At 48.2% G+C, this 41,780-nt stretch carries 43 protein-coding genes, 2 tRNA genes and 1 rRNA gene; 1 reads left to right on the top strand and 45 read right to left on the bottom strand.

The features are described 5' to 3' along the window. Nucleotides 1–403: 403 nt before the first annotated feature. From lysS to metG, 35 genes are all read right to left on the bottom strand, one after another. Complete coding sequence (gene lysS, locus KNQ04_RS15260) at nucleotides 404–1,885, bottom strand: lysine--tRNA ligase (protein ID WP_214851765.1); 1,482 nt, start codon at nucleotides 1,883–1,885, stop codon at nucleotides 404–406. A gap of 170 nt (nucleotides 1,886–2,055) precedes the next feature. Then, the gene (dusB, locus tag KNQ04_RS15255) at nucleotides 2,056–3,051 is read right to left on the bottom strand and encodes a tRNA dihydrouridine synthase DusB (RefSeq protein ID WP_029332230.1); all 996 of its coding nucleotides are present in this window, start codon (nucleotides 3,049–3,051) and stop codon (nucleotides 2,056–2,058) included. Nucleotides 3,052–3,086: 35 nt separating this feature from the next. Further along, complete coding sequence (gene folK, locus KNQ04_RS15250; protein WP_214851763.1) at nucleotides 3,087–3,578, bottom strand: 2-amino-4-hydroxy-6-hydroxymethyldihydropteridine diphosphokinase; 492 nt, start codon at nucleotides 3,576–3,578, stop codon at nucleotides 3,087–3,089. Continuing rightward, complete coding sequence (folB, locus tag KNQ04_RS15245) at nucleotides 3,575–3,946, bottom strand: dihydroneopterin aldolase (protein WP_029332228.1); 372 nt, start codon at nucleotides 3,944–3,946, stop codon at nucleotides 3,575–3,577. Before folB ends, folK begins: the two co-directional genes overlap by 4 nt. 2 nt (nucleotides 3,947–3,948) lie before the next feature. Then, a complete protein-coding gene (gene folP, locus KNQ04_RS15240; RefSeq protein WP_214851762.1) occupies nucleotides 3,949–4,740 on the bottom strand; it encodes a dihydropteroate synthase in 792 nt (263 codons plus the stop codon). Beyond that, the gene (pabC, locus tag KNQ04_RS15235) at nucleotides 4,737–5,576 is read right to left on the bottom strand and encodes an aminodeoxychorismate lyase (RefSeq protein ID WP_214851761.1); all 840 of its coding nucleotides are present in this window, start codon (nucleotides 5,574–5,576) and stop codon (nucleotides 4,737–4,739) included. The genes folP and pabC overlap by 4 nt, the downstream gene beginning before the upstream one ends. After that, nucleotides 5,560–6,141 (bottom strand): anthranilate synthase component II, encoded by a 582-nt coding sequence (locus KNQ04_RS15230; protein ID WP_214851760.1) that lies wholly within the window; start codon nucleotides 6,139–6,141, stop codon nucleotides 5,560–5,562. The genes pabC and KNQ04_RS15230 overlap by 17 nt, the downstream gene beginning before the upstream one ends. Next, nucleotides 6,138–7,532: an anthranilate synthase component I family protein gene (locus KNQ04_RS15225; RefSeq protein WP_214851759.1), complete on the bottom strand. Its 1,395-nt coding sequence runs from the start codon at nucleotides 7,530–7,532 to the stop codon at nucleotides 6,138–6,140. Before KNQ04_RS15225 ends, KNQ04_RS15230 begins: the two co-directional genes overlap by 4 nt. An 86-nt stretch (nucleotides 7,533–7,618) precedes the next feature. Continuing rightward, complete coding sequence (gene cysK / locus KNQ04_RS15220; RefSeq protein ID WP_159172876.1) at nucleotides 7,619–8,563, bottom strand: cysteine synthase A; 945 nt, start codon at nucleotides 8,561–8,563, stop codon at nucleotides 7,619–7,621. Between the two features lie 80 nt (nucleotides 8,564–8,643). Then, nucleotides 8,644–8,955, bottom strand: coding sequence for a SurA N-terminal domain-containing protein (locus KNQ04_RS15215; RefSeq protein WP_214851758.1), 312 nt, complete (start codon nucleotides 8,953–8,955; stop codon nucleotides 8,644–8,646). Nucleotides 8,956–8,967: 12 nt separating this feature from the next. Beyond that, a complete protein-coding gene (hslO, locus tag KNQ04_RS15210) occupies nucleotides 8,968–9,894 on the bottom strand; it encodes an Hsp33 family molecular chaperone HslO (protein ID WP_214851757.1) in 927 nt (308 codons plus the stop codon). A gap of 11 nt (nucleotides 9,895–9,905) precedes the next feature. Further along, complete coding sequence (locus KNQ04_RS15205; RefSeq protein ID WP_029332220.1) at nucleotides 9,906–10,667, bottom strand: type III pantothenate kinase; 762 nt, start codon at nucleotides 10,665–10,667, stop codon at nucleotides 9,906–9,908. Between the two features lie 158 nt (nucleotides 10,668–10,825). After that, the gene (ftsH, locus tag KNQ04_RS15200; protein WP_214851756.1) at nucleotides 10,826–12,832 is read right to left on the bottom strand and encodes an ATP-dependent zinc metalloprotease FtsH; all 2,007 of its coding nucleotides are present in this window, start codon (nucleotides 12,830–12,832) and stop codon (nucleotides 10,826–10,828) included. Between the two features lie 120 nt (nucleotides 12,833–12,952). Then, complete coding sequence (gene hpt / locus KNQ04_RS15195; RefSeq protein WP_012368964.1) at nucleotides 12,953–13,498, bottom strand: hypoxanthine phosphoribosyltransferase; 546 nt, start codon at nucleotides 13,496–13,498, stop codon at nucleotides 12,953–12,955. Nucleotides 13,499–13,531: 33 nt separating this feature from the next. Further along, nucleotides 13,532–14,776, bottom strand: a complete 1,245-nt coding sequence (gene tilS, locus KNQ04_RS15190) for a tRNA lysidine(34) synthetase TilS (RefSeq protein WP_214851754.1) — start codon at nucleotides 14,774–14,776, stop codon at nucleotides 13,532–13,534. A gap of 76 nt (nucleotides 14,777–14,852) precedes the next feature. Continuing rightward, nucleotides 14,853–14,924: transfer RNA gene (locus KNQ04_RS15185), tRNA-Glu, on the bottom strand. Between the two features lie 9 nt (nucleotides 14,925–14,933). After that, nucleotides 14,934–15,010: transfer RNA gene (locus KNQ04_RS15180), tRNA-Met, on the bottom strand. Nucleotides 15,011–15,163: 153 nt separating this feature from the next. Further along, on the bottom strand, nucleotides 15,164–15,688 hold the full coding sequence (locus KNQ04_RS15175; RefSeq protein ID WP_088835979.1) for a S1 domain-containing RNA-binding protein: 525 nt from the start codon (nucleotides 15,686–15,688) through the stop codon (nucleotides 15,164–15,166). A gap of 82 nt (nucleotides 15,689–15,770) precedes the next feature. Further along, nucleotides 15,771–16,151, bottom strand: a complete 381-nt coding sequence (locus KNQ04_RS15170; RefSeq protein ID WP_214851753.1) for an FtsB family cell division protein — start codon at nucleotides 16,149–16,151, stop codon at nucleotides 15,771–15,773. A 65-nt stretch (nucleotides 16,152–16,216) separates the two neighbouring features. After that, nucleotides 16,217–16,489, bottom strand: a complete 273-nt coding sequence (locus tag KNQ04_RS15165; RefSeq protein WP_214767903.1) for an RNA-binding S4 domain-containing protein — start codon at nucleotides 16,487–16,489, stop codon at nucleotides 16,217–16,219. Next, nucleotides 16,486–17,916, bottom strand: coding sequence for a bifunctional methyltransferase/pyrophosphohydrolase YabN (gene yabN, locus KNQ04_RS15160; RefSeq protein WP_214851752.1), 1,431 nt, complete (start codon nucleotides 17,914–17,916; stop codon nucleotides 16,486–16,488). The genes KNQ04_RS15165 and yabN overlap by 4 nt, the downstream gene beginning before the upstream one ends. Continuing rightward, nucleotides 17,913–19,463 carry a polysaccharide biosynthesis protein gene (locus tag KNQ04_RS15155; RefSeq protein WP_214851751.1) on the bottom strand — a complete coding sequence of 517 codons (1,551 nt, stop codon included), beginning with the start codon at nucleotides 19,461–19,463 and terminating at the stop codon, nucleotides 17,913–17,915. The genes yabN and KNQ04_RS15155 overlap by 4 nt, the downstream gene beginning before the upstream one ends. Then, entirely contained in the window at nucleotides 19,463–22,978 is a 3,516-nt protein-coding gene (mfd, locus tag KNQ04_RS15150) for a transcription-repair coupling factor (RefSeq protein WP_214851750.1), read from the bottom strand. Before mfd ends, KNQ04_RS15155 begins: the two co-directional genes overlap by 1 nt. A 55-nt stretch (nucleotides 22,979–23,033) precedes the next feature. Further along, on the bottom strand, nucleotides 23,034–23,591 hold the full coding sequence (gene pth, locus KNQ04_RS15145; protein ID WP_214851749.1) for an aminoacyl-tRNA hydrolase: 558 nt from the start codon (nucleotides 23,589–23,591) through the stop codon (nucleotides 23,034–23,036). Between the two features lie 99 nt (nucleotides 23,592–23,690). After that, the gene (locus KNQ04_RS15140; protein ID WP_029332210.1) at nucleotides 23,691–24,647 is read right to left on the bottom strand and encodes a ribose-phosphate diphosphokinase; all 957 of its coding nucleotides are present in this window, start codon (nucleotides 24,645–24,647) and stop codon (nucleotides 23,691–23,693) included. 69 nt (nucleotides 24,648–24,716) lie between these two features. Then, nucleotides 24,717–26,066 carry a bifunctional UDP-N-acetylglucosamine diphosphorylase/glucosamine-1-phosphate N-acetyltransferase GlmU gene (gene glmU, locus KNQ04_RS15135; RefSeq protein WP_214851748.1) on the bottom strand — a complete coding sequence of 450 codons (1,350 nt, stop codon included), beginning with the start codon at nucleotides 26,064–26,066 and terminating at the stop codon, nucleotides 24,717–24,719. 166 nt (nucleotides 26,067–26,232) lie between these two features. Then, nucleotides 26,233–26,544, bottom strand: a complete 312-nt coding sequence (gene spoVG / locus KNQ04_RS15130) for a septation regulator SpoVG (protein ID WP_214851747.1) — start codon at nucleotides 26,542–26,544, stop codon at nucleotides 26,233–26,235. Between the two features lie 162 nt (nucleotides 26,545–26,706). Then, nucleotides 26,707–27,546, bottom strand: coding sequence for a pur operon repressor (gene purR / locus KNQ04_RS15125; RefSeq protein ID WP_214851745.1), 840 nt, complete (start codon nucleotides 27,544–27,546; stop codon nucleotides 26,707–26,709). Nucleotides 27,547–27,615: 69 nt separating this feature from the next. Beyond that, complete coding sequence (ispE, locus tag KNQ04_RS15120; protein WP_214851743.1) at nucleotides 27,616–28,476, bottom strand: 4-(cytidine 5'-diphospho)-2-C-methyl-D-erythritol kinase; 861 nt, start codon at nucleotides 28,474–28,476, stop codon at nucleotides 27,616–27,618. Nucleotides 28,477–28,572: 96 nt separating this feature from the next. Further along, nucleotides 28,573–28,812, bottom strand: a complete 240-nt coding sequence (locus KNQ04_RS15115; protein ID WP_012368950.1) for a Veg family protein — start codon at nucleotides 28,810–28,812, stop codon at nucleotides 28,573–28,575. A gap of 84 nt (nucleotides 28,813–28,896) precedes the next feature. Further along, nucleotides 28,897–29,775: a 16S rRNA (adenine(1518)-N(6)/adenine(1519)-N(6))-dimethyltransferase RsmA gene (rsmA, locus tag KNQ04_RS15110; protein ID WP_214851741.1), complete on the bottom strand. Its 879-nt coding sequence runs from the start codon at nucleotides 29,773–29,775 to the stop codon at nucleotides 28,897–28,899. Further along, nucleotides 29,772–30,329, bottom strand: a complete 558-nt coding sequence (rnmV, locus tag KNQ04_RS15105; protein ID WP_214851739.1) for a ribonuclease M5 — start codon at nucleotides 30,327–30,329, stop codon at nucleotides 29,772–29,774. Before rnmV ends, rsmA begins: the two co-directional genes overlap by 4 nt. A 69-nt stretch (nucleotides 30,330–30,398) precedes the next feature. Beyond that, a complete protein-coding gene (locus tag KNQ04_RS15795) occupies nucleotides 30,399–31,679 on the bottom strand; it encodes a 3D domain-containing protein (RefSeq protein WP_214851738.1) in 1,281 nt (426 codons plus the stop codon). Continuing rightward, nucleotides 31,676–32,443 (bottom strand): TatD family hydrolase, encoded by a 768-nt coding sequence (locus KNQ04_RS15095; protein ID WP_214851737.1) that lies wholly within the window; start codon nucleotides 32,441–32,443, stop codon nucleotides 31,676–31,678. The genes KNQ04_RS15795 and KNQ04_RS15095 overlap by 4 nt, the downstream gene beginning before the upstream one ends. 58 nt (nucleotides 32,444–32,501) lie before the next feature. Then, nucleotides 32,502–34,454: a methionine--tRNA ligase gene (gene metG, locus KNQ04_RS15090; RefSeq protein ID WP_214851736.1), complete on the bottom strand. Its 1,953-nt coding sequence runs from the start codon at nucleotides 34,452–34,454 to the stop codon at nucleotides 32,502–32,504. Nucleotides 34,455–34,794: 340 nt separating this feature from the next. On the opposite strand from metG, the gene KNQ04_RS15085 reads away from it, so the two are divergent. Then, entirely contained in the window at nucleotides 34,795–35,091 is a 297-nt protein-coding gene (locus KNQ04_RS15085; protein ID WP_012368944.1) for a transition state genes transcriptional regulator AbrB, read from the top strand. Nucleotides 35,092–35,132: 41 nt separating this feature from the next. On the opposite strand, the gene rsmI is transcribed toward KNQ04_RS15085, so the two are convergent. The 10 genes from rsmI to rrf all read right to left on the bottom strand — a co-directional run bounded on the left by rsmI (nucleotide 35,133) and on the right by rrf (nucleotide 41,776). After that, nucleotides 35,133–35,990, bottom strand: a complete 858-nt coding sequence (rsmI, locus tag KNQ04_RS15080; RefSeq protein WP_214851735.1) for a 16S rRNA (cytidine(1402)-2'-O)-methyltransferase — start codon at nucleotides 35,988–35,990, stop codon at nucleotides 35,133–35,135. Then, nucleotides 35,987–36,241 carry a GIY-YIG nuclease family protein gene (locus KNQ04_RS15075; RefSeq protein WP_214851734.1) on the bottom strand — a complete coding sequence of 85 codons (255 nt, stop codon included), beginning with the start codon at nucleotides 36,239–36,241 and terminating at the stop codon, nucleotides 35,987–35,989. The genes rsmI and KNQ04_RS15075 overlap by 4 nt, the downstream gene beginning before the upstream one ends. Further along, on the bottom strand, nucleotides 36,234–36,971 hold the full coding sequence (locus tag KNQ04_RS15070) for a tRNA1(Val) (adenine(37)-N6)-methyltransferase (protein ID WP_214851733.1): 738 nt from the start codon (nucleotides 36,969–36,971) through the stop codon (nucleotides 36,234–36,236). Before KNQ04_RS15070 ends, KNQ04_RS15075 begins: the two co-directional genes overlap by 8 nt. A gap of 50 nt (nucleotides 36,972–37,021) precedes the next feature. Beyond that, nucleotides 37,022–37,384, bottom strand: a complete 363-nt coding sequence (gene yabA / locus KNQ04_RS15065) for a DNA replication initiation control protein YabA (protein WP_029332197.1) — start codon at nucleotides 37,382–37,384, stop codon at nucleotides 37,022–37,024. After that, the gene (locus tag KNQ04_RS15060; RefSeq protein WP_029332196.1) at nucleotides 37,381–38,211 is read right to left on the bottom strand and encodes a PSP1 domain-containing protein; all 831 of its coding nucleotides are present in this window, start codon (nucleotides 38,209–38,211) and stop codon (nucleotides 37,381–37,383) included. Before KNQ04_RS15060 ends, yabA begins: the two co-directional genes overlap by 4 nt. A gap of 6 nt (nucleotides 38,212–38,217) precedes the next feature. Next, nucleotides 38,218–39,210 carry a DNA polymerase III subunit delta' gene (locus KNQ04_RS15055; protein WP_214851731.1) on the bottom strand — a complete coding sequence of 331 codons (993 nt, stop codon included), beginning with the start codon at nucleotides 39,208–39,210 and terminating at the stop codon, nucleotides 38,218–38,220. Continuing rightward, nucleotides 39,210–39,539, bottom strand: coding sequence for a cyclic-di-AMP receptor (locus KNQ04_RS15050; RefSeq protein WP_029332194.1), 330 nt, complete (start codon nucleotides 39,537–39,539; stop codon nucleotides 39,210–39,212). Before KNQ04_RS15050 ends, KNQ04_RS15055 begins: the two co-directional genes overlap by 1 nt. Continuing rightward, nucleotides 39,536–40,174 carry a dTMP kinase gene (gene tmk, locus KNQ04_RS15045; protein ID WP_214851729.1) on the bottom strand — a complete coding sequence of 213 codons (639 nt, stop codon included), beginning with the start codon at nucleotides 40,172–40,174 and terminating at the stop codon, nucleotides 39,536–39,538. The genes KNQ04_RS15050 and tmk overlap by 4 nt, the downstream gene beginning before the upstream one ends. After that, nucleotides 40,171–41,592, bottom strand: coding sequence for an aminotransferase class I/II-fold pyridoxal phosphate-dependent enzyme (locus tag KNQ04_RS15040; RefSeq protein ID WP_353049737.1), 1,422 nt, complete (start codon nucleotides 41,590–41,592; stop codon nucleotides 40,171–40,173). Before KNQ04_RS15040 ends, tmk begins: the two co-directional genes overlap by 4 nt. A gap of 68 nt (nucleotides 41,593–41,660) precedes the next feature. Then, a 5S ribosomal RNA gene (gene rrf / locus KNQ04_RS15035) occupies nucleotides 41,661–41,776 on the bottom strand. Nucleotides 41,777–41,780 lie beyond the last annotated feature (4 nt).

The following is a 41,780-nucleotide window of genomic DNA, read 5'->3' as shown; positions in this document are numbered from 1 at the left end:
AAAGTGTTTGACTTGCTCGTTTTTGTGACTAAAAGTCACGTTGACGAAGCTTGCGCTTCATTCATTGTTTGTATCCGAAGATACGTTTTTTGCCTCATCGTTCAGTTTTCAAAGTTCGTCGTGTCGTTTTCAGCGACTTTAATATCTTACCAAGTTATCAACTCGATTGTCAACAACTTTTTTTGATATTTTTTTCGGTGTGTCACAACCATTTGCGGCACAAGAAATAATATACCATGGCTTTTTCGATTGTACAAGCATTTTATTAGAAAAACATTTAAAAAGATTATCTACCCGTTTTATTGATGATTGATTCCAATCCATTACGTCTTTTCTAGACTTCATTTTTCATAATAAAGCTCCCTCTCTACTATATATAGAAGAAAGGGAGCATACGTTTTTGTTAGTTTTGTTGGTGGCGCATCGTCGGGAATAAGAGAACGTCACGAATCGATGGTGCATTCGTTAACAGCATGACAAGGCGATCGATTCCGATTCCAAGTCCACCCGTTGGCGGCATTCCATATTCCAATGCTTCGATGAAATCATTATCCATCTCGTGTGCTTCATCATTTCCAGCTTCTTTTTCGACAAGCTGTGCTTCAAAGCGTTCACGTTGATCAATCGGATCATTTAACTCCGTGAAAGCATTCGCATGTTCACGACGCACGATGAATAATTCGAAACGATCCGTAAAGCGTGGATCTTGCGGGTTTTTCTTCGCGAGTGGTGATATTTCAACCGGATGACCGTACACGAAAGTCGGTTGAACGAGTGTTTCCTCGATTTTTTGTTCGAAGAATTCGTTTAAGATATGTCCCGTCGACATATGTGACTGAACTTCGATTCCGTGTTCATGCGCAAGTTCATGGGCACGCTCTTTCGAAATGTCATCAAAGAAATTGATTCCTGTCGCTTCTTTAACGAGGTCAGCCATATGAGCACGTTTCCAACCAACCGTTAAATCAATGACATCTTCACCATACGTAACCTTTGTTGTTCCAAGTACTTCTTGAGCCACATGAGCAATCAGGTTTTCCGTCAAATTCATGATATCCTCGTAGTCAGCATATGCTTCATACAACTCAATCATCGTGAATTCAGGGTTATGACGTGTTGAAATTCCTTCATTTCGGAAGACACGTCCGATTTCATAGACTTTCTCAAGACCACCGACGATCAGACGTTTTAGATGCAATTCAATCGCGATTCGCATGTAGAGCGTCATATCGAGGGCATTGTGGTGCGTGATGAACGGACGGGCAGATGCTCCACCCGCGATTGTGTGTAACATCGGTGTTTCGACTTCCAAGTAGCCGAGGCTATCGAGGTATTGACGAATTCCACGAATGACTTTACTCCGCGCGATGAATGTCTCACGTGATTCCGTATTCGTAATCAGGTCGAGATAACGTTGACGGTACCGTTGTTCCACATCTTTTAATCCATGATATTTATCTGGAAGTGGACGGAGTGCTTTCGTCAACAACGTAAACGACGTGACGTGAACCGACAACTCACCGACGTTCGTTTTAAAGACATATCCACTGATTCCGATGATATCACCTAAATCACATGTCTTATATACTTCATATGCTTCTTCTCCGACATCATCTTTCCGGACGTATAACTGAATTTGACCTGTAACATCCTGAACGTTCGTAAATCCAACTTTCCCTTTACGGCGCGTCGTCATGACACGTCCAGCGATTGCTACTTCCGGTTTTAATTCAGCTAATTCTTCTTTTTCGTTCTCGCCATAAGCAGCACGGATACTTGCCGTATCCGTCGAGCGTTCAAAACGTGCACCAAACGGGTCGAGTCCTTGTTCACGCATCGCGTTCATCTTACCGAGACGCACCTGCATTTGATCATTCATTTCCATGTCCTGACTCACTGTATTCACTCCTTCTAAAAATTGTTCACGACGGTCTTCGTCCTTTTGCATCAAAAAGCTGCCGGCATGACCGACAGCCCGTTGAAAAAAACCGATTCGCTCATCTTCAATGCAATTAGCGTACCATAAAACGGGTAATCCCGACCATACTTTACATGTCACGCATGTACTGCGGTTGTTTCCAAAGTTTCGACATACTGACGTAACAACTCTTGGAGACCGGCATGGGTATCAATATCGAATAAGGCTTTTCGGACTTGTCCGTTTCCACTTAACCCTTTGAGATACCATGCGACGTGGGTACGCATTTCACGAACGGCTAGTTTCTCACCTTTCAGTGCAACGAGGCGTGCCGCATGCAACAAGCAAATATCAATCTTTTCACGTGGTGTCGGCTCGGCTGGTAACGTCCCGGATTCGAGATACTGGATCGTCTGATAGAGCATCCAAGGATTGCCGAGCGCCGCCCGACCGATCATGACGCCATCTACCCCAATCTCATCAATCATCCGTTGCGCGTCTTGCGGCGTTTGCACATCACCGTTTCCGATGATCGGAATCTGCACTGCCCGCTTTGCTTCGCCGATGATGTTCCAGTCCGCAACACCCTCATACTTTTGCGAACGGGTCCGCCCGTGGATGGCCACAGCTTTCGCGCCACCCGCCTCCGCTGCCCGGACATTATCGACACAATAAATGTGATGGCTGTCCCACCCGGTCCGCATCTTCACCGTGACGGGTTTCTCGACCGCTTGCGATACAGCATGAACCATTTCATATACTTTATCGGGATCAAGCAACCATTTTGCACCAGCATCACACTTCGTTACTTTTGGAACGGGACAACCCATATTGATGTCAATGATATCCGCATTCGTGTTGGCATCGACATACTGTGCCGCTTGAACAAGCGTTTCCTTCGACCCGCCGTAAATCTGCAGACTGAGTGGCTTTTCGCGTTCGTCGACATACAGCATCTCTAACGTCCGTTCATTTTCATATAAGATCCCTTTGTCGCTCACCATCTCCGCACAGACAAGTCCTGCCCCGAATTCTTTTGCGATCAAACGAAACGCAGGGTTGCAGACTCCCGCCATCGGAGCAAGAATGACGCGGTTGTTCAGTTCGACGTCCCCAATCTTAAAACCTGGCATGTTCATTCCTCCTCTCTTCTTCAATCCCTCTTTTGTTACACGATGCGCTTCACACCTGCTCGTTCCGTTTCCGGTAACCGGGCGTACAGTTCCGCGACCGTCATCTCTAAGTGTCGTACTGTATAACCCGGATTCAATTCATGTAACGGTGCAAGGACAAACGCCCGCTCTTGCATCCGTGGATGCGGCACCGTCAATCCTTCTGAATGTATATCATCTGTATTATAAAGAATGATGTCAAGGTCTAACGTTCTGGGACCATTCTTGAACAATCGTTTCCGTCCCTCTCGGCGTTCGATCTCTTGCAAGTGCGCGAGCAACACCTCGGCGGACCAACTCGTCTCAAGTTCGACGACCATATTGTAAAACAGGTCTTGCTCGAGATAGCCGACAGGAACAGTCTCATAAATCGAGGACGGACGAATCGTTTGAATCTCCGGGTACGCTCCCATCGCTTCGATTGCAGCATGTAAGTGACCGGCCTTATCCCCGATATTCGACCCAAGGGCGATGTAAGCACGGTTCATACGTAATCCCCCCGGACCCGATTGATTTCTACCGCGACATGCTCATAGTGTCCTGCAATCGGCGGATCTGGTTTGATGACTTTGACGGTCGCTTCCAGGATTCGTGGATCAAGCAAAAAGACGTGTCGGACAATCCGGTCCGCGAGTGCCTCGACCAACTGAACGGCCTCCCCTTCGACGACATGTTTCGTCGCTTCATAAAGCTCCGCATAATTGACACTTTCCCGTAAATCATCCGTCTCGCCGGCACGAGATAAATCAAGTCCGATTGACAGATCCACATTAAAGCGCTGTCCTAATTTTGTTTCTTCTGCGAACACTCCATGATAACCATAAAAACGCATCCCTGACACATGTATCCGATCCATCTTCATTCCCCCTTCGGTAATTCTGCTGCAACCATCGCATCCATCATGACTGCCGCCCGTTTGATTTCTTTCACGTCGTGGACACGCATCCACTCGCAGCCTTGTTCGATTCCATAACAGACGGTCGCAATCGTTCCTTCCACCCGCTCCGTCGCCGGGAGTCCGAGTGTCAATCCGATGAGTGACTTTCTCGACGTCCCGAGCAGGACGGGGTACCCGAAATCTGTCGCAATCGCGAGGTGACGCATTAAAAACAGGTTTTCTTCATATGTTTTCATGAAACCGATTCCGGGATCGAGCCAAATCCGATTCTCCGAGACGCCAGCCTGCTTCGCTAGCCGGATTGATTCTTCGAGGTCGGCCCTTACTTCTGCTAAGACGTCCGCTCCGTGTGGTTCTGTCCGATTATGCATCAAGATGATGGGAACTTCGTGCCGCGCTGCGACTTCTACCATCGAACGGTCGCCCCACTTCGAACCCCAAACATCGTTGATGAGATCCGCACCGGCACGGACAGCGGCTTCAGCGACTTCCGGTTTATACGTATCAATCGAAATCAAGACATCGAGCTCACGCTTCAAGCGACGGATGACCGGTACGACACGGTTGATTTCATCTGCTGCTGAAACAAATACCGCACCCGGTCGCGTCGATTCTCCACCCACATCGATGGCATCTGCCCCGTCCGCAACAAGTTGTTTTGCATGACGGACGGCGAGTTCGATATCGATGTATTGACCCCCATCTGAAAAAGAATCAGGTGTCACGTTCAAGATTCCCATGATTTTCGTCATCGTTTCCCCCTCCTCGACCACCGTGATTCAACTGCGGCGTCGAATAGCTGACGAACACGTTGATAGCCGCTTCCCGATTGACCCGGGAACGATCGTCCGTCAAGCGATGTAACGGCGACGGCTTCTTGAACAGAATTCGTGTAGAGAATCTCGTCCGCTTCCATCAACTGCGGTAACAAAGCAAGACGTTCTTCGACAACCAGCTCTTCCATTAAAAATTGCCGGGTGATGCCGTTCAAGGCACCGGTCTCAAGCGCAGGAGTGAACCATTTTTCACCATAACGCCAAAAGATATTCGACGTGATTCCTTCACAGATGAAGCCTTCTTTCGTCAAAAAGAGGCCTTCTGCTTCCTGATTAAACAATTGCCGTTTCGCAACTAAGTTATTCATGTAGTGATGCGACTTTAACCGGTAACTCGTTTCCGGTGTACTCCGGGGCAAACGGACCGTTTCGAGCGCACGCTCTGTCGCTTGTCGCACGCCAATCGGTCGTGCGTAAATCACGACAGTCGGTGTATCATACCGCTCGACCGATAATCCAATTTCACGCGGACCCGCTGAAACATTTAAACGAATGTATAAATCTCCTGTCGCGTGGACGCGACATAACGCTTCGACTGCTTCAAAGAGCTCATCGCGCGTGTAGGGTACATGGATTCCAATTGCCGCACAACTCATCTGTAGCCGTTCGATGTGATCATCAAATAAAAACGGATGTCCCGCATACGTCCGAAAGGTCTCAAAAATCCCCATCCCGTACAGGTAACCATGATCAAACGGTGAAATCCGAATCTCTTCTTCTTTTACTATCTGCCCATCATGCCAAAGATACATATCGATTCAACTCCAAAAAGTTTTTTAACATCTGCTTCCCGTCTCGGGTCAAGATCGCTTCCGGGTGGAACTGGACCCCGACAATCGGCAATTCACGATGCCGAAGGGCCATGATTTCTCCCCCTGCTTCTGCTGTGATCTCTAAGACATCCGGAAATGTCTCCCGTTCGACGACGAGCGAATGGTATCGTGTCACCGGCGTATCTTGAACGATGCCTTCAAACATCCCCGTCGCGTCGTGAGACAACAACGAGACCTTCCCATGCATCAAGTCTTTCGCTCGGACGACTTGTCCGCCGAACGCTTGACCGATGGCTTGGTGACCGAGGCAAACACCGAGAATCGGCAGCTTGCCTGCGAAGTATTCAATCGCAGCAAGACTAATGCCCGCTTCATTCGGCGTACAAGGTCCAGGCGAAATCACTAAATGGTCGGGGTTGAGTCGTTCAATCTCCTCAAGTGTGATCGCATCATTCCGAAACACCCGGATGTCTTGTCCGAGCTCCCCGAAGTATTGAACTAAGTTGTACGTAAACGAATCATAGTTATCAATCAATACAATCATATCGTTCCCTCCGCCATTTCTTTTGCGACCCAAAGTGCCTTTGCCTTACTGAGTGATTCCTCATACTCACTTGCCGAGTTGGAATCGGTGACGATTCCTGCTCCCGCTTGGATATACGCGACCCCATCCTTTGCGACAAGTGTCCGAATCAAGATGTTGAAAATTGCATCGTCCGCCCAACTGATAAATCCGAGTGACCCTGTATAAATACCACGTCGGACCGGTTCTAACTCCTCGATGATCTCCATCGTCCGGATTTTCGGCGCACCGGTGATCGTCCCTCCTGGGAACATCGCTGCGAGAACACGGCTCGCATCCTGCTGTTCTGCGACTTTCCCCCGGACGTTCGAGACGATATGTTGAACGTGAGAATATTTTTCAATCACCATCAATTCATCGACATGAACGGAACCGTACTGACTGACCCGCCCTAAATCATTTCGTTCTAAATCGACGAGCATGACATGTTCCGCCCGTTCCTTTTCATTGTCGAGCAGCGTCTTCGCCAGTGCCAAATCTTCCGCTTCATCTTTCCCGCGCGGACGTGTCCCAGCAATTGGACGCGTCGCGAGATCGTCTCCGATTTTTTCGACGAGCAACTCGGGTGACGCCGAGACGAGTGTCAACTCTTCATCGACGAAATAGCCCATGTAAGGAGACGGATTCACTTGCCGTAAGACATCATAGATATGCGCCGGCGACGTCAATAGACGTTCATGTTGACGAACCGCGAGATTCACTTGGAAGACATCCCCCGCTTCAATATAACGTTTGACGCGGTCTGCTGCTTCCACAAAATCAGTCTGTTCGAACGACCGCCCCCGTTCGAGCTGTTCGCCCACTACAGGATGAAAGACTGGCGCTTTACTCTCTATTTTCCACGCTTTCACCTCGTCTTCAAGTGCCGCCTCCGCCGCTTCGACGGTCTCGCGTGTCACGGCAACGAATAACCGACCTGCCTGCTCGTCATAAACGGCGACTTCATCGTACCAATATAATGAAAGATCGGCTGTTTCTAAATCATCCTCCGCTTCGTCCGGTAAACGCTCTAAATACCGGACTGCGTCATAACTGACGTATCCCGCGAGTCCACCAAAAAATGCCGGCATACCGTCCGGTCGTGCTGATGCGTAACGCGCACGCAGTTCTTCAATCAACGCAAATGGTGAATCCATCCGCTCTTCGACACCTGTGGAAGTCGTAATGGTTGTCCGTCCCGCCTTTGTCCGGAGCTGTCCGACTGGGTGTACGCCAGCCATCGTATACGTCCCAATTCGCCCACTTTCAAGCCAGATATGCCCGACTTGCTCCTTCGTCCGCTCCACGTAGCGGTTATAAAATTGTTCCTTCGTCCACGTAAATGCCTCATATACCGTTTGTCGCACGTGCATCCCCCACCTCTGTACATATTCTGTCCCCATTATACGCAAAAAAAGACACACGGGCGTCGAATGACTCCCATGTGTCTGAAAAAAAATTATAGTTTTGAACCCTCTTCTTCTTCGACTTGATAGAGTGGCGTACTGAGGTAACGCTCCCCATTCGAAGGAATGATCGCTAACACATTTTTACCTTTTCCAAGACGTTTGGCTGTTTTAAGGGCCGCAGCGATGGCAGCGCCTGAAGAAATCCCACCGAGAACGCCGTTTGATTTCGCGGCACGGCGCGCGTGATCAAATGCTTCTTCCGTCGTGATTTGTTCAACACCATCATAAATGTGTGTATCAAGAATCGACGGAACAAATCCAGCACCAATTCCTTGAAGTTTGTGTGGTCCCGGTTTACCACCCGATAAAACCGGTGAATCCGTTGGTTCGACTGCGATGATTTCGATTCCTGGGAAAGCTTCACGCAACACTTTACCAGCACCGGTGATCGTACCGCCTGTTCCGATTCCGGCGATGAAGGCGTCGAGTGACAATCCTTCAAACGCTTCAACGATTTCAGGTCCTGTCGTCTGTTCATGGACGACGGGGTTTGCTCCGTTGTTGAATTGTTGTGGCATGAAATGACCATGTTCTTCTGCTTCCGCCGTCGCTCGTGCGATCGCACCCTTCATTCCTTCTGGACCGGGTGTTAAAATCAACTCCGCGCCGTACGCACGAAGAAGAGTTCGGCGTTCCATGCTCATCGTTTCTGGCATGACGAGGATGGCACGGTATCCTTTCGCAGCTGCGACCATCGCAAGACCGATTCCCGTGTTACCACTCGTCGGTTCGATGATCGTATCGCCTGCTTTCAGTTTTCCAGCTTCTTCTGCCGCTTCAATCATCGATAGCGCAATCCGGTCTTTGACACTCGACCCAGGATTCATGTACTCCAGTTTCAAGTAGACATCCGCATCCTCTGGTCCTGTCAGATGATTCAACTTCACGATCGGCGTGCGGCCGACTAAATCTAGTACTGAATTTGCAATACGCATGACCATTCCTCCTCATAATGAAAAACCTTTAATTCCAAGTAATCCGATAGACCAATTATCTACGGATTGGATGAAATCTGTCAATCAAAGCGCTTTACGGTAGGTGCCGTACCATCTTGCGACTGACGTTCGACGGCCTCTTGAATCAAACGATCAAGTGTCGCTTGTTCGTGTTCCTTCCGCATCACCTGATAGACATCCGCTCGCGTGATCTCTTCGTCTCCGACTTTTGCGACGACATCTTCAAGCGGTCCTCCTATACTCTCTTGGACGATTTTTGGAGAATCCACTTTCGGAAGTTCTCCCATGAAGGCATATGCCCCCGTCAAAAAATTCGTCAACAACAAGATGAAAACCAACATCCACAAGTACTTAGAATTTATATTCCCCATTTTCAGACCCTCTTATGCTCGTTCGAGCGATTTTTCACGGAGTGATTGTAATTCTTCGACACCATACTGATAGTGTTCTGAACAGAAATGACAAACCGCCTCTGCTCCACCATCTTCATCAATCATCGATTGAATCTCGTCAGGCCCGAGCGCAACGATCGCTGTCGCGAGCTTTTCACGGTCACATGTGCAACCAAAAGTAACAGGAACCGTATCGAGGACTTCGTATGATTCACCAAGGACGAGTTCGAGCATTTCTTCCGGAGTTTTTTCTTCTCCGACAAGGATCGAAATTGGTTTTAATGCAGCGACTCGTGCTTCGAGTGCAGCAATCGTCTCTTCCGATGCACCCGGCATCAATTGAACGATTAAACCGCCTGCTGCGATGACCGACTCATCTTCCGGATATACGAGTACGCCGGCACCGACGACGGATGGGCTTTGTTCGGAGACCGCGAAGTAATACGTAAAGTCTTCACTGATTTCACCGGTTTGAATCGGCGATTGACCTCCGACGAAATCACGGAGTCCTAAGTCTTTGATGACAGAGATATTTCCGCGTCCAACCGCGTCTCCGACTTTTAATTTCGTCAGACCGTCCGCATTGACGTACGTGTCCATTTCGACACGCGGATGGCTGACATATCCACGGACCGTTCCTTTTGCATCAGCATCGACGATGATTTTCCCAATCGGACCGTCGCCTTCGACTTTAAGGGTTACGCGCGTGTCCCCTTTTTGCATCGTTCCCATCATCGCACCGATTGTCAGCGTCCGGCCAAGTGCCGCCGTGACGACGGGAGTCGTTTGGTGACGGAGTTGTGCTTCATACACCGTTTTCGTCGAGCGGATGGCGAAGGCACGGACTTCTCCGTTAAAACCAAGTGCCCGTACTAGATAGTCATCCTTTAATTGTGCTAATAATTCTTCACGTTTCATTATTTTTTCCCTCACTTATTTCGTTCGTAGATAATACGCAACCCTTCAAGCGTCAAAAATGGATCGACGACTTCAATCGTTGCGGATTCCTCGCTGATTAATCGGGCTAACCCACCAGTCGCAATGACTTTAGCTTCACCCATTTCTTCTTTCATGCGGTGGACAAGACCATCGACTTGTGCGACATATCCGAAGTATATTCCGGACTGCATCGCATGGATCGTGTTCCGTCCAATCGCAGATTGTGGTTTCGCGATTTCAATACGCGGTAGTTTTGCCGCCTTGTTATAAAGTGCCTCTGTCGACACCATGACGCCTGGTGAAATAATTCCACCGTAGTACCGTTTCTGTGAATCGATATAACAATAGGTCGTTGCTGTCCCAAAGTCGACGACAATCAATGGACCATCATACTTAACCGTCGCAGCGACCGCGTTGACGATTCGGTCTGCCCCGACTTCCCGCGGGTTATCCACTTTTAGGTCGAGCCCGGTTTTGATACCCGGCCCAATCACGAATGGGCGTCGATTGAAATAGCGGACGCACATGTTCTCGAGTGGGAACACGACGGGGGGTACGACAGATGATAACACGATTCCCTCGATTTCTTCCACGTTTAAGTCTGCATCCCGAAACAACGCTTTGACAAGAATCCCATACTCGTCTGTCGTCCGTGTCCGGTCGGTTGCGATTCGCCAGTGCTCGACCAACGTCTGCCCAGCATAGACACCCAGTACGATATTCGTATTTCCAACATCAATTACTAAGATCATTTGACTGATTCCCCACTTTTCTATACGATACCTGCAATATACGTTGTGATTATACCACGTCGGCTAGGCTTCACCTACCGAAGTGCGCAGACATCACGGGATATAGAAACAGGACCAGCACCCGCGTGGGTACTGGTCCTGTCTCGTTGTGTCAGCGATTAAATTTGATCATCACGGCGTGGTTGATCAGGATTTTCTACATCCACATTTTGACCTTCATCGATGACTGAACCGCGTTGTGTCGGAGATTCCGTCGGTTGATCGATGACTGGTGTCGTCGATTCCGATTTTTTCTCGTCTACTTTTGGTTCCGTAATGACATCAGGCTCATTTTTTTTGTATTCGCCCGTCTCTAAAAGATGGTGAATTTGTTTTTGATCAAGTGTTTCGACTTCAAGTAACGTCGTAGCGATCAAATCAAGCTGATCACGCTTCTCCGTCAAGATCGTCTTCGCTTTTTGGTAACACTTGTTGATAATCGCTTGGATTTCCGTATCAATCTCGTGCGCAATCGCGTCCGAATAGTTTTGTTCGTTTTGGAAGTCACGTCCTAAGAAGACATTTCCACCTTGACCGGAACCGAATTGAAGCGGTCCGAGTTTTTCACTCATCCCGAACTCCATGACCATCTTCCGGGCAAGACCTGTCGCACGTTGGAAGTCATTGCTTGCGCCAGTCGATACTTCACCAAAGACGATGTCTTCCGCGACACGACCACCAAGTAATCCAGTGATTTTATCTTCAAGTTCTGGTTTCGTCATGAAGTAACGATCTTCTTTCGGAAGCATGATGACGTAACCGCCGGCATTTCCACGAGGAACGATTGTTACTTTATGCACTTCATCCGCATCATCGAGTGTGACCCCGATGATCGTGTGACCCGCTTCATGCCACGCGACGATTTTTTTCTCTTTCGGCGAAATAATCCGGCTCTTCTTCGCTGGTCCCGCGATGACACGGTCAATCGCTTCCTCAAGATCGACGATCGAGATTTTATCTCGGTCGGTACGTGCTGCAACAAGTGCTGCTTCGTTCAAGAGGTTTTCAAGATCAGCACCCGAGAATCCCGGTGTCCGCTGTGCGATCGCTTTTAAATCGACGGTTGAGTCGAGCGGTTTATTGCGTGCGTGTACTTTAAGAACTGCTTCACGACCGACGACATCGGGACGCTCAACCGTAATTTGACGGTCAAAACGACCTGGACGAAGCAAGGCAGGGTCCAAGATATCGGCACGGTTCGTTGCTGCAATCATGATGATTCCTTCATTTTCACTGAATCCATCCATCTCAACAAGAAGTTGGTTCAATGTTTGTTCACGTTCATCATGTCCGCCACCGAGGCCTGCGCCACGTTGACGACCGACTGCATCGATTTCATCGATGAAGATGATACATGGTGCATTCTTCTTGGCATTTTCGAAGAGGTCACGTACACGTGATGCCCCGACACCAACGAACATCTCAACGAAGTCAGAACCTGAAATCGAGAAGAACGGAACGCCGGCTTCACCTGCTGCCGCACGGGCAAGCAACGTTTTACCTGTACCCGGAGGACCAACAAGAAGGACACCTTTAGGGATACGTGCACCAAGACGCGCGAATTTACGCGGGTCTTTCAAGAATTCGACGACTTCGACGAGTTCTTGTTTCTCTTCGTCTGCACCAGCGACATCATCAAACGTAATTTTCTTTTTCTCTGTATCATACAGGCGCGCTTTTGATTTACCGAAGTTCATCACACGGCCACCGCCGCCGCCACCTTGTGCTTGATTAATTAAGAAGAAGAAGAGAATGAATATGATGATGAACGGGACGATCGTCGTCAGTAACGCGATCCAACCGCCATTCGTCTCTGCTGCTTTAAAGTCCATCTTGACACCTTGACTGCGCAATTGTGTATAAAGATCCGTCAATTCTGTATCAACGGCTGGAACAACCGTCTCATACGTCGAATCTTTTTCACGTAAATCACCAGTCACATTATACGTCTGTCCTTCATACTGGAAGGTAGCCGTTTTAATTTCACCTTTTTCAACCGACTCGACAAACTGTGTGTAATTGATTTCTTTGCTTTTGTTCACTGGACTCTGCAAGTATTGCAGAAACAAGATCAAAGCTAGAAAAATGACCCCAAACACGAGGGTATTCTTCACTGCTCGGTTCATCTTATGCCTCCTCTCCGCACCACCTGACACACCTTCATCAACTGATACGAATCCTGACGCGGCAAAGCGCGCTTTGTAATTGGTTTCATCTTATCATGTGACAGTCGAGATTAAAAATAATTAGCCACCGTAGACTGCTGGCTTCAACACACCGACATATGGAAGGTTCCGATATTTCTCTTCATAGTCGAGACCGTAACCGACGACGAACTCATGTGGAATCACAAATCCACTGTAATCCGCGTGAAGGTCATTTTTACGACCTGACGGCTTATCGAGCAATGTCACGATTTTGACAGATTTTGCTTTGCGGTACTTGAAGAGGTCTACCAAGTAACCAAGCGTCAAACCACTGTCAATGATATCTTCGACAATCAGGATGTCACGTCCTTCTACGGATGTGTTCAAATCCTTCTCGATTTTCACTTCACCTGTCGATGTCGTACCACCGTGGTATGTCGAAACATCCATGAAATCCATCTCGAGGTGCATGTCCATCTTTTTAACGAGATCAGACATGAACGGCATTGCGCCTTTTAATACACAAACGAGTAGTGGAAAACGATCACCATAATCTGCTGTCAGTTCCCCTGCGAGTTCACCGACTTTATGTTGGATCTCTTCTTCCGAAATCAGTACTTTTTCCATATCATTCATTAAGGTCATGCTAGGTATTCCTCCTTCATTTTAAACACTACATTACCATTCTATCATTAAATAAGACCCTGCGAAGAGTTCAAATGACCCGAATTTTGCAATTCGATGTCCAATGACCGCTAAAACTTGACCAGTAGCATCAACGACGACGGGGACTTCTGCCCGAAGATAGTTCGGTACTTTCGCATCAATCAGAATCCGACTGACTTTTTTAGTCCCGATCGCTAACTGAATCCGGTCCCCAGGTAACGGACCCCGCACCGTTAGAGGGAAGGTGATTTCGGTTAAGGGGATCCCTGTATCTCCTAGCGAAAACGTCATTTGATGTTCTCCGTAACGATACGTCCCGAGGCTCGCCTCTACTTGAAATGGTTCCAGAACAGAGTCAACTTCAGATTGGCGGACGCACGTCAAGTATCCATACGTTCTCCGAATCCTCCAGTTTCCATAATACACTTCACTCGATGGCATATCTACTCGTAGCCATGCCAGGAAACGATCATTTCCGTCTTTTGACAAACTCAGGCCTGGAATTAAGGTCGGTAAGACCAGTCGTCTTAAATCCGTTGGTAACAGATTGATTTCTTCGACGGGCAATCCGTCATCCGTCATATGCCGCTGTATGAAACCTTTGACGTACGTCTGATGTTCCGTTTGCATCTGTTGCCGTAGCAAGGCAGCATGGATCGTCGCTTCTTCAAAGCCGGGACGGATTTGAGCCAGACGCGGTAAAATGTCATGGCGGATTCGGTTTCTCAAGTACTTCGTTTCGGCATTCGTCGCATCTTCCCGCCATTCGATTTGATGGCGCATCGCATAGTCGAGAAGCTCTTGTTTCGTCCAATTCATCAACGGACGGTGAATCTTCCCCGTCCCAAAAGAACGATTCATAGGAATTCCGTCCACCGTCGCTTCTCCCCGTAATAACTGAATCAGCAACGTCTCAAGTTGATCGTCTCCGTGGTGAGCAAGCAATAGATGTTTCCGCCCTGTTTCCTGCATCACTTGTTCAAAAAAAAGATAACGTTCCTCACGGCAACGTGCTTGACTTACCGATTGTCCCCGCCACTCCAAGCGGGTCATCCGAAAAGTGATATTGCGTTCACGTGCCCAGTTTTCAATGAATGTTGCTTCCTCGTCCGACGCGGTGCGAAGCCCATGGTGGACATGGGCAATGATAAAGTCATAGTGTGCTTCGTACAATAAATGTGCGAGTACCATCGAATCGCAACCTCCAGAAACACCGACGATCAGCGGGGCATCCGGAACATCACCAAGCGTTTTCATTCCATTCGTGCCCCCTTTTCGAATCTGCTATACTAAAAAAAGCTACCTCTATATAATAGAGATAGCTTTTAAAGAATGACCCGTACGGGAATCGAACCCGTGTTACCGCCGTGAAAGGGCGGTGTCTTAACCGCTTGACCAACGGGCCAAAAAAATATGGTAGCGGCGGAGGGAGTCGAACCCACGACCTCACGGGTATGAACCGTACGCTCTAGCCAGCTGAGCTACACCGCCATATTTTTAACTCGTGCGTCTTAAGCACATTTTCTATAATACGGTGGAGTGAAATGAAAGTCAACGCTTTTTATAAAAATAATTTCAAAAAAATAAAAGATGGAATGAACAGCGTCATTCCATCTCTATTCTTATAAAGAACAGGTCAGCAAGTTATTGACGTTTAGCACCGCGTCCGCCACGTTTTGAATCCGTTTGGCGTTTAAGTGTCGCAAGACGGTCTTCACTATCTTTGAGGAAACTTGTCATCAACGTATCGAACGTTTGCTCTTTACGTGGAGCAGGTGCTCCGCGACCACCTTTGTTGAATCCTCCACGATTTCCACCACCGCCACCACTGCGCGGTCCTTTGTTATCAAACGGACGTGGTCCGCGATCTTGACCGGCCGGGCGTGGGCCACGGTCGAATTGACGTGCAGGACGAGGACGTTCGCCTTCAGGGCGATCAACAGCCTTCTTGATTGAAAGACCGATTTTACCATCGTTTTCTACACTCAAGACTTTAACTGTGATTTCCTGTCCAACCGTCAAGACATCATTGATATCTTTAACGTAAGAATCTGCCACTTCGCTGATGTGAACGAGACCAGTCTTCCCAGTCGGTAATTCTACGAACGCTCCGAAATTAGTGATGCCTGTAACTTTCCCTTGCACTTTGCTGCCTACTTCAATCGACATAAATTGTATTGCTCCTTTTTAGTTGATTCTTTCTTATTATACGAGTGATTCTACATTTTTTCAATCAATCGGCAAGCTTCCGTTAATCTTCCGGTGAGAAATAGAAAATCGTTTCGCCTTTTTTCGAGTACAGTAACTCGCTTCTCGCTAAGTTCGCAACGTATTCTTTATCATTCAACCGTTCGATTTCTTCTTTCAGACGTCCCGACTCTTTTTTTGCTTTCGTTTGCTCTTGTTGCGCGACCTGGAACGATTGATTTTGCTCAGCAATCAATTGTTTCTTTTCCATGTATGACCACCCCATGAGAGAAAGGACGATGAGGAAGACTGACATACACATCAAAAAACGTTTTTTTAAGCGTGAACGGTTTTCAATCGCATTTTGACTTAATTGTTTTTTACGATCATTGAGCGGTTTAATCTTAGGTGCTGTTTGACGACCTGATTCTAACGGTGCTGGCATATCATCCCTCCTTATCCGAGTGGTCATCTCTGACACTCTTTAGTATACTTCCTTTTTCAGGTAAATTACATCGATTCTTCAGAATTCACTTTTTCTTCACGGATGATTTTGTACATATCCGTCGCTTCTTCTTTTTTCGCATGTTCTTTAATGCCGTCGATTTGAACGGTAACGATTTTATTCCCGAAACGAATCGTCATCTCGTCGCCGACTGCGACGTTACTGCTCGCTTTAGCGACTAAACCATTGATCGTGATACGCCCTTGATCGGCAACTTCTTTTGCAAGTGTCCGTCGTTTAATCAATCGCGATACTTTTAAAAATTTATCGAGTCTCATGACTGTTCCTCCTGCTTTGCTTGATTCCATAACGCATCTTGTTCTTCGAGTGATAATTGTTCCATCGGTTGCTCCGCGAGTTGCTCCATCCGCGTAAAACGACGAATGAACTTATCGTTCGTCAGCTGTAACGCTTCTTCGCCCGATAATCCCATGTATTTTCCGACGAGTGCTAACGAAAATAAGAGATCGCCGAATTCAGCAAGTTGCTCCTTTGGCGGTGCTTGTTGCAGTTCACGTATTTCTTCTTGTACCTTCTCTAACGCACCACTGACTGTGTCCCATTCAAAGCCGACTTTTGCGACTTTTTTCTGAATCTGTTCAGCACGCATCAAGGCAGGTGCCCCTCTTGTGACACCGTCGAGCAGATATTTCCGCTCTGGTTTCTCCTGCGACTTGATTTCTTGCCAGTTCGCAACGACGTCCGCCGTCGAATCAACCGTCGCCGTAGCGAAGACATGTGGATGACGACGAATCATCTTGTCACTGACACTGCCGATGACGTCTCGGATATCAAAATACCCTTCATCGAGACCGATTTGTGCGTGGAGCATGACTTGAAGTAAGACATCCCCTAATTCCTCTATCATTAAGTTATCGTCCTGAAGGTCGATTGCTTCCAGTAATTCGTAAGATTCTTCGATTAAATGTTTTTTGAGCGATTCATGGGTCTGTTCTTGATCCCATGGACACCCTCCTTCACCACGTAACCGGGCGATGATGTCTTTTAGCGTCGCGAAGTCACGGTTCAACGCCCGTTCCTCCGTTACCGGCGGCACATAAACAGTCGTTAAGTTGCTGAGCATCGTCACACGATCCAACTCATATAAAGGAACGGTCGTGACACGTTGTTGACTCGTCCCAGCTGCCGTGACGAGTGTTACCGGGTGCTCGTCCGGATACCGTTCCATTAACATGACCTTCAAATCACCGGCGACGAACGCGTCGTACACTTGACCAATCAACACATGTTGGCGAATTTGGGTATCGTCGATCCGAAAAGCCGTCGCGTCGAGCAGTTGAAAACCTTCAATCGGGTCGACACCGACTGCTGCGAACATCGGATCGAGGAAACTTTGTCCACCGACGATTTCGATATCCTTTGCGCGCGCGAGTAATTGTTGAACCGTACTCTCTGCTACGAGCGGATGTCCCGGAACCGCGTAGATGATTGCTTCCTGCTTTGCCTGTTCGAGTAGCGTCTCGACGATGTCTGCGTATACCGCCTCGAAACGATCGTGTCGCTCATAAATCGAATCAAACGATGTAAATTTCATTCCCTCTGTCGCCAGTTCTGAAACGACGGGATGATCTGCAGTTCTTAAATAAACCGGTTGTGTCGTTTCTTTCAACAACTTATAAACGCCGAACGGCAGTTGCTCTAATTCCCCGACTCCTAGGCCGACGACTGTAATACGGTGTGTCATATGATTTTCCTCCGATGATGAATTCGATAAAGTTTCTCTCCGAATGGCAATACAGCCCATTCTCGTTCTGTCAGGACATGCCTTCTCAGTGCGAATATACAAAAGACGACAGCGCCCCCGACGACGAGTAGACCGACTTCAAGCATCGCTCCGACTCGTGTCTCAAAACCCGCCCATTGAAACAGGCGTTCGACCACGAACAAAAACAGCGCCATCGGAATGACGGCTTGGGTCAACCGGACATAGAACGATCGTCCTGCTGTCACACGACCGAACTTTCGGTTCAGTAAAAGCAGTTGCGCCGATGCCATCACTGTAAATCCGCCGAACGTCGCCATTCCCGCCCCGATCATACCATAACGGGGTAACAAGTAGATGTTCAGGATCACCTTGACGAGTAGCCCGAGCACAACACCTGCGAAGGCATACTTTTCAGCATCGACGGACTGGAGGCACGAAACGATGATCATGGAGAGCGATGCCGTAAAAGCAGTTGCTGCGAGCCAACTGAGTGCCGCCGTCCCTTTATCATCTTGATACAAGGCAATGTTGAGCGGACGCATGATGCCGAACAATCCAACCGTTGCCGCTGCCGCGACTAATAAACCGGAGCGGAGCAGTGTTTCAAGGTGCATCCGCGTCGTTGTGTCATTACGTTTTCGGTATTCCGTCAACAATGTCGGGACACTAGCCAGACTGATTGACGTCGCAAATAAAATCGCGAACTGTAACAAAGGGTACCCGCGGTCAAAAATCCCCTTCTCGATTTTTGTTTCCATTGTATCCCCAAGCAAGTTGACGAACGTCAAGCCGTCGACCAACTGCATGAGCAGTAATGCGAGCGAAGCGATACTGACCGCCATCCCACTCGTCAATAAGACTTTTGCGACTCGTTTCAAATGACGCTTCGAGATGACCGGACGCCCGATCCGCCCTTTCGCGAACAGAAGAAGCAAAAATAAGGAGGCGACACTCCCCCCGAGTGCCGTGATATGTGCCGCGGCACCGACTTGATACGGATTCGCTCCAATCGATACCCCGTAATATGTTACGAGTAGCAACAGGCAGACACGGACGGCATTTTCCGTGATTTGTGAAAATGCCGTTGGCCGCATCTCTAAATCTGCTTGAAACATGCCGCGTAAGACGGCGATGACCGGTAACAGATAAAACGTCAGCGTGACGGCCCGTAACGGGAGGACCAGTTTTGCGTCCCCGAACAACAAGGCGAGCTCCGGCGCAATGATCCAACCGAGAATACCAAACGTCAATGAGAGACTGGCAAGGGCAAAGAAGATGGACCACAGCACCTCTCGTTTTTCTTCCGGATGGTGTAGCGTCAACTTCGCGACGATGACAGGGAGCGCATAAATGCCAAGTGCCGCTGCAATCGCGAACAATGGATAGACCGTCTGATACACGTATAACCCAAAGTCTCCCGCCATGTTCTGATAAGGAATTCGGTAAAAGAAACTCAACAGTTTCGAAACGTAACTCGAAATCGCAAGGAGCGCTGCCCCCTGCGCAATCGTCCGTCGTTGACTCATCACATTAAAATCCGACGATCGAGTTCAGCGAGAAGACGTTCCGCTTGCTCCGTCGTTTGTTGGACAGTCTGTTTACCACGGTTCAACGTCAAGACAAGCTTACCTTCTTCCTGCCCCATACCGAGTCCACGTCCGATCGGGACCGTCCATTTGACGAAGTCAGCGACATCAATCGTTTCTGTCGTTTGTTTCGACAAGACGATTTCAATTTTCGGATCGGTCTGTTTGACTCGTTCGATGCGCGCCCGTTCAGCAAAGATACGCATCCGCGTCAATTGAATCAAACGGGCGACCTCGACCGGGAATTCACCGAACCGTTCAAGCATCTCTCCTTCGAGTGCATCGAGACTTTCTGGTGTGTCAACGTACTTCAACCGCTTATAGAACTCGATTTTCAGTTCCGAATCGGACATATAATGACTCGGGATGTAAGCATCGAGACTAAACGTAAAGTCTGGTACGAATTTTTGGACACGTTGTTTGCCTTTCATCCGTTCTTTCCGTTCTTCGACGGCTTCCGATAGCATCTGTGAATACAAATCGAATCCGACTGAATCGATGAAGCCGGATTGTTGCGAGCCGAGTAAGTTCCCGGCACCCCGAATCGATAAATCGCGCATCGCGATCTTAAAGCCACTTCCGAGCTCCGTAAACTCCTTGATTGCTTGGAGACGACTCTCTGCGACTTCCGTCAACCGTTTTTGCGGTCGGTACGTAAAGTACGAATAGGCGACACGGCTCGATCGTCCGACGCGGCCGCGTAGTTGATAAAGCTGCGATAGACCCATTTGATCGGCATCATTGACGATTAACGTATTGACGTTCGGAATATCGATCCCAGTTTCAATGATCGTCGTACTGACGAGCACGTCAGCATCCCCTTCGAAGAAGGCGATCAATTGACTTTCGAGCTCCGTCTCTGTCATCCGTCCATGCGCCGTGACGACACGTGCTTCCGGGACGAGCGCCCGGATTTCTTCCGCCTTTCGTTCAATTCCTTCGACGCGATTGTAGAGGAAAAAGGCTTGTCCCCCTCGTCCGAGTTCCCGTTCTAATGCTTCACGTACGATGATGCCGTCATACTCCATCACATACGTTTGGACCGGATAGCGGTTTTCAGGTGGTGTCTCAAGGACTGACAAATCACGGATTCCGATCATCGACATGTGTAATGTCCGCGGAATCGGCGTCGCCGTCAACGTCAAGACATCGACGTTCGTTTTGAGTTGCTTCAGTCGTTCTTTATGTTTGACACCGAAGCGTTGTTCTTCATCGATGATCAATAGACCGATGTCTGCGAACTGGACATCTTTCGACAGGACACGGTGGGTTCCGACGACAACGTCAACCGTTCCTTCCTTCAAGCCTTTTTTCGTCGCCTTCAGTTCTGCCGCCGACCGGAATCGACTCATGACCGAAACATTGATTGGCCATTCGCTGAACCGTTCGAGCATCGTTTCATAATGCTGTTGCGCAAGGACCGTCGTCGGCACGAGTAAGGCGACTTGTTTTCCTGCCATGACGGCTTTGAAGGCCGCCCGAATCGCGACTTCCGTTTTTCCGTAGCCGACGTCTCCACATAACAGACGATCCATCGGACGTGGTCGCTCCATGTCCTTTTTAATCTCTTCGATTGACCGCAATTGATCGACCGTTTCCTCATACGGGAACGATGCCTCGAACGCTTGCATCCCATCGTCATCTTCAGGAAAAGCGAATCCAACTGCCGCTTCTCGCGTCGCATACAATTTGATCAGTTCATCCGCGATGTCCTCGACTGATTTTTGGACTTTCGCTTTAACTTTCTTCCAGTCCGTCCCACCGAGTTTATAGATTTTCGGTTCTTTTCCTTCTGCCCCAACATACTTTTGAATCAAATCAATTTGGTCGACCGGGACGTATAACGAGTCTTCCCCTGCATAGACGAGGTGCAAATAATCTTTATGGTTACCCGCGACATCAATCGTTTTGATGCCATGGTAACGTCCGATCCCGTGGTGAATATGGACGACATAATCACCTGTCTTCAACTCTTGATAACTTTTGATTCGTTCAGCGTTCGTCAACTTCGTCGTCTGTTTCCGGCGACGGGTCGGCTGCTTAAAGACTTCTTCTTCCGTCACGACGACGAGACGCGCATTCGTCATCTCAAATCCACCATGGATGCCACCGATTAAAATCGACGGGTGTCCGCGACGCATATCTTCTTCTGCAGTATGCAGTGAGGCTTCGACCCCATAGTCAGCGAGCGTTTGACGCATCCGTTCCGCCCGCTCCTTGTTGCTCGCAAGAAAGACCATCCACATGTCTGCCCGTGCGTAACGGTCAATCTCTTGTTTCAACCGTTCCATTTGCCCATGAAACGGGGCAATCGGTTTGATGTTGAAGTGAATCGATGCACTTTCAGGGACGCCGCTTCTCCGTGTTGGTAAGAGTGACAAGTAGAGCAGTTGGCGTTGTTCGAACACTTTGAGCATCGGGACCGACAACATATAATCGCTGATGCTTTGTCCACGTTCAATCAGCGAAGCCATCCATTCAGCTTCTTCCGTATCTTGTACTTCTGCCGCCTCTTCAATGCGGGCAATCTCATCGACGATCAAGACAGTATCTTTGATATCAGCAAGTAACGTCGTCTGATAGAGAAGTGGTGCATATTTCGCGAGTTGTTTCGGTCGTTCCCCACTTTCGAGCAACTCGACGTCATAGGCGATTCCTTCTTCAAGTGCTGCAAGGACTTCCGTACTTTGAACACGCTCTTTCGTTGCTTCATACAGTACACGCAACCGTTCACCTGCGGCACGGAGGTTTTCCGTCGTCGCGAAGTGCTCCGCTGCCGGCGGAAGCAACGCTTCTGCGACCACGCCAAGCGATCGTTGTGTTTCTGCATCGAATGTATAAATCGAGTCGACTTCTTCATCGAATAAATCAAATCGGAATGGCCGTTCGACCGTCAACGGATAAATATCGATGATACTCCCCCGGACTGCAAATTCTCCTGGTGTCGTCACGGTCGCCGTTCGTTCATACCCGGCATCGACTAATTCTTGAATGAAGTCCGGAATCGCCAGAATGTCGCCCGGCTTAATCCGTTTCGTATGTGTTAAAAAATCACTTGCAGGTGGGACATAACGTCTGAGACCGACGAGCGGGATGATTAAGATGCCATCATCCGTCGTCAGGAGACGGTGCCGTGTTTCAATCCGCGTCGCCCGTAATTCAGGGCTCGCCCCGTACGATAATTCAGCAGCCAACGTCTCGTCGACCGGATAGAGCATCACTTCCTGTTCAGGCACCAGTTCAATCAAATCATCATACAGTTTTTGTGCTTGAAACATATTGTGCGTGACGATGACGAACCGTTTTTTTGTTTCTTGATAAATCCCCGCGACGAACAATGCTTTCCCACTGTTCATCAATCCTGTGATGAGCTGGGCATCGACCCCTTGCCGAAAACGTTCGCGGACCGTTTTTATTTCTGGTATTCCGAGCAACAGATTTTGTAGTTGTTTCATAGTTTCCCCTCCTAAGACGACAGCAAAAACGCTTTGGAATTCCAAAGCGTTTCGTTCAGTTATAGCGATTCATCAATGCTAAGAATGGTGTATCAGTAAAGTCTGTCGCGATTTTTACGGAGTCCGCCAACACTTCCCGCAAGACAGGTTGTTCTGCTTTTGAGAACGGCATCAGGACCCAATCAATGACTTGAATCGGAGCTGGTGGACGACCGACACCAAGTTTCAAGCGTTTGATTTCTTGTGTTCCTAAATGTTGGATGAGCGATTTGACGCCATTATGCCCACCGGCGCTTCCTTTTGAGCGAAGACGCATCTTTTCGAGTGGAAGATCGAGATCATCATAGATGACGAGGACGTCTTCGACCGCGATTTTATAAAAATCGAGGAGCGGGCGAACCGCTTCCCCGGATAAATTCATGTAAGTCAGTGGTTTGACGAGCACGACACGCTCCCCATGTATCATTCCCGTTCCGAAGACTGCTTTAAACTTCGACTCGGATAATTTTATTCCGTGTTCCTCCGCCAAAGCGTCAATCGCGAGGAAACCGATGTTATGACGTGTGTTTGTATATTTAGTTCCAGGGTTTCCTAGACCGACGATACATTTCATACCGCCACCTCCTTTTGTTCATTTCCTTCGATGAAAAAGAGCACGAACAAGGGTCCGATTTCAAAAAACCGGACCTCATCGTTCATATCTGTTTGTTGATCAGCTAAAGAGCGGGCTGATTGATTTTTGTTCATGGACACGGATGATTGCCTCTGCAAGTAACCGCGCGACAGAAATTTGTTTGATCTTACTTGCACATTCACGTTGCGTCAAGTCGATCGTGTTCAAGACGACGAGCTCTTCAATCGCTGAATTTTCAATCCGCTCCATCGCTGGACCAGAAAGAACAGGGTGTGTACAACAAGCATAAACTTGTTTCGCCCCATTTTCGATCAATGCGTTCGCAGCAAGTGTAATCGTTCCTGCCGTATCAATGATGTCATCGATGATGATTGCGATTTTACCATCAACTTGACCGACGATGTTCATGACTTCCGCGACGTTCGGTTTCGGACGACGCTTATCGATGATTGCGATTGGTGCTTTTAATTGTTCTGCTAATTTACGTGCCCGTGTAACGCCGCCATGGTCTGGAGAAACGATGACGAGTTCATTCGGGTCGATGTTTTTCTTCTCGAAGTAAGTAGCAAGAAGTGGAACACCCATTAACTGATCTACTGGAATATCGAAGAAACCTTGGATTTGAGCAGCATGGAGATCCATCGTGACGACACGTGTCGCTCCTGCGACTTCAAGTAAGTTCGCAACAAGCTTTGCCGTGATCGGCTCACGCGAACGTGCTTTACGGTCTTGACGGGCATAACCATAATACGGCATGACGACGTTGATCGTCCGTGCAGAAGCACGTTTTAATGCGTCAATCATGATGAGGAGCTCCATCAAGTTCTCGTTGACCGGCTGACTTGTCGATTGGATGATGTAGATATCATCTCCACGAACGCTTTCTTCGATGTTCATCGAGATTTCGCCATCACTGAAGTGTTTGACTGAACTTTCGCTAACGGGAATTCCGATGACCTTAGCGATTTCCTCTGCCAGTGGTTTGTTCGAGTTGAGTGCGAAAATACGAATTTCATGTTCTAGGACAGTAGACATGTTTAGGTGGCCTCCATTTGTTTGGTTTAGACGAGTAGAGCGACAAGTAATGAATAAGGTGGAGCTGAATTAACGATAATCAGGTTTCGTCGTTTGACGCTCACGAGCGATCGCGAGACCATTTTCCGGAACATCATCTGTCACCGTCGAACCTGCTGCGACGAGTGCATTTTTACCGACTGTGACGGGGGCGATCAAGTTGACGTTACATCCGATGAACGCATCATCCTCGATGACCGTTTCGAACTTGTTTGTCCCATCATAGTTGACGGTGATGGACCCACATCCTAAGTTGACGTTTTTACCAATCGTTGCGTCTCCGACGTAACTCAAGTGTGCCGACTTGCTTCCTTCACCGAACGTCGATTTCTTGACTTCAACAAAGTTACCGACACGCGTGTTCGCTCCGAGCACCGCTTGCTGACGCAAGTGCGCGAATGGACCGACTTGTGCTGCTTGCCCGATCCGGCTATCGGTTACGACCGACTGACGGACGACGGACGCATCTGCCACTTCACTGTTACGGATGTCACTGTTCGGTCCGATGATACATTCAGACCCGATTACCGTCTTCCCGAGCAATTGTGTCCCCGGGTAGAGCGTCGTATCCGAACCAATCGTAACATCTGGTCCGATATAGGTCGATGCCGGGTCGATGAATGTGACACCTTGACGCATCCAATATTCGTTCGTCCGCTTTCGCATCGACGTCTCTGCTTGTGCGAGTGCAACCCGGTCATTGACACCGATCGTCTCTTCAAACGTCGGCGCCGCATAGGCAGCGATCGTTTCGCCATCTGCTTTTGCGATTTCGATGACATCCGGCAAGTAATACTCCCCTTGGACATTATCGTTCTTGACTTGTTTTAACGCAGCAAACAACAGCTCGTTATCAAACACATACGTACCTGTGTTGATTTCTTTAATCGCGAGTTCTTGTTCCGTTGCATCTTTATGTTCAACGATTTTTGAAACATGTCCCTCTTCACCACGAATGATACGCCCGTATCCTGTTGCGTCATCCGCATGAGCCGTCAAGACGGTCACTTTCGCACCCGTTTCTGCATGGTGGTCGAGTAACGCGGCTAACGTCTCACTCGTTAAGAGTGGTGTATCCCCACAGACGACAAGCGTCGATCCTTTTTCGTTTCCAAGTACCGGTTCTGCCATTTGAACAGCATGACCCGTGCCAAGCTGCTCACTCTGAAGCGCATATTCCACCGATGTGCCAAGCACTTCTTTTACAGACTCCGCACCATGCCCAACGATTACGACTTGACGTTTGACGCCAAGTGTCGCGAGTTGGTCCACGACGTGTTGTACCATAGGTTTCCCAGCTACTGGGTGGAGTACTTTGTAGAGTTTTGATTTCATGCGTGTTCCTTTACCAGCTGCTAGAATTACCGCGAAATGATTCATCCTTGTCGCTCCTCCACGTAAATTAGTGTTGATTTCGTTCAGAAATAGTACACTCGTACCAACTATAACGAAAATGAGGTCACTATTCAATCACAGTACCAAGTCAAATTGATGAAAAATCCACAAAAAAATCGGTCCACCGTAATACGGCAACCGATCTTTTCTATTAAGGACGATCCGTCAGTTCGACTGTCGTCATCTCTAGATCATTCACTTCTTCATTTTCTTCACGCAACGCATATGCTTCTAATACTGAATCTTCGACCTTTTTTCGCATTAATGCATTGATTGGATGAGCGACATCACGAAAGATGCCTTCTTGCGTCCGTTTACTCGGCATCGCGACGAAGAGACCACTGTTCCCTTCAATCACACGTAAGTCGTGTACTACGAATTCGTGGTCGAGCGTAATCGAGGCGAGTGCTTTCATACGCCCTTCTGCTACGACACGGCGAATTTTAACGTCCGTAACGTTCATTTTGTCCGCACCCCTTTTAGTAACCGATGTCACAACTCTTCGTTGTCTACTTCTACTTACGGTTCAAAACAAATAAAGGTTTAGCTTTTTCCAATCTTTTTAGGCATAATTTCCAAAAGTTTGATAATTACAGTATAGTTACAAAAAAATCACGTGTCAAATTCAAATATTCCCATCACTTGTGAAATAATGGTCGACGTTTCCGCGCTTCACTTGAATCTGTCCGAGATCGACATCGACGTCGGCGAGTTTCATTAAGCTGACATATTCGCTGACCATTTTTTTCTCTGCACCTTCTGCTTCGATTAAGACCCCGACACCTGCTACTTTCGCTTCGAATTCGCTGAGCAGACTCATCATCCCACGAATCGTTCCGCCTGCTTTCATGAAATCATCAATCAGCAAGACATTCGCCCCACGTGGCAGACTACGTCGCGCAAGCGCCATCGTCCGGATCGCTTTGGACGAGCCCGACACGTAGTTGATGCTGACAGTCGAACCTTCCGTGACGCGGCTATCCGAGCGTACAATCACGAATGGTACACCGAGTTGTTCTGCGACGGCGTAGGCAAGTGGAATCCCTTTTGTTGCGATCGTCATGACGACATCGACTTTTTTCTGGCTGAAGACGGACGCAAAAACTTGTCCCATCTGCTTGACCATTCGTGGATCCCCGAGTAAATCCGTCAGGTACAAATAGCCACCCGGCAACAAACGATCCGGTCGCGCGACACGCTCACATAAATCATCGATGAACGGCAACGCTTTTTCACTGCTCCACGTCGGGATGAACATGACGCCTCCAGCTGCCCCGGGAACGGTGACGAGTCGTCCTGTTCCTTCATGCTCCAACATTTCACTCACGATATCTAAATCTTCACTGATCGAAGATTTCGCAGACTTATAACGTTCCGCGAAAATCGTCAATGAGATCAGATGATGCGGATGATCGAGTAGATAACGTGTCATATCGACTAACCGACCACTTCTCCGAATTTTCATCTAATTTGTTCCACCTCTCCGTAATTCCGAATATTCACTAGTGAATATATCATTTTCATACGGATATTATCAATGGTTTTCGCCTAAAAGACGAACGACGTAGACTTCGTTACAAAAACCTCTTAAGCCATTATAAAGACGTTGGGCGCGGTTCTCATGTTCCGTTAAAGCGAAAACCGTTGGACCGCTTCCGCTCATCAAAACACCTTCTGCCCCACAGCTTGTCATGAAGTCCTTGATTTGCTCGACTTCCGGGTGCATCGGTAGCGTAACGGATTCAAGGACGTTCCCGAGCGACTGGCAAATGGCCGTGAAGTCTTGCGCTTTGACAGCCGCAATCATCGCCTCGACATCCGGTCGTTTCGCCGTCGTTAAATCAAGTGCGCCGTAAACATCTGCCGTCGAAACGCCAATCGTCGGTTTCGCGAGCACGACCCAGCATGGAGGGGGTGCCATCAATTTTTCGAGCTTTTCACCACGACCTGTCGCGATCGCCGTCCCACCCATGACACAAAACGGGACGTCTGAACCGACTTCTGCACCGATTTCTGCGAGCTGTTCGAGCGTCAATCCAAGTTTCCATAAATCATTTAAGCCACGCAGCGTCGCTGCCGCGTCACTCGATCCGCCGGCAAGACCTGCTGCGACTGGAATTTGTTTCTCAAGATAAATCTCTACCCCAGCTTGAATATCGAATTTTTTCTTCAAGACCGCTGCCGCTTTGTAAGCCAAGTTCCGCTCGTCGTTCGGGACGTAAGCATGTTGGGCATTCATCCGAATCTCGCCGGACGGAAGTTCCGTCAACTCTAAGCGATCCGCTAAATCTACTGTCGTCATCACCATATGTACATCATGGTAACCATCTGTCCGCTTCGCCGTTGCATCCAACACTAAATTGATTTTCGCTGGTGCTTTTACAATAATCGTCATCGTGCCGTTCCTCCTCTAGTACGTATCCTGTACGAATTGTATCAACCTTTCCACAAAAAAAGAAGCGAACATTTCTGTTCGCTTCGGAAGGTAAGTTTACGAATTCGCAAATTCGATTTGTACGGAGTCGGTTAACACGTCAGCGTAGCTATAAGAAACTCGCTCGACATTGTGGCGCTCTGCGTCTAGCTTGACTACAAACACCGAAGGATACGTCTCAACGAGCGTTCCGATTCGGGTTACGACCTTTTTACGACCGCCGCTTGCTTTTAGCGTCAGTCTTTCACCAACATGTGTTTCGAAAACATGTCTGATTTCGTTCAACGTCTTTGGCATACGCTTCACCTCACTAATATTTATTATAGCATATTAATTAAATATTAGAAAGGGGCAATATTATATCTTTTCTTTTCGCTACCGTCAACGTTTTTTAATCGGCAAAAGTGCGTCCGCAAGCTGTGCAAATTCCTGCAAGCTGAGCGTCTCCCCACGGCGTCGTGGGTCGATTCCTGCTTCATGCAAGGCGGCTTCGACTGCTTCTTTTTCGGATTTTCCGAAGTGGCTCGATAAATTGTTTAAGATCGTTTTCCGGCGCTGGGCGAAACTTGCACGCGTCACTTCAAAGAATAATTTTTCATCTTTTGTTTTGACGGCTGGTTCTTTTCGGATGTTCAAGCGAATGACAGCCGAGTCGACGTTTGGCGCCGGAATGAAGACTTGTTTCGGAACCGTGAAGCAAACTTCCGCTTCGGCATAGTATTGAATCGCGATTGATAACGAGCCGTAAGCTTTTGTTCCAGGCTTCGCACCAATTCGTTCCGCAACTTCCTTTTGGATCATCATGACAAGCGTCCGAAACGGTGCTTTCGCTTCGAGAATCCGCATGATGATCGGTGTCGTGACGTAGTAAGGTAAGTTTGCGACGACTGCAAGATCAGTAATTCCCGCTTGTGTAAACTCTTCGTCGACGATCGTCTCGAGATCCAGTTCGAGTGCGTCGCCATGAATCACCTTGACGTGGGGATACGGAGAGAGTGAGTCTTCTAAAATCGGTAACAGGCGTTGATCAATTTCGAGTGCGACGACTTTTTTCGCTTGTTTCGCCGATTGCTCCGTCAAGGAACCGATGCCCGGTCCGATTTCAAGCACCCCACTGTCTTTTGTCAACGACGCCGCGCCGACGATGTTGCCTAATACATTTAAATCAATCAAAAAGTTTTGTCCTAAGGACTTCTTAAATGAAAACCCGTGTCGCGCAAGGATTTCCTTCGTCCGGTGTAGTGTTGCGATGTCTTTCAATCTTGTTCCTCCTCTAACTGTCTCAGTGCGGCGTCCCATTCCTCTTTTGTAATCCGAATCGAGGCGACGCGTTTGACGAGTTGTTTTGCATTCGGTTCACCTAACGCGAGCAATTGTCCAAGTCGACGTCTGCGTGCCGACGCTGACGGACCACCGATCAAGTCTGCCGCGAGGATCATGTCGCGCGTCACTTCGGCGACATGGACTTCTTCTGTCTCATAGACGGCTGCAAGTGCCCGTTCAATCGCTTGCGGTGAAGCATGTTCTACACCGATTTTACCGCGTTTATCTTTCGCGTCCGCCCGTGGCAAGTAAGCTTGTTTACACCCTGGGACACGTTCATTGATTCGTGCGCGAATCCGGTCGCCTGGAAAATCCGGATCCGTGAAAACGATGACCCCTCGGCGTTCGAGTGCTTTTTCAATTCGCTGTAATGTTTGTTCGTTAACGGCAGAACCGTTCGTTTCAATGGTATCGACATCAAATACTTCCTGTAAGCGTGTCGTATCGTCACGTCCTTCGACGACGATGACTTCTTTTAAACGTTTGCGCATCAGTTCTTCTCCACCTTCTTCAGACACTTCCGTAATTGTACCTGTTTCCACGAAAAAAACAAGGAAGCGTCAACTACCCGCTTCCGTGCCTGATTCGTTCGGGATGACCCAAAGCTTGACCGTCTTCCGTCCGAACGTCTTCGCCGTCTGTTCATCCCCGACGAGTACATCGATTTTATTGCCTTTGATCGCGCCACCCGTGTCGAGTGCGACCGCAAGTCCGACACCTTCGACGTAGACCTTCGTCCCGAGCGGAATCACTTTCGGGTCGACCGCGACGATCGGTAACCCTTGATAGGTGATCGTATCCGTGACGTCGTATCCTGTCGCCGTCAATGCACGTCCATCATACAATTGACTGCCGTTTGACGCCGGATCATTCGTATAGGCCGTCGCTTCCACCGTCAAGGTTTTGGCGTTCTTAAAGTCGAGGTCGGCGGTCACCTCTGGCGTCACCGTCAGCGGTACCGTCGCTTGTTCTTCATTGAACACCGGTGTCACCGGATCGGTTCGTTCAATCGGCTTCGTCCCGACCTTGACGACCTGTTTGACCGGTTCACTCGTCACTTCGTCCGCCAGTAACTTTTTCTCTTTGCTTTGTCCGTCGGCGAGCGTCAGCTGATATTTTTTCGTCCGGACACCGGGACGTCCTGTCGTCGTCACGAGTTCCTGTCCTTTTGGCAACGTCGGATCTTCCACCTGTTCGACATCGAATGGTAAGAGCTGTTCCTGCGTCAACGTCGCCCGTCGTGTCGTATTGACAGTGACGAGGCTGTTTTCCGATACAACGGTATCAAGACTGGGTGCGACCTTGTCCGATGCTTGTAACGTGACCCCTTGTTTCGCTAACAGCTCCCGGACCGTCGTCTGGTACGTATAAACTTGTTTTGCTTGTCCTCCGATGATGACATCGACCGGGAATGCTTCACGGAACCGGACCGTCATGCCCGTCGTCAAAACTGCGTTAATGGAAGGATATACATCATCGCTATCCGCCTGAGTGATACCTTGTTCCTTTAAGAGGTCTGTGACGAGACGTGCCTGCGTCCGGACCGTCTGCGCTTGACCATATCCGACAATCAGCGTGATTTCTTTCGCCCGTTGCATGACGATTAACCCATCGTCCGGTAAATCAGCGCTGAGCGCCGGTTCGATGGTATCTTCCTCCTGGACGTCGATTCCGTTTTCGCGTAAGACACCATAGACGGATGTTTCCGTTGTCTCGACCTGTTGCTCTTGTCCATCAATCATCAAGGTGACGTCGCGCGGATGGTCCATCGCAAAATAAATCAGACTTGCGAGAACCAGCAACGCACACCCCGTCACGATATAAGAAAACGAACGCATCATGGGAGACGGAAGACTCGTTTCGCATTTTCTGTCGTCGCTTGTTCGATATCGGCATACATCATACCACGTAGTTGAGCGATTTCTTCCGCCACGAACCGGACATACGCCGGCTCATTACGTTTGCCGCGGTATGGTGTCGGCGTCAGGTAGGGACAATCCGTCTCGACGAGTAACCGATCAAGCGGGACTTCTTGAGCGACACGTTTTGGCATCTTCGCATTTTTGAACGTTACCGGTCCACCGAGCGAAATATAAAAGTTCATCGCGAGGCAACGGGGTAACAGTTCAGCACTCATGCTGTAGCTATGGAGAATCCCACCGACTTCTTTCGCATCTTCTTCTTCGAGAATACGTAACGTATCTTCCGTTGCTTCCCGGTTGTGGATGACGATTGGCTTATTCTTTTTCTTCGCGAGTTGAATTTGTTTACGGAACGCCGCTTCTTGGACATCTTTTGGTGACGTATCCCAGTGATAATCCAGACCGATTTCACCGAGGGCGACGACTTTCTCATGGTCCATCAACCGTTCGACTTTCGCGTACGCCTCCTCATCAAAATCAATTGAATCGACGGGATGCCAACCGATGACGGCATACAGGTCGTCATACTGTTCGACGAGTTCCATCGCCCGGTCGATCGTCTTATGATCGAATCCGACGACGATCATCGGTGAAACCCCGTTCGCCCGTGCGCGTTCAATCGTTTCTTCGACGTCTCCGTCGAACTGATCCGAATTTAAATGTGTGTGTGTATCGATTAACAATATCCTCGACTCCTTTTTCAAAAAAATGCCTGTGACGTGAAGTCCACAGGCATCCGAATTATTTTACACTGGCACCGTTCGCCATCGTTGACGGGACGGTCGCTAGTTCAAGTTTACCTGATTTTTCAGCCGCAAGCACCATGCCTTGCGATAATTCGCCACGGAGTGTGACCGGCTTCAAGTTCGCGACGACGATGACTTTACGACCAACTAGGTCTTCTGGCTCGTACCATTCAGCGATTCCTGAAACGATCTGGCGTGTTTCTTTCCCCATGTCGACCGTTAACTTTAATAGTTTTTTTGCTTTTTTGATTTTTTCTGCCGTGACGACTTCGCCGACACGTAGCTCAATTTGATCAAAGACATCAATCGTCGTTTCTGGACGAACATCTTCATCCGCTTCTTCGACTTCTTCTTCCTCAACTCGGGCAGCCGATGCTTGTTGCATCATTTCGACGATCGCTTCGACTTCTTCTTTCATGTCGCGGCGCGGGAAAATCGGTTCAGCGGTACCGACTTTTGATCCTTCTTCAATCGACGCGAACTGCGCGAGTGCTTCCCAGTTCATCGGCTGACCAGCAAGACCAAGCTGACGGAACATCTCGGTCGGCGATTGTGTCATGAACGGTTGCAACATGATCGCAACGTGACGAAGCGTTCCGACGAGGTGGACCATGACAGAACCGAGTTCATCCGTCTTCGTTTCGTCTTTCGCGAGTACCCACGGTTGTGTCTCGTCGATGTACTTATTCGCGCGACTGATCAATTGCCAGACGTGTGATAAAGCAACCGAGAACTCCATATGTTCCATCGAAGCTTCGACCTTCTCAACTGTTTCCTTCGCGAGCGTCGACAATGTCGCATCGAACGGCGTGACATTCCCTGCATAGGTCGGGATGACACCATCAAAGTATTTCGTGACCATCGCGATCGTCCGGTTGAGTAAGTTCCCAAGGTCATTCGCGAGATCAAAGTTCATCCGCTCAACGAACGCTTCCGGTGTAAACATACCGTCTGAACCGAATGGGACTTCGCGTAAGAGGTAATAACGAAGGGCATCGAGACCGTAACGATCAATCATCGGAATCGGATCGACGACGTTCCCTTTTGATTTCGACATCTTCCCGTCTTTCATCAACAACCAACCGTGCGCGAAAACTTGCTTCGGCAGTGGAAGGTCGAGTGCCATCAAGAGTGCCGGCCAAACGATCGTATGGAAACGAACGATTTCTTTTCCGACGAGATGAACGTCTGCTGGCCAGTACTTGTCGAAGTTCCCTTGATCATCTGTTCCGTAACCGAGTGACGAGATATAGTTCGTCAAGGCATCCACCCAAACGTACACGACGTGTTTCGGATTCGATGGGACTTTGACACCCCAGTCAAATGTCGTCCGTGAGACGGCGAGATCTTGGAGACCCGGTTTAATGAAGTTATTAATCATTTCATTCTTCCGCGATTCCGGTAAGATGAATGATGGATTCGCCTCAAAATATTCAAGCAAGCGATCCGCATATTGGCTGATTCGGAAGAAATAACACTCTTCGCGGACGAGTTCGACGGGATGTCCGCTGTCAGGGCTCTTTCCATCCACTAACTGTGATTCCGTGTAGTACGTTTCATCGGGAATCGAATACCAGCCTTCGTATTCACCAAGATAGATATCACCTTTTTCAAGTAACGTCTCAAAAATTTGCTCGACGACTTTTTTATGGCGTGGTTCCGTCGTCCGGATATAATCGTCATACGAGATGTCAAGACGATCCCACAGGACTTTAATTTGCTCGACGACACCGTCAACGAATTCCTGTTCTGACACACCTGCTTCAGCTGCTTTTTCTTGAATTTTTTGTCCGTGTTCATCCGTTCCTGTTAAGTAACGCACATCGAACCCTTGCAGACGTTTGTAACGCGCCATCGCGTCTCCCGCGACCGTCGTATACGCATGACCGATATGTAGCTTCGCGCTAGGATAATAAATCGGTGTTGTGATATAAAAAGTTTTTGCCATGTTATTCCTCCGTTCTACTGTTCATTCCATTATTATACGCTGTTCTACCGCCGCTGTCGAAACTCGTTTTTTGTCGAATCGAAACATTTTTTGACATCAGACATCAAATTACAAAAAAACACACTAAATAGTTTGAATTCCTTTAAAAAGGGAAAATCTATTAATAAATCGTTTCAATTATGGCTTTTTTGAGAAATAAATGACATTTTGATTTCAAGCTATTCAGATTGGTTGACTACTTTTGGAAAGTTTAGTATTCTACATTCTATAGAAGTGATGTCGAATTTTGACGATTTTCCAAAAAAACAGAGACTTAGACATCCAGAGGAGGAACAACAAAATGAAATCAACAGGTATTGTACGTAAAGTAGACGAGCTCGGCCGGGTAGTAATTCCAATCGAACTTCGCCGCACACTTCAAATCGCAGAGAAAGATGCACTCGAAATCTACGTTGATAACGAGCAAATCATTCTTAAAAAATACAAACCAAACATGACTTGCCAAGTCACAGGTGAAGTATCAGAAGACAACTTCAAATTAGCAGACGGAAAATTAATTCTCTCTCCGGATGGCGCACAACGCGTCCTCGTTGAGTTAAAAGATTTCCTCGATCGTCATTACGCAGGAAACGAATAAGACCAAAAAGGAAGCGCGCCGATTCGGTACGCTTCCTTTTTTCATTTCGATTCGTGATAAGACAGGTATAAGGCTTGTCGGTCAAGTCCCCGTTCCTTCGCGACACGTTTTAACGCTGCATTCGGCTTTTCACCGTCTGCGATATACCGTTCGATTTGGTCGAGTGGATCTGCCTCTTGTACGATTTCGCTCGGACGTTCTTCCGTCGACCCGTCGACGATGACGACAAATTCGCCGCGGACATCTTCTGCTGCCCAGTCCAGTGCTTCCGTCACCGAACCACGAATGTATTCTTCATAGCGCTTCGTCAACTCACGGGCAAGCGTGATTTGGCGATCCCCGAGTATTTCGAGGAGACCTGTCAACATTTCCTTTAACCGGTGTGGTGCTTCATAAAAAATCAATGTCCCTTGCTCATAACGTAACGTCTCAAGTGCTTCACGCCGCTCTTTTTTCTTGCGTGGTAAAAAGCCGTAGTATAAAAAACGTTCCGTCGGTAGACCGGACGCGACGAGTGCCGTCAATGCCGCATTTGCTCCAGGTAAGACGATGACCGGGATATCTGCTGCAATCGCGAGTCGGATTAAATCGCTCCCCGGGTCAGAAATTCCCGGCATTCCGGCATCCGAGACGAGTGCAACTTGTTTTCCCGCTACTAAGTCACCGAGTAACCTTTCGCCACTGACTTGTTTATTGTGTTCATGATAACTGACAAGTTTCGTATCGATTTCAAAATGGTTGAATAATTTCATCGTCTGGCGTGTATCTTCCGCTGCGACGATATCCGATTCACGTAATAACCGAACGGCTCGATACGTCATGTCTTCTAAATTTCCGATTGGCGTCGGTACGATATATAAGCCATTCGTTTGATCCTTAAAACTGCTGGTCGCCTTCATGACGTCCCTCCTTGAATAAGCTGTTCTTTTTTCGCACGCGTCAATTGTTTGATGGCATACTCGCGTTTCAGTGCCTCCGACTTCGTTTCAAACGTCTCTGTGTACGCAAGGACGACCGGTAGCCGTGCCCGCGTGTACTTGGCACCCTGCCCTGTGTTGTGTGTCGCAACACGCTTCTCGACATCGACGGCGTATCCCGTATACAGACTGCCGTCGCGGCAACGTACGATATAAATTGCATGCTTAGACATTCAGATGTTCCCGCATTTGTGCTGTATACGTATCGTCTTGCTCGTAGACGATGAACGGGGGCAATACTTTCAAGCCTGGTTTCGCATCCTTGATACCTTCGATCAACAGCATGTTGGCTTCTTTTCCCGTCTTCGGATAAATCAATTGCATCCGCTTCGGTTCGATGCGGTACTGACGCATCAACGTCACGATATCGAGTAAACGTTCAGGACGATGGACGAACGCCGTTTTCCCGCCTTGTTTAAGTAAATCGGCTGCTGAACGAATACAATCTTCGAGTGTGCATAAGACTTCATGTCGGGCAATCGTATAATGTTCACTCTCATTTCGATTCGATGATTCATTCGCTAAAAAATATGGCGGGTTGCAGGTCACGACATCATACGTACCGTAGCCAAGTTGTTTTCCTGCCGTTTTGACATCCCCTTCAATCATTTGGAGTTGCTCTTCCTTTTCGTTTAACGTAATACTCCGACGTGCCATCTCGACGAGGCGTGGTTGAATTTCAAGACCGGTGATCGTTCCACTCGTCCGGTAGGATAAAAAGAGCGGAATCGCGCCATTCCCGGCACACAAATCGACTAACTTGCCTTGGCGGATCGGGACCCAGACGAATTGAGCGAGTAAGGCCGCATCAAGCGAGTAGGAAAAAACGGTTGGACTTTGGATGATGCGCCCGTCTCTTCCGAGGAGATGATCGAGTCGTTCATCGGGTAATAATTCAAGCATATGATGTCTTCCTTTCTGAAAAAAAGACTGACTCCTAGGAAGTCAGCCTCTCAATGTTTCGTTAACATGGACAAGCAGAACAGGCAGTCCCCGTCTTTGCGGACTTGACCATAGTGCAAGTTACAAATGTGGAATCCTTCTTGATAGAGGCGCCCGAGGTTATCGTATCCGGCACCTACTAACGCTTCGGCTTCCGCTTCTTCTGTAATCGGTTGTTGTTCATCTCGCTCCACCTTCTCACGCAGGTGATGATTTTCGAGGTAGAGGTGTTGATTTTCCTCCATCATGTAAGCAAGCTGATCTTTTAATACGCTCAGATGCTCAGTCAGCAAATGAATCTGTTGCTCGATCGCATCGACACGCGTAATGATTTCTTTTTTATCGACTCTCTCCACGCGTATGCACCCCGTCATTCTTTTGGTCGTTTTTGTTTTACGGCACCGACGGATAATAATTCTTCCATCGAGTAAGTCAGAACGCGGGAACGGTCTTTCAGTTCAATTTGAACTACTTGATCGAGGATGTTTAATCCGACGACACGACCTTCGCCTTCTGGTACAGTCAGACGTTTTCCGTAATCGGGTAGATCACGTCGCATTTCTTCATACGTATCGTTCTCGTATTTCAAACAGCACATTAAACGACCACAAACACCGGAAATCTTCGTTGGGTTCAGTGATAAGTTTTGATCTTTCGCCATCTTGATTGAGACCGGCTCGAATTCACCCAAGAAGGATGAACAACAGAGAACACGACCACAAGGACCGATTCCACCGAGCAATTTCGCTTCATCACGAACTCCGATTTGGCGCAACTCAATCCGTGTCCGGAAGACTGCAGCTAAATCTTTGACGAGTTCCCGGAAGTCGACGCGACCTTCCGCTGTGAAGTAAAAGATGACTTTATTACGATCAAACGTATATTCGACGTCAACGAGTTTCATATCGAGCTTATGTTCGCGAATCTTTTCAACACACACGGCATGTGCATCAAGTGCTGCTACTTTATTTTCACGGACGATCATCGCGTCTTTATCATCCGCGATCCGAAGAATCGATTTTAATGGTAAGACCACATCTTCCTCGTCCATTTGTTTATCAGCGATTACCACTTCGCCATATTCAATGCCCCGTACTGTCTCCACGATGACGGCTTGTCCTCGTGATAATGACTCTTGTCCAGGTGCAAAATAATAAATTTTGCCCGCTTCTTTAAAGCGAACGCCTACTACTTCTAGCATATCGCTCTACCCTTTCTGTAAGTCAAACATGAGACGCTCAACTGTTAATTGAGGATTAACATTCGCTTCGACCCGTTTGACGGCTGCAAGTACTGCCTGCAACCAGCGGGTGATCGTCGCCTGACTCTTTCCACCCATCTGCTCAAGTAATGGTCGGCTATTCGTGTACGTGATGATCTCCCATGATGGATTCAACTTCAGATGCAAGGCATCTTCGAAGAAACACGTCACAAGCTCTAGACCAATCCGGACGTCTTGCCGATTCTTAAACTGACCAATCCATTTCTCTTGAACGAATAGAGGCAAGTCTGCCGGACGATTCGCTAATTCCTCCATCAATTGTAACACTGACGCTCGCGCATTTACAAACCAGTCTTCAAGTAAGGCTTGTTCTGCATCATCAATCTTTGAATAAACACGCGCTGCAAGCTGAGTTAGCTCCGGGTCGCGTGACGTTTTTTCCGATAACACTTGTCCAATCATCACACGGTCGGCCGGGCGGAAACTTAGCAGTTGTCCGCGAGAACGAATCGTCGGTAATAACAGTTGTGGCTGATTCGTCAATAAAATCGCCACTTTTCCTTCACCCGGTTCTTCGAAGAACTTCAATAAACTGTTTGCCGCTTGTGGCGTCATCCGGTGTGCCTGGGTCACGACATAGATTTGCCGATCCCCTTCTAAACCGCGAAGTGACAAATCATGCATCAACTGCTGAATTTGTTCTTTTTTGATCGTTGCGCCATCCGGCTCGATCTGATAGTAATCGACAAGGTTGCCACTATCCATCCGTCGACAGCTTCGGCATTCATTACATGGTTCGACCTGATCTTTCTGCTCACAAAATAAACTCTTGGCGAACAATTGAGCCGCCTCCAAAAGAAGCGGCTCATAATCTCCCGTAAAGATATAAGCATGATTGATTCGATTTGTCCGTAAAGAATTTTGAAGAATCGTCGAAATGACGGATTGTGTTTGTTCAAGCTCATGAAATGTCCGCATTAGAACTGATGAAACCCTTCGATTGGCAAGACGAAGACTGTCGCGCCCCCGACCTGGACTTCAACCGGATAAGGAATATACGAGTCGGCATGTCCACCCATCGGTGAGATCGGTGAGACCATCTGATCGCGGCTCGAACAATTTTTCTTGATCAAACGCATCAAATCATCAACACGCTCGCTTTGGACACCAATCATGAAGGTCGTGTTACCTTCTTTTAGAAAACCACCCGTCGTCGCAAGTTTTGTTGCCCGAAAATCATTTTCAACGAGTGCTTCCGCCAAACGTAAGCTGTCTTTATCTTGAACAATCGTAATGACCATTTTCATGATAATCTCTCCCTTTTTTTCAAATAGGCTAACACATCTTCGAGTAATACTGAATGGAGGGCCTCAATCGATTGATTTGCATCAATTAATTGAATCCGTTCCGGTTCTGACGCGGCTAATGATAAAAAACCATGGTAGACCCGTTCTCTGAATCCATCATCCCGTTGCTCAATCCGGTCAAGCGCACCCCGTTCGATCATTCGTCTTTTCGAGTCACTGACCGTCAAGTCAAATAAATACGTCCGGTCCGGTGTGAGACCACCTGTTGCTTGTTCATTGACGTTTCGAATCTGCTCGATCGAATACCCGAGTCCATGACCTTGATATGCAATCGAAGCATCAACGAAACGATCGCATAAAACGACGGTTCCGGCTGTAAGTGACGGACGAATTAATTCATTGACGTGTTGTGCCCGTGACGCAGCATACAACAGAATTTCTGTCATTTCATCCATCTCGCTGAAATCAGGATTCAGGATCAAGGAACGGATTTCATTACCAATGCGTGTCCCACCTGGCTCTCGTGTCATGACGACTTCATAACCCTGTCGTTTTAATCCTTCTGCCATCAATTGAAGCTGTGTCGTTTTCCCTGCACCATCTGGTCCTTCGACTGTAATAAACGTTCCCTTCATTCAACAAACCCTTCCTCTATGACACGCAACGTACCTTCTTGCAAAGACTCTCCACCTTGAAGATGGACGGATGCGGCTATATGATGCTCAATGCTCACTACATGTTCTGTTGTCACACGCTCTCCTCGTAACAAGACTGGAATCCCTGGTGGATACGGAATGACCGTTTCAAGTGAAACCTGCCCAATCGCTTCGCGAAGCGGAAGAATGATGTGTCCCTTCTCCTCTAACTGATTTAACGGACAAGCGAGTGAAGATACTTTTATTTTACCCATAATTGGTTGCTCGATATACCTTTTTGAGGGAATTCCCTTCAATTTCAACTTTACGACCGCATCGTTCACTTGTTTCATCCACTGCTTCCTGACACGTTTCGTCACGACATATAGAGGTAAGATACAGACAACAAATGAACCTAGAGCAAATTCTGCATCTAACTTTTCATTAGCTAACGCATTCAGTAACTGTTCTCCTGAATAACCCTCATACGAAAGAATCAAGCGCGACCAATCATCAAAAACGATTGCGCGCATTCCCTCTAGTTCGTTGAGTTCGTTCCGGAATAGCCGATGACTCGTTTCGATCGCTCTCATTTCATCAACCGTCCATTGTTCCCGATGGTATCGGGCATAATCAAGCGATGCCATAATGAGGTAGGAGGGACTTGATGTTTGAAACGATTGGAGTGCATGCTTCAGTCTTCGACGCTGTGTATCAGTCAGTCGCTCATGAATCCATGCACCCATTGTCAATGCTGGTAACGTTTTGTGTGCAGATTGAACGACTGCTGTCGCACCATATTCAAAGGCCGAACGAATACCAAATGCTTCACCAAAGTGTGCACCATGTGCTTCATCGACTAATAACGGTAATTCATAGTGTCTTGTCAGTGCTACAAGTTCTTCAATAGCGGCTGTTTCTCCGTAATAACTTGGTGAAGTTAAGAATACCGCAACTCCACCTGGATATAATGATAACGCTTCCTGTAATGTTTCACGTGAAACATGACCAGCAATTTGTGTTGCTTCATCATATTCAGGACTTAAAAAAATCGGATTTAACCCCAACCATTCGAGTGCATTAAAGATCGATTTATGTGAATTGCGTTGAACGTAGACGCAATCTCCCCGCCTAGTCACAGCAGCGAGCATTGCCCAGTTCCCACTCGTTGATCCATTTACTAAAAAATGGCTGTCTTCCGAATCGTAGACTTCACGCAACAATCCTTTTGCTTCTAGAATCGCTTCCGTCGGATGATGAAAATCATCTAGTCCAGCTAACTCCGTCTTATCCCACCTAAAAAAATCTGGCAAATCTGCGACGATTTCTCCATTTTTATGACCTGGAACATGCCAGGATGTTGCCTTCCGATTAACGTGTCGCTTAAGTGCTTCAATGATTGGCATCTGATTTTTCACGACGTACACCTCTTGTTTTTAAAATACAAAAGACCGACCTGCGTTATGCAGATCGGTCTTTTTCAATTGCCTGGCAACGTCCTATCCTCACAGGGGGAAGCCCCCAACTACTTTCGGCGTTCAAGTGCTTAACTTCCGTGTTCGGCATGGGAACGGGTGTGACCACTTGGCTATCGTCACCAGACGAC

The sequence above is a fragment of the Exiguobacterium sp. s193 genome (genome assembly GCF_018618755.1).
Lineage (GTDB): Bacteria > Bacillota > Bacilli > Exiguobacteriales > Exiguobacteriaceae > Exiguobacterium_A.
Note: the sequence above shows the minus strand (reverse complement) of the source record. Positions and strands in the feature narration are given on the sequence as shown.

Bases quoted from the DNA above. Each gene is read 5' to 3' on its own strand.
- lysS (WP_214851765.1), bottom strand. From the start codon at position 1,885: ATGGAAATGAATGATCAAATGCAGGTGCGTCTCGGTAAGATGAACGCG.
- dusB (WP_029332230.1), bottom strand. From the start codon at position 3,051: ATGCCAGGTTTTAAGATTGGGGACGTCGAACTGAACAACCGCGTCATT.
- folK (WP_214851763.1), bottom strand. From the start codon at position 3,578: ATGAACCGTGCTTACATCGCCCTTGGGTCGAATATCGGGGATAAGGCC.
- folB (WP_029332228.1), bottom strand. From the start codon at position 3,946: ATGGATCGGATACATGTGTCAGGGATGCGTTTTTATGGTTATCATGGA.
- folP (WP_214851762.1), bottom strand. From the start codon at position 4,740: ATGACGAAAATCATGGGAATCTTGAACGTGACACCTGATTCTTTTTCA.
- pabC (WP_214851761.1), bottom strand. From the start codon at position 5,576: ATGTATCTTTGGCATGATGGGCAGATAGTAAAAGAAGAAGAGATTCGG.
- KNQ04_RS15230 (WP_214851760.1), bottom strand. From the start codon at position 6,141: ATGATTGTATTGATTGATAACTATGATTCGTTTACGTACAACTTAGTT.
- KNQ04_RS15225 (WP_214851759.1), bottom strand. From the start codon at position 7,532: ATGCACGTGCGACAAACGGTATATGAGGCATTTACGTGGACGAAGGAA.
- cysK (WP_159172876.1), bottom strand. From the start codon at position 8,563: ATGCGTATTGCAAATTCAGTACTAGATTTAGTCGGCCGCACGCCGATC.
- KNQ04_RS15215 (WP_214851758.1), bottom strand. From the start codon at position 8,955: ATGGGGAATATAAATTCTAAGTACTTGTGGATGTTGGTTTTCATCTTG.
- hslO (WP_214851757.1), bottom strand. From the start codon at position 9,894: ATGAAACGTGAAGAATTATTAGCACAATTAAAGGATGACTATCTAGTA.
- KNQ04_RS15205 (WP_029332220.1), bottom strand. From the start codon at position 10,667: ATGATCTTAGTAATTGATGTTGGAAATACGAATATCGTACTGGGTGTC.
- ftsH (WP_214851756.1), bottom strand. From the start codon at position 12,832: ATGAACCGAGCAGTGAAGAATACCCTCGTGTTTGGGGTCATTTTTCTA.
- hpt (WP_012368964.1), bottom strand. From the start codon at position 13,498: ATGACCTTAATGAATGATATGGAAAAAGTACTGATTTCGGAAGAAGAG.
- tilS (WP_214851754.1), bottom strand. From the start codon at position 14,776: ATGAAAACGCTTGGTGATGTTCCGGATGCCCCGCTGATCGTCGGTGTT.
- KNQ04_RS15175 (WP_088835979.1), bottom strand. From the start codon at position 15,688: ATGTCGATTGAAGTAGGCAGCAAAGTGCAAGGGAAAGTTACAGGCATC.
- KNQ04_RS15170 (WP_214851753.1), bottom strand. From the start codon at position 16,151: ATGCCAGCACCGTTAGAATCAGGTCGTCAAACAGCACCTAAGATTAAA.
- KNQ04_RS15165 (WP_214767903.1), bottom strand. From the start codon at position 16,489: ATGAGACTCGATAAATTTTTAAAAGTATCGCGATTGATTAAACGACGG.
- yabN (WP_214851752.1), bottom strand. From the start codon at position 17,916: ATGACACACCGTATTACAGTCGTCGGCCTAGGAGTCGGGGAATTAGAG.
- KNQ04_RS15155 (WP_214851751.1), bottom strand. From the start codon at position 19,463: ATGAGTCAACGACGGACGATTGCGCAGGGGGCAGCGCTCCTTGCGATT.
- mfd (WP_214851750.1), bottom strand. From the start codon at position 22,978: ATGAAACAACTACAAAATCTGTTGCTCGGAATACCAGAAATAAAAACG.
- pth (WP_214851749.1), bottom strand. From the start codon at position 23,591: ATGAAATGTATCGTCGGTCTAGGAAACCCTGGAACTAAATATACAAAC.
- KNQ04_RS15140 (WP_029332210.1), bottom strand. From the start codon at position 24,647: ATGTCTACTGTCCTAGAACATGAAATTCGTATTTTCGCACTCAACTCG.
- glmU (WP_214851748.1), bottom strand. From the start codon at position 26,066: ATGAATCATTTCGCGGTAATTCTAGCAGCTGGTAAAGGAACACGCATG.
- spoVG (WP_214851747.1), bottom strand. From the start codon at position 26,544: ATGAACGTTACGGACGTTAAAATTCGCCGTGTCGTAGCAGAAGGGCGT.
- purR (WP_214851745.1), bottom strand. From the start codon at position 27,546: ATGAAAATTCGGAGAAGTGGTCGGTTAGTCGATATGACACGTTATCTA.
- ispE (WP_214851743.1), bottom strand. From the start codon at position 28,476: ATGACGATTATTGTAAAAGCACCAGCGAAAATCAATTTAGTGTTGGAT.
- KNQ04_RS15115 (WP_012368950.1), bottom strand. From the start codon at position 28,812: ATGCCAAAGACGTTGAACGAAATCAGACATGTTTTCGAAACACATGTT.
- rnmV (WP_214851739.1), bottom strand. From the start codon at position 30,329: ATGCGCAAACGTTTAAAAGAAGTCATCGTCGTCGAAGGACGTGACGAT.
- KNQ04_RS15795 (WP_214851738.1), bottom strand. From the start codon at position 31,679: ATGATGCGTTCGTTTTCTTATATCGTGACGGGGTGTGCGTTGCTGGTT.
- metG (WP_214851736.1), bottom strand. From the start codon at position 34,454: ATGGCAAAAACTTTTTATATCACAACACCGATTTATTATCCTAGCGCG.
- KNQ04_RS15085 (WP_012368944.1), top strand. From the start codon at position 34,795: ATGAAATCAACAGGTATTGTACGTAAAGTAGACGAGCTCGGCCGGGTA.
- rsmI (WP_214851735.1), bottom strand. From the start codon at position 35,990: ATGAAGGCGACCAGCAGTTTTAAGGATCAAACGAATGGCTTATATATC.
- KNQ04_RS15075 (WP_214851734.1), bottom strand. From the start codon at position 36,241: ATGTCTAAGCATGCAATTTATATCGTACGTTGCCGCGACGGCAGTCTG.
- KNQ04_RS15070 (WP_214851733.1), bottom strand. From the start codon at position 36,971: ATGCTTGAATTATTACCCGATGAACGACTCGATCATCTCCTCGGAAGA.
- yabA (WP_029332197.1), bottom strand. From the start codon at position 37,384: ATGACGGGGTGCATACGCGTGGAGAGAGTCGATAAAAAAGAAATCATT.
- KNQ04_RS15060 (WP_029332196.1), bottom strand. From the start codon at position 38,211: ATGCTAGAAGTAGTAGGCGTTCGCTTTAAAGAAGCGGGCAAAATTTAT.
- KNQ04_RS15055 (WP_214851731.1), bottom strand. From the start codon at position 39,210: ATGCGGACATTTCATGAGCTTGAACAAACACAATCCGTCATTTCGACG.
- KNQ04_RS15050 (WP_029332194.1), bottom strand. From the start codon at position 39,539: ATGAAAATGGTCATTACGATTGTTCAAGATAAAGACAGCTTACGTTTG.
- tmk (WP_214851729.1), bottom strand. From the start codon at position 40,174: ATGAAGGGAACGTTTATTACAGTCGAAGGACCAGATGGTGCAGGGAAA.